The following is a 57,671-nucleotide window of genomic DNA, read 5'->3' as shown; positions in this document are numbered from 1 at the left end:
GCCCCTGAACCACTTTCTAGGTGACTCGCGACAACCTGCTCATAGTCAGACAAAGTTTCGGGTTTAACGTACTTAAGATTGAACTGCTTCGCGGCATGCTCAAACGCAAAACCATGCGGCATTTGATACAAAGATTGTTTCTTCTGCTCAGGTACGGGCAACAAATCAAAAATCGCACCACCATCATTGTTGGTGACCACTAAAACGACTGGTGTTTGTTGGTGGCTCAATAAAGCGAGCGAATTTAAATCGTACAGCAGTGATGTATCGCCGACAAAGATAACACTCGGTCGATTATGAACCCTTATGGTACCGCTTGCTGTCGCAATTAAACCATCAATGCCCGACGCGCCACGATTGCTGTACACCTCATACCCATCAAGGCGCGCAAACATATCAACCAACCTTACGAACATACTATTACCAATAAACAGAGGCGTATATTTAGCAACGTTGTTTACCGTGAGTGCTAGCGCAATTTCAGTCAATGGCTCATCCGTTGATAAGTGTAACGCCGCCAATGAAGAGGTTTGCGTAGCAAGCGAGATCAGTGAATCTGCCCATCCTGCTTTGGTATCTGCCAGCGCCGGCAGCCCTTCAGATAACTCAGCTAGCCAGGCTTCAATCCCCATAACATGATGAGTCTGCATTAGATGCGATTGGTTGTTACGTTCAAAACGCAGTGATACAAAATGGAATTCAGCTTGTCGCTGCTCTACTTGCTCACACATCCAATGATTTAGGCGCTTAGAGACAATGCGAGAGCCAATTTGCAGTATCAACTCACATTCATTCAAACGCTGAGATTGATGCTTATTTTGCAGCCAAAGGTCAAAATGCGCCCAAGAGGATGTCTGCCCTGATTGTGGGTCACACAATAACGGCCAACCTAGTAACTCAGCGAGCTGTTTGGCTTTTTCCGCCTCTCGCTGTGTCACGCTACCTAAAACAATCAGGCCTTTGCGATCAACAAACTGAGTCGCATGGACTTTTGCTATTTGTAGCGATAACTGTTTATTTGAATAGGGACGTTCACTCTGCCACCAGCACGCTACATCATCCAAATACCACTGGTAAACCGATTTTGACTCGTTGCTGTATAAAGGCTCAGGGAATGGGCAGTTAATATGAATAGCACTACCCTTCAATGCTTGTGTTTCCATTGCTTGGTCAACAGAAGTAAGCAACCACTTTAAAGGCACGGTGTCAGTGGGACTTGGCAACTCAATCGCAGCGCTTACATGGGAAGAAAAGATCCCAGATTGATTAATCGCTTGATTCGCACCGCAACCAACTAATTCAACTGGGCGATCGGCTGTTAATACAACCAATTTCTCCCCCGTGAGCTTAGCTTCTGCAATCGCAGGCAGTAAATTGGCAACCGCTGTCCCTGATGTGACAACGATAGCGACGGGCTTTTTACTTGCTTTAGCCAAACCTAAGGCAAGAAAGCCTAAACCTCGCTCATCAAAATGAGTATGGAGATTAAGCTTGGTGTTCTCATCGGCTTCAAGAGTTAATGGTGTCGAACGGGAACCCGGCGCCACACAAATTTCACTTACACCGAACCGTGTCAATTCTTCAAGTAATACCTGACACCAAATACGGTTCAGTACAGCTTGATGACCAGATTGTGTCACTGGACTCATTTACGATGCGACTCCTAACGGAGGGTGATCGGTAATCAGCGTTAATAACGTCGACATTTTTTTATCTAACTCTTGCCATTCATGCTCTGCAACAGATCCCGGAACAATTCCAGCACCAGCAAAAAGCTGAACTTGATCATTCAGTACCAATGCACTGCGAATAGACACGCAAAACTCTGCGCGTTGGTGACTGATAAAGCCCATAGAACCAGCGTACCATCCACGAGCAAACGGTTCATGCTCCTGAATAAAAGCCATAGATTCTTTACGGGGTAAACCGGCAACCGCTGCGGTAGGTTGCAAGGCGCCTAATAACTGAACACCATTCACACCCTGTTTTAAGTGCGCATGGATACTACGTTTTAAATGTTGAACTTTGCGTAAGCGAACCAAACGAGCCTCTTGCTCGACTTCCACTTCTTCTGAATGTGGCGTCAAGCGTTCGATAATATCGTCTACAACGTATTGGTTCTCGTTAAGATTTTTTTCATCACCCGCTAGCCAATTGGCCAACTCCATATCTTGACTTGCGTTGCTACCACGCCCGATCGTACCTGCTAAAGCCTCGGTATACAGCTCTTGGCCTTGGCGCGCGTAAAGACGTTCAGGTGTCGAACCAATAAAGCTATGTTTTTTGTCCAACGAGAGCATGAAATGAAAACTATGGTGATTGCTTAAATAACTCGATTTAAGAAATTGTGCTGCACACAGAGGAGAATCCAATGTCACTGCCGTCTTACGTGCCAAAACCACTTTTTTAAATTGATCGTTTTCAATGCCACTCAGCACTTTCTCAACCAATTCAGACCATTTTGCTTTTTCTGGAGTGTGCTGGATATTCTCGATATGCGCCGAAACTGGCGGTAAAACTGGCACTTCTAACTGCAACTTGCACAAACTCGCTAACGTGCGATGTTTCTCTGCAGTCAGATTGGCAGCTAAAGACCACTTGTCGTCAAAACGAATCAACTCAATTTGCGGTAAGAAAAAGAAAGAAGACATGCAACGACGATTTTTATCTGTATGGCCGTCAAATGAGCGACCTCCCCAAATACGTTGATCGTCAGCCAAAATAGCGTAGGCAGGCGCTGGCTCTACAAAAGTATGTAATTGACCTAAAGCGACGACTTCTTCACGGGTATCACGAGATTGCCAATAAAACTTAGGAAAAAGCGGCTGCGCTTCTAACCAATCTATAAATGCAAAGTCAGGTTTTTCCTCAAGAACTTGAACCAGACGGGTAACACCATCTTTTGCTTCCTTTACGCGTTCAATCAGTTCAGTAACGGCTTGATGAAAGTTTGACAAATCAGCCTCGTATGCATGGGGATTATTATTCATTATAGATCGCTACTCTATTAATAGACCCCACTCAAATCAAGGTTGCAAACAATGTTTTGCAAAATCCTGTGATAACGGGCGTGCTACAAGGCGTGAAATGTTGCTATTTGTTTAGTTTTTTATTCTAAAGAATGAGTTTTTGATGTACTTTAATAAAGAAATTCAATTATTTTTAGGTTTTAATCAATGCAAAATATCGGGATGTCGTCAAAACTCGACAATGTCTGCTATGACATTAGGGGTCCTGTACTCAAACATGCTAAGCGCATGGAGGAAGAGGGGCATAAAATACTAAAGCTGAACATCGGCAACCCCGCCCCATTTGGCTTTGACGCCCCAGACGAAATCCTAGTTGACGTGATCCGTAACCTACCGACTTCTCAAGGTTATTGTGACTCAAAAGGCATCTATTCTGCTCGTAAAGCCGTCGTTCAACATTACCAACGTAAGGGCATTCACTCATTAGACGTTGAAGACGTTTACATCGGTAACGGTGTATCTGAGCTTATCGTAATGGCAATGCAAGCACTGCTAAATAATGGCGATGAAATGCTGGTTCCTGCACCTGACTACCCTTTGTGGACTGCCTCTGTTGCATTATCTGGCGGTAAAGCGGTGCACTACATCTGTGACGAAGAAGCAGATTGGTACCCAGACTTGGATGACATCAAGAAGAAAATCACGCCAAAAACGCGTGGTATTGTATTGATCAACCCAAACAACCCAACTGGCGCTGTCTACAGCCGTGATTTCTTGCTCGAAGTGATTGAAATTGCTCGTCAGCACAAGCTAATCATTTTTGCTGATGAGATTTACGACAAAGTGCTTTATGACGGTGCAACCCATACCTCAGTTGCAACGCTGACTGATGATGTATTGGTGATGACATTCAATGGTCTATCAAAAGCTTACCGCGTTTGTGGATTCCGCGGTGGTTGGATGTTCATGACTGGACCAAAGCACTTAGCTCAGGGTTACATTAATGGCTTAGATATGCTCTCTTCCATGCGTCTGTGTGCCAATGTGCCAATGCAGCACGCCATCCAGACAGCACTAGGGGGTTACCAGAGCATCAATGAGTTGATCCTACCTGGCGGCCGTTTACTAGAGCAGCGTGATAGAGCTTGGGAGCTTATCAACCAAATCCCTGGTGTTTCTTGTGTCAAACCCAAAGGGGCAATGTATCTATTCCCTAAAATTGATACCAAGATGTACAACATCAAAGATGACCAAAAAATGGTGCTCGATTTCTTAGTTCAAGAGAAAGTGCTATTGGTTCAAGGCAGTGGCTTTAACTGGCCAAAACCAGACCACTTCCGTATTGTAACGCTACCACACGTTGAAGATCTTGAGATTGCCATTGGCCGTTTCGAACGCTTCCTCTCCACATACAGTCAATAATGGCTTTGTGTAGTAATTAGATTCGAACTTTCATATTCTAAAAGGGTACTCATTCAGTACCCTTTTTTATTGCCATTTTTTCAGGGAGTTGAGAGATGCCAGAAACAAACAGTAAAGAAAGCCACTTCTTCGCCCACCTTGCTCGTATGAAGCTCATTCAGCGCTGGCCTTTGATGCGCTCAGTATCCACCGAAAATATATCAGAGCACAGTCTTCAGGTGGCCTTTGTCGCTCACGCACTGGCTCTTATTAAGAATAAGAAGTTTGGTGGTGACCTCAACCCCGAGCGCATAGCGATTCTCGGCATGTATCACGATACCAGTGAAGTGTTGACTGGGGATCTTCCGACACCCGTTAAGTATTACAACCCAGAAATCGCTAAAGAATATAAAAAGATTGAAGCAGCGGCAGAACAAAAACTGCTTTCAATGCTACCAAAAGAGTTTCGTGAAGATTTCGAACCCTACCTCATTTCTCATTCCGCTCACCCTGAAGATGCCGCAATGGTAAAGCAAGCGGACACCATTTGTGCCTACTTAAAATGTTTGGAAGAGTTAAGTGCTGGTAACCACGAATATGCGCTGGCAAAGAAGCGTTTAGATATCACTTTAAAAGAGCGTCACACACCAGAGATGGATTACTTCCTCAACACTTTTGCGCCGAGTTTTGAGCTGTCATTGGATGAGATCAGCTAAATCATTGTGCTGCTACTGATTACCTTATGAAAAGATTAGATTGAGTTGAGGCATTCTTTTTTCTCTTCTAGATTAACTAAACTAACAGATAGCGAAAAACCTTTATAATTCTGCCACTTGAAGTCACTAGCTTATAGGTGTACGGTAAGAAAAAACGCAGGGAGATAACCTATGACGTTTAAAATCAGTGATTTATGGCAAGAGCGCCATGACGATGAGCATAAAATTCGTCGTGATGACCACCGTAGCCCATACCAACGCGATCGTGCCCGTATTCTTCACTCGGCCGCTTTTCGTCGCTTGCAGGCCAAAACCCAAGTCCACGGAAACAGCTTTGATGACTTTCACCGCACCCGACTAACGCACTCTTTAGAGGCGGCTCAATTGGGTACTGGCATTGTTGCTCAGTTAAAGAAGAAACAACCGGAGTTTCGCGATCTACTTCCAAGTGATAGCTTAATTGACTCTCTCTGCCTTGCCCATGACATTGGTCATCCGCCCTACGGTCATGGTGGCGAAGTTGCCCTCAACTACATGATGCGTGAGCACGGCGGATTTGAAGGTAATGCTCAGACTTTCCGCATTGTTACCAAGCTTGAGCCCTACACCGAACACTTCGGCATGAACCTAGTTCGCCGAACCTTACTCGGGCTAATTAAGTACCCTGCTCTAATCAGTGAAACACGCGCCAGTCAAATTCCAGACAGCGTCTCTCATCAACGTCAGCTTCGCGCCCGTGACTGGATGCCTGCCAAGGGGCTCTATAATTGCGATAAATCGCTCTTTGATTGGTTGCTTGAGCCTTTAAGTGAGAATGACAAAACGCTATTTAGCCAAATGCGTGACGAGCAACTCGAAGCGCATCAGCATAAAAAGACCCGCTACAAATCGATTGATTGCTCAATCATGGAGTTGGCTGACGATATTGCTTACGGCGTGCATGATCTTGAAGATGCGTTGGTTCTCGGAATGGTTAATCGCCATCAGTGGATTGAAGGTTCGGCGAGCCATCTATCTGAATGTGGTGACCCGTGGTTTGAAAAGCACATCGATTCCATCACCGAAATGCTCTTTTCAGGTACGCATTACCAACGAAAAGATGCCATTGGCGGCATGGTTAATGCGCTGTTAACTAGCATCTCAGTTAAGCCAGTTGATGCCCCTTTTGAATCTGAGTTATTGTCATTCAACGCTTACCTTGAGCCAACCATGGCCAAAGCGTTAGAGATACTAAAAAGCTTTGTGAGCGAATATGTGATCCAAGTGCCCCACGTTCAAGTGGTTGAGTACAAAGGTCAGCAGATCATCATGGATATCTTTGAAGCACTTAGCGCCGATCCTGAGCGTTTGCTGCCAACTCAAGTCCGTCAAAAATGGGCAAAGAAAGAGAATGAAAGCGAAGGCTACCGCATCATTGCAGATTATATTTCATCGATGACTGACGGCCACGCGAAAAGACTCCACCAACAGCTGTTCTCATCTCACTAATATAGAATGCATAACGTCCACCATCGTCTTAAACCTTGGTGGACGTTATTATTCTGGTTTATCCGGTAAAAACGTTTAGCTTCTCCATCAATTGTGTTTTCTCTTCTTCACTGATGAAACTTGCTTCTATCGCGTTACGAGTAAATTGGGCTAACTCCTCGTTTGTCACATCATGACTCTGTGCTATGGCGAGAAAATTATCCGTCATGTAACCACCGAAATAAGCCGGATCATCAGAGTTAATTGTCACACACAAACCTTGCCTAAGCAGTTCAACAAGATTGTGATCTCTCATCTGAGCAAACACTTTAAGTTTGGTATTTGAAAGAGGGCAAACCGTCAGCGGCATACGCGATTGTGCCAGTTGAGCCACTAACGACGAATCATCTGCGCAGCGAACACCATGATCAATCCGATGTACTTTGAGTAATTCTAAACTGTCATAGATGTTACTAACTGGACCTTCTTCACCAGCATGGGCAACCGCAAGGAAACCTTCCTGATGGGCCTTAGTAAACACACGGGCAAACTTCTCTGGCGGATGTCCTAACTCTGATGAATCGAGCCCAACACCAATGATTTTGTCTTTATGTGGCAAGGCTTGTTCTAGGGTTAAAAAAGCACTCTCTTCATCTAAGTGACGCAGAAAACACATGATGATGCAGCTGGTAATACCGAGCTTTTCTCTGCCATCTTCCAAAGCTTTGTGAATACCATTAATTACCGTATCAAAAGCAATGCCGCGCTCAGTATGGGTTTGTGGATCAAAAAAGATTTCAGTATGAAGCACATTATCTTGCTGGCAACGCAGTAGATACGCCCAAGTCAGGTCATAAAAATCGATTTCATGAGTCAGAACGTTCGCGCCTTGGTAGTAGATATCTAAAAATGATTGTAAATCATTAAACTCATACGCCGATTTCACCTCTTCCGTGGAAGTAAAAGGCAAAGAGATTTTATTGCGCCTTGCTAGAGCGAACATCATTTCTGGTTCTAATGAACCTTCAATGTGTAAATGCAGCTCAACTTTCGGCAATTGTTGAATGTATGTTGTTTGATTCACGCTTGTCTCCTCATAATCTACATGATTAAAACAAGCGCTTTTCTCTTGGAGAATTTTGGCATACAAAGAGAAAAGCGCTATGCACTTTGCTCTTCGTAATCTGAAATTTACGGCTTCAGGTAGAGACTCCCACACCTTATCAGTGGGATTATACGAAGCGTTGCTAAATCAAACTTAGCAACGACGCGACGCATTAAGTCAAAACACTTAACCCATCGCTTGAGATACAGTTTAGTCTGATCTCAGCTTTTTTCGAATTAACTTAGATAGTTTTTCTCAAACACACCTGGCGGCATCTGTTTGATTTGAAACTCAATCATCTGATTAAACGCCTCAACCAATGGCGAGAAATCTTGCTCGGGTTCTAGCAAAGACAAAATATGATACCCCGCTTCTACTGTCGATAAACTGTTATCACTTGGCGCTTTGCGAATCCGATAATTCCCTTGTAGGTTTTCAGGCAAACGAACCAAAGGCAACGCATGTAGATTTTTCGATAGCAACCACATTTTATAGGCTTTCTTCCACGTTCCATCCAACAAGATCACCCTAATGCGCTCATCCTTTTCAAGTTTTTGCGCTACTTCGGTATGCGCCACCGACGTTTCACCAGGATAAAGCACAAAGTGTTGGTAGGAAGTGTCATTGAGTAGCTGATTGAGTGGCTCATGCTCAGTAAAATCTTCGTCAACGAAATAGTGACTGTTCGCCAGTGACAAACTCAGGATACGGGCCGTACCCATAGGTCTGTTTGTTTCGCTCGGATGCTGTAAGATGACCAGCTCTACCTTCGATGGTAAGCTTTGAATCCACTCGCAAATACATGCTTTGAGTGATTTTCCACATTGAGAACAGTATCGGGACATAGAGTGCGCTTATTTCTTTTGTTAATCACTATCAGCTTAGTGTGCCTTGGGCTCCAGTTTGAACCTTTTGCGTCACTATCTGAATGGCATCGCCAATGGATATCAGATGGGCAATGGTGGCGAATCCTATCAGGAAACTTCACCCACACCAACTTTGCGCATTTGGCGATGAATTTAGCCGGGCTTTGGGTCATCACTTTTATCTTTAAACCAAGCGAAAAAAGCCTGCTTGTTATCCTACTCGTAACTAGCCTTGCTGTTGGTCTACTTAACTTCTTCAGCGATATGACCAGCTACGTTGGATTATCTGGCGTTTTACATGGTCTGTTCGCTTATTTCGCGTTACAAGAAGCGCTGCGCGGCCGAAATAGCAGCTGGCTACTGGTTGTGGGTGTAATCGCTAAAGTCACCTGGGAGCTCACCGTGGGCGCATCACAATCGACATCCGATCTTATCCAAGCTCGGGTGGCGGTGGAGTCTCACCTATTTGGCGTAATCAGTGGCTTAATCTTAGCGTTTATGATCAATAAAGTGCCTGTTCTGGCTAAATTAGACCAAAGCCACCAATAATTTCTGTTGATGTTCTAACCTAAAGGGCTCAGAATGGCGCCCTTTTTCTCGTCGAGTAAATTTGCCGAGAGTCATTTCACACAGAGAACAACATATGGGTTTTACCTCCTTAGGCCTTTCTGCCCCGATCCTCAAAGCGATTGAAGAACAGGGTTACGACAAACCGTCTCCAATTCAGGAGCAAGCTATTCCTGCAGTATTACAAGGTAGGGATGTCATGGCGGCAGCGCAGACAGGCACAGGTAAAACGGCTGGCTTTACTCTTCCTATCCTTGAGCGCCTTGATAATGGCACTCGCGTTAAAGGCAACCATGTTCGCGCACTGATCCTTACGCCAACTCGTGAGTTAGCCGCTCAAGTACAAGAGAACGTATTCAAATACAGCCGCCACCAACGTTTAACCTCTACGGTTGTTTTTGGTGGTGTGAAGATCAACCCACAAATGATGAAACTGCGTAAAGGTTGTGATGTGCTGGTTGCAACACCAGGCCGCTTACTTGACCTTTATCAGCAAAATGCGGTGAAGTTTGATCAGCTAGAAGTGCTTGTTCTTGATGAAGCAGACCGTATGTTGGATATGGGTTTCATTCGTGACATTCGTAAGATTCTTGCGCTATTACCAGCAAAACGTCAGAACCTACTTTTCTCGGCGACGTTCTCATCAGAGATTCGTGAACTTGCGAAAGGGTTAGTTAACGACCCAGTTGAAGTTTCAGTGAACCCTGAAAACTCAACCGCAGTGACTATCGAGCAATGCATCTACCCAGCAGATAAGCGCAAGAAAGCGCCAATGCTGGTTAAGCTGATCAAAGATGGCGATTGGAAACAAGTATTAGTCTTCTCTCGTACTAAGCATGGCGCGAACCGCCTATCTCACTACTTGAACGATCAAGGGATCACAGCCGCGCCAATTCACGGTAACAAGAGCCAAGGCGCGCGTACTCGTGCTCTCGCTGATTTTAAATCTGGCGATGTACGTGTTTTGGTTGCAACGGATATTGCCGCTCGTGGTATCGATATCCCTCAGCTTCCACAAGTAGTGAACTTCGAACTGCCGAATGTTTCTGAAGACTATGTTCACCGTATTGGCCGTACTGGCCGTGCAGGTGAGGTGGGCCGTGCTATTTCACTGGTTGAAGCCGATGAAGCCTTTGATCTATTTGGTATCGAACGCTTAATCCAACAAGTGCTGCCACGTATGGAGCTTGAAGGCTTTAAACCGGTAAACGAACTACCAGAGTCAAAATTGGACACTCGCCCAATTAAACCAAAGAAACCGAAAAAGCCGAAGAAGCCGAAAACAGATCATGCAGATGGCCAACGTTCTGGTGACAATGCCCGTGGTAATAAACCAGCAGGTAAAAACAAGCGTCACTTTGGTCATAACAAACCAAATGCAGAAGGCGGTAATAAAGGCAAATCAAACGGCGGCAATGCGAAGCGTGGTGACAACAAGCGCAGCGATGGTAAACCCAACAACCGCTCAGCTAACGGAAAGCCAGCTGGTCGTCGCCCAAACAAGCCAAAAACGCCAAGAAGTAACCCTGCGCAATAAGCTCAGTTAAACAGAATAAAAAAAACGCCCATCTGAGATGGGCGTTTTGCTATCTAGTTCAATCTAAATCAGACAATCGGGCGTTGGCCACGATCAATCAGCTTCATCAATACATTGTCTGCCGCTTCACCAGCCATGCCTGCTAGTTTAGACGTCAGCTTTTTCTTCTCTACGTAATGAATCGCCAATACCGTTTTGTCTTTGCACGCTTCAACAACTAGATCATCCGATGTTTTGATTTCATCAACTAGGCCAAGCTTGTGCGCTTGAGTACCAAACCAGTGTTCACCTGTCGCCACTTGATCTAATTCTAAAGCAGGACGACGCTCACGAATAAAGTCTTTGAATAGATCGTGTGTCTCTTCTAGCTCTTGCTTGAATTTCTCACGCGCTTTATCTGTGTTTTCACCAAACATGGTTAAAGTACGCTTGTACTCACCTGCGGTTAGCTGTTCATACTCAATGTCGTACTTTTTCAGCACTTTATTGAAGTTCGGCAATTGAGCAATAACACCAATCGAGCCCACAATCGCAAACGGCGCTGACACAATCTTATCGGCAATACACGCCATCATGTAACCGCCACTTGCTGCGACCTTATCGACAGAAATGGTTAAAGGTAGGTTCGCTGCTTTTAAACGATCCAATTGTGATGATGCCAAGCCATAGCCATGCACCATACCGCCACCAGATTCCAGTCTTAGCAGCACTTCGTCACCTTCACGAGCCACAGCCAAAATCGCTGTCACTTCTTCACGTAGTGACGCCACTTCTTTAGCATCAATGCTGCCTTTAAAATCAAGAACAAACAGGTGAGGTTCGCGTTTGCTATCCAAGTCACCCTCTTTTGAGGCTTTTTTGATCTCTTTATCGCGTGCTTTGTTTTTCTCTTTTTCTTGCTTCTTCTCAGCCTTATCGCGAGCCTTAATAAATGACTCATCATGTAGGTGATGTTCAAGTTGCTCAACGGTATTTTTATGCTGCTCAGTTAAGTTGGTGATTTCGAGCTCACCCTTTGCGCCACCGCTCTTTCCGCCAACTGCTTTTGCAATAACCAGTATCGCGACAATCGCAACTACCACAGTCACAATCTTGGCCAAAAACAGCCCATAGTCCAACAAAAATTCCAATGTGATATCCCCAATTGTTCGATTTAGTGTATTGTAACCACCATCTTACGGAATCATAAAGTAAATCATTACAATAAGGATACACGTCGTGGATTATTCTATTTCCTCAGATGCCTTGAAAGATAAAGTCATTCTAGTCACAGGTGCAGGCGCAGGCATTGGTAAACAAGCCGCTCTCTCTTACGCCCAGCATGGTGCTACGGTTATTCTACTTGGTCGTACAGTAAAGAAACTGGAACAGACTTATGATGAGATCGAAGCAGCAGGTTATCCTCAACCTGCCATCATTCCACTGGATATGAAAGGTGCGACTAAGCAAAATTATATCGATATGGCTGATACCATTGAAAGCCAGTTCGGTCATTTGGATGGCGTACTCCACAATGCCAGTTTACTTGGCGTTATCAGCCCATTTGACCAGATTGGCGAAGACAGCTTTGATGACATCATGCAAGTGAACGTAAAAGCGCAGTTTTTGATGACACAAGCGCTCTTACCCCTACTGCATAAATCAAAAGAAGCGCGCATTATCTTTACGTCTTCAACAGTTGGGCACAGCGGTCGTGCGTTCTGGGGCTCTTACGCTATATCGAAATTTGCCACTGAAGGTATGATGCAAATTCTTGCGGACGAATTAAGCGATACTCACATTCGTGTTAATGCAATTAACCCAGGGGCAACTCGCACAGGCATGCGCGCTAAAGCTTACCCGGCTGAAGATACTGATTTGTTGAAAACACCACTGGATATCATGCCTTTGTATCTCTACCTAATGAGTTCAGAGAGCGAATCTGTGAACGGTGAATGTATCGACGCACAGCCAAAGAAATAAATTTAATTTCTAACGAAACATCAACGCCTTGAGCTTTAAATTATGGAGCTCAAGGCGTTTTTTTATCCATCCGATCACCTCCCCTCTTGCTGAACATCAATAATAATTTATACTGTATATATATACAGGTAAATTGTTATGTATGAACTGATCGAACACCTTAAACAGAAACAATGGCTTTGGCAGGGCAGCCAAACTCCAGACTCTCAAGAGCACTATTCCACTGGGTATTCGCTGCTTGACCAAAAACTGGAAGGCGGCTTCCCCAAGCATGGCGTTATCGAACTTCAGACACCTCAAGCTATTGGTGAGCTGCGCCTACTGCTGCCTCACTTAAAGCAAACAAGTCAGGAGCGATTGTCCGTTTTTATTCAACCGCCAGGCTATCTATGCGCTGATCAGTTGACTGCACAAGGTATCGATCCGAATAAGATCCTACTCATCTACCCGAAAAGTGAAAAAGAGGCACTTTGGGCTGCAGAGCAGTGTTTAAAAAGCGGTGCGTGCAGTAATGTTTTACTTTGGCAATCAGAGATCGAAGTTCATCATGCTCGCCGCCTGCAAGTGGCAAGTGAAACGGGAGGGTGCCTCTCTTTTCTTTTCAAACATCAACAAAAGAGCCTATTTTCACTACCAGTGAGTTTAAGCATGACACTGCTGCCTCACTCAATGGGCATTGAGATTACCATTACTAAGCGTAAGGGCGGTTGGCCACATGCCAGTTTTGTTCTCGACATGGGTGCGCTATGGCCAACATTAACCGTACAGCCTAAAGATCCTGTCATCATTCCATTTCCGTTACGTAAGCAGGGCTAAGCATGAAACTGTGGATTTACCTTTACTTCCCGACTTTGCAGCTAGATGCGCTCTATTCTGAAGAGTCTCAACACCCTTTGGTCATTGTCGATTCTAAGCGATTTCAAATCGTGCAATGCAACCAGAATGCAACAGATCAAGGCATACAGTTAGGCATGGGATTAGGCAGTGCCAGTGCCCTTTGTCACCAGTTACAAGTGCACCCTTATGATGAAAAAGTCGAGCAACAAACCCTGATTGATATTGCGCAGTGGCTCTACATGGTGACCTCTGACATCGTCCTCTTTGCACCGCAAGGTATTTTATTGAAAGCTACTAATATGCTCTCTTTATACGGCGGGCTAGATGCCTACTGGCAACATGTTTCACGCCATCTAGATAAGCTCAAACTTCGCTTTCATTTTGCTACAGGATTCTCGCCTTTTTCAGCCATTCTCCTCGCAAAATCAGGCTCAAACTTACTCAACCAAGATAAACAAGCGATGGCCGATATCCTTAGCCGCTACCCTATCAGAGCGACGGAACTCGATCATAAGCAAGTAGAAAAACTATCGCGCGTTGGCGTGACTCATATCCAGCAATTACTTGAACTGCCGATGCAAGAGCTTGCTCGTCGATTTGATATTGATCTGGTTAACTACGTAGGCCGTTTAATGGGGCAATTTAAGCACCCAATGACTTTTTATCATCCACCAGAGCGGTTCCAAAGCTATATGGAGCTACTGTTTGATATTGAGAATATTCAATGGTTAGAAAAACCCCTGAGAAAACTGCTCGATAAGTTGGCGCTGTTCCTTACTCTCCGTAACCAAGTCGCTTACGAGCTTCAGCTCACCCTGCACCAGCGTGATCAGCAAGATGGCTCAATCATTTTCACATCCGCCAGTGGCGATTATTTGGCCGAGCGCTGGATGAAGTTGTGCCAATTGACGATGGAACCACTCAAACTTGATGCACCCGTTCAAGGGCTAACCTTAAGCTTAATTCGTGGTGGCGAGCTTGAATCCACCAGCCAAGATATTTTCTCTGGTCATAAAGGGCAACAAAGCGAGCTAGAGCTAATTGGTGTTCTACAAGCGAAATTAGGCAAAGAGAGCGTGCGGAAAGTGGCGCCAAATAATGACCCTAGACCGGAACACGCCACCATCCTTTGTGCGCCCGATGTTCCGATTCCAATCAAGCCTAACTTAAGCCACGCTAGAGCGTACCGCTTTCGCCCTAGCCTAATGCTACCCAAGCCAGAGCCTTTGAACGAGAAAGTATCCATCATTCAAGGCCCTGAACGCTTTGCAACTGGGTGGTGGGATGGCGATGAAATGACAAGAGACTACTTCATTGCACGTAGTCACAGCGGCCGCTGGCTATGGGTATTCCGTAATCAGCAGATGCAGTGGTTTTTGCACGGTTTATTTAGCTAGAGGGCACATGAAATACGCTGAGCTATTTTGCCAAACCAACTTTTCTTTTCTGACTGGTGCTTCTCATGCCGAAGAGCTGATTCTCCAGGCGGATTTTTTACGCTATCACTCATTAGCCATTACAGATGAGTGCTCTGTGGCAGGCGTCGTTCGGGCTTACAGCGCGATGAAAAGCCACCAGCTTGGCATCAAACTGGTGATTGGCAGCATGTTTTGGCTCAACCAAGAGTGCCAAGTGATTCTATTGTGCCCTTCTCGCGAAGCCTATGCCGAGCTGTGTCGAATCATTACCAATGCCAGAAGACGGGCAGATAAAGGGGAATACCAACTCTCCGAATGGGATTTGATGTCTGTTAAGTATTGCTTAATCCTCTGGCTGCCCACTCATCAACAAGATGACCATAAATGGGGGCAATGGTTAGTGCAGCACCACAGTCAGCGTCTCTGGGTTGGCATTCAGCGCCACTTAAATTCTGATGATAAAGACTACCTGACCCACTGTGAACAATTGGCTCATGAACTGTCGCTGCCCATTACGGCTTGTGGTGGGGTTTTAATGCATACTGCTACTCGCTTGCCACTACAGCATATCTTAACGGCAATAAAGCACGGTCAAAGTGTCGACAAGATAGGCTCACAACTGCTCACCAATACCGAACGAACGCTGCGCAGCAAAGAAAAACTCAGCAAATTATTCAAATCTGAGTGGCTACAGGAAAGCATCAACATCGCGGAGCGCTGCGAATTCAGCTTAGGTGATCTTAAATATGAATACCCAAGCGAGCTGGTACCAAATGGAGAAACCCCAATCAGCTACCTCAGAGCGTTGGTTGAGCGTGGAAAGAGGCTGCGTTTTCCTGAAGGGATTCCCAGTCATATAGAAGAGACAATAGAGAAAGAGCTGAGGTTAATTGAAGAGCTCCAATACCCGTTTTACTTTCTTACGATTCACGACATAGTAATGTTTGCCAAACGTAACCAGATCCTTTACCAAGGGCGAGGCTCTGCGGCTAACTCCGTGGTCTGCTATTGTCTTGAGATAACCTCAGTTGATCCAAGGCAGATTTCAGTGTTGTTTGAACGTTTTATCAGTCAAGAACGCGATGAACCGCCTGATATTGATGTCGACTTCGAGCATGAACGCCGCGAAGAGGTGATCCAGTACATCTATCAAAAATATGGCCGAGAGCGTGCTGCTCTTGCCGCAACAGTCATCTCTTATCGATTTAAAAGTGCCGTTCGAGATGTCGGCAAAGCATTAGGAATCGAAGAGAGCCAGCTTGATTACTTCATTAAAAACGTCAATCGCCGTGATCGCTCTTTAGGCTGGCAAGCGCAAATTGTTGAACTAGGTCTACAGCCGGATTCAATCAAAGGTGAACAGTTCATCGCTTTGGTCAATGACATTTTGGGCTTTCCTCGTCACCTGTCTCAACACGTAGGTGGCTTTGTCATCGCTGCAGGCCCACTGTATGAACTCGTGCCTGTAGAGAATGCTTCCATGGCCGATCGCACCGTGATTCAATGGGATAAAGACGATTTAGAGACACTAAAACTTCTTAAAGTCGATGTGCTCTCTTTGGGAATGTTAACCGCCATTCGAAAGTGCTTTGATTTAGTTAAAAAACTGCACAATCAAGAGTTAACCATTGCGGAAATCACCCGTCGACAAGATGATCCTAATGTTTATGGTATGATCCAGAAAGCCGATACCGTTGGCGTATTCCAAATCGAATCACGAGCTCAAATGAGTATGCTTCCTAGGCTCAAACCAGCGACTTACTACGACCTCGTCATACAGATTGCGATTGTACGGCCAGGCCCGATTCAAGGTGACATGGTTCATCCTTTTTTAAAGCGTCGTGATGGCATTGAGCCTGTCACTTACCCTTCGAAAGAAGTCAAAGAGGTTCTGTCACGAACCATGGGCGTTCCTATCTTTCAAGAACAGGTTATTAAACTCGCGATGGTAGCTGCAGGGTTTAGCGGTGGTGAGGCTGATGCACTACGTCGAGCAATGGCCGCATGGAAGAAAAGTGGTGACTTAGTTAAGTTTAAGACCAAGCTAGTGGAAGGTATGCTCAGCCGTGGGTATGAGCTGGAGTTTGCTGAACGTATTTTTGACCAAATACTCGGGTTTGGTGAGTATGGTTTTCCAGAAAGCCACTCCGCCTCTTTCGCTGTACTCGCTTATTGCTCTGCTTGGTTAAAACACTACTACCCAGAAGCTTTTTACACCTCCATTCTCAATAGCTTACCTATGGGCTTCTACAGCGCCTCACAGCTGGTTCAAGATGCAAAACGACACCATGTATTAACCTTACCCGTTTGCGTTAACCAATCGCTTTATGACCATCAAGTGGTGCATTGTGGAGATAAACTCGCCATCCGATTAGGCTTTCGTCAGATCAAAGGACTCAGTAGAGAGAGCGGCAATCAACTGATAAAAGCTCGGGGAAATAAAGGATTTAGTCACCCAAATCAGTTGAAGCACATTGGCCTCAACCGGCGAGATGTGGAACTGCTTGCTTCAGCAAACGCAATGCAATCTATCGCTAACAATCGCTATCAAACTCGATGGGCAATGATGGATTCATTGTCAGACTTGCCCCTGTTTCAGGAGATACAAGAAGCCGACAAAGAACTTGTCTCGGCGCCATCCGATATACAAACACTACTTGAGGATTACGCTTCTACGGGCCTCTCTCTCCAGCAGCACCCGATCACTCTCCTAGATAAAGCTGGAGTATTAGAACATTTTACCCGGATGAATGAGCTCACGAGCAGACCTCATCAATCGTTGGTCACTGTGGTTGGCGTAGTCACAGGAAAACAAGCCCCTGGCACCGCTGCTGGCGTCACTTTCTTTACTCTTGAAGATGACACTGGAAATATTAACGTCGTAGTATGGCAAACCACCGCTCGAGCACAAAAACAGGCTTACCTAACCGCCAAAATATTAATGGTCAAAGGCATCTTAGAGCGCGAAGGAGAGGTGACGCATATTATTGCTGGAAGGTTAATTGATATGACGGACAAACTACAAGGCTTACAAAGTAAATCGAGAGATTTCCATTAATGGCGAGCCTGCGCTGATCTAAAACTCGAAATACAAAAATAGAAAAGGGAGCCGAGGCTCCCTTTTTAATTACCATGTCGACAAGTTAAAACCTGTCTTCAGCTTCCATACTTCTTTTCTTGTATTCCCTGTACAGTAACATGCATAAAGTCATCACAACTTTAGACGTCAGCCATATCATGAATAGGAACTACCTTAAAAATCGATTGAAAAGTTGTATTTAGATAGTAGCGTCATTTCGATTAACAAAATAACACCACAAATATAGCACTTTACCAACAACGAATCATCAACGATTAATAAAATGGAACACTATTTTGTTAAAATATCTCGTAATCTATCTTGAGCGACTTCAACTAATAAATCGGGCTGGAATTTAGATATAAAGCGATCACAACCGACTTTTTTCACCATCGCATCATTAAAGCTACCACTTAACGAAGTATTTAAAGTAACAAACAAATCCTTCATTCGAGGATCAGTACGCACTTCATGCGTTAGCTTATAACCATCCATTTCAGGCATTTCAGCATCGGTAATCATCAACAGCAATTCCTCAACCACATTTTTACCTTCGTCTGCCCACCCCTTAAGTAGTCGCAACGCTTCCAAGCCATCACGACACTCGATAATGTTCAAACCTAGTTGAGACAATGTACCTTTCACCTGCATACGTGCCGTAGAGGAGTCGTCAACAATCAGTACATTGCGCCCAACCATTTCCGCTGCAAGTTCTTCATCCAGAACGCCCTCAGAGATTGAAATATCGTAGTCAATGATCTGCGCCAGTACTTTTTCAACATCAATGATTTCAACAATTTCTAGCTGCTCACCATCATTGACGTGTGTAATAGCCGTCAGGTAGTTCGCTCGACCTGCAGTTTTAGGCGGCGGTTGAATCTCTGTCCAAGCGGTATTGATAATATTGCGTACTTGTCCAACTAAGAAACCTTGAATGGTTCGGTTGTACTCAGTGATGATCAAGTTCTCTTCCTGATTATCAAGTCGAGATGCAGGAAAACCAATCGCCCCACGCAGGTCAATCACAGGGACGGAAACACCACGCAACGAAGCAACACCGGTGATGTGGTGATGTGAACCAGGCATTTTAGTCAAAGGAGGTACTTTGATTACTTCACGTACTTTGAATACGTTAATCGCAAAGATCTGTCTGCTGTTAAGACTGAATAGCAACAGCTCAAGACGGTTCTCGCCGACTAAATTCGTTCGCTGGTCAACTGTATTTAAAACTCCGGACATACCACTTCTCAACCAATGTGTTATATATCAACAGTAGTCTATAGCAAGACTAAGATAAAAAAATAAACCCATACATCACTCAAGATTATATGGGTTTATCTAAAAGATAAAGTAAACCGAGAAATACTAGCCTTCGATCACTTTCATTAGTAGTAAACCATCAAATAACGCTTGTTTTATTAACGCTGCTCCTGGCATGGTCGCTTGTTTGTAGAATCGCGACTCTACCAATTCAAGATCTTGGTGGTAAACCGGTAAGCTCTGCTCTTCAATACATTGCTGAATCGCAGGATAAAGAATTTCTTTGGCTTGGTTAATCGCCCCACCAATTAGAATTTTTTCTGGGTTAAATAAATTGATGACAATAGAAATCGCAGAGCCTAAGTAACGACCCAATTTTTCAACCACATCCACTGCTAGTGGGTCGCCATTTTCTGCCGCCTCACAGATATCTTCGACAGAAATTTCTTCAAACTCAGCTAAAGACGACGTCTCACCATTTGCGATACGTTCAGTGACTTCATTTCGAATAGCTTGTGAACTGGCAACCGTTTCTAAACAGCCTCGATTGCCACAATGACACTGCTTACCGTTTGGATCGATTTGAATATGCCCGAGTTCACCAATGTTACCGTGGCGACCTTGCAATACACGGCCGTCCAAAATAATCCCAGCACCCAAACCGTGGTGAATTGAAATGAGAACCGAGTTTTCATTCTCTTGAGAGTGGCCGAACAGTTTCTCTGCTAGAGCCCAAGCTCGAGTATCATTGGCAATAAAAACAGGAAGCCCAGTTGCTTTGTAGATCTCAGGTCCAAGTGCGAGATTTTCAACGTTATAGTGCGGCATTTGTAGCACCACACCTTGCTCCGAATTTACAAGGCCCGGCAAGGTAATCGCGATGCTTGTCACACGATCAAGTTGGTCAGAATAGGTTTGGAAGAATTCGTCGATCTCATGCAGTAAGCGTGCGAGCACGTCTTCTTGATCAATTTCATGAATGTCTATTTTTGTGTCGATAAGCACATCGCCGCCAAGCTCATGCAAAGCGATCGTCAGATACCCTCGTCCAAGACGCATTGACAAAAACTGCCAGCCTTCATTATTCACCTGCAAACCGACAGCAGGACGCCCACGACTGGTTGCTTCTTGAACCGTCGTTTCATGAATAAGATGCGCTTCAATCAATTCACGAGTGATTTTCGTAATACTTGCTGGTGCAAGTTCACTCTCCTTCGACAAATCGATGCGAGAAATAGGCCCTTTTTGATCAATGAGTTTATAGACCCGTCCAGCATTGACCTGCTTGATATGATCAATATGGCCAGGTTGAGCCATGTACATAGAGTGCTCCAGATATCAACAACTAGGTAATTTTTTTACTTTGCGAAGTAATTGTGAAGAGCTTTGGTAGATCGCCGTGACAAGTGTCACGTATAAACATAATTCTTTGTGTACCTAATCAAATAGCTGAGCCTTTATCACATTTCATGCTCTATTTTTTTGCATAAATAATTATGTATTTTTTCTACCAGACTAAACTAGTTAATAATCAAACAGAGTCAGATCAAGGAGATCATAATGACCTCACCCCAAAGAAGAACAAAGATTGTCTCTACACTAGGGCCTTCTACTGATAAACCCGGAATGCTGGAAGCGATATTAGAAGCTGGGGTCAATGTGGTTCGAATGAACTTTTCCCACGGCACAGCCGATGATCACCGATTACGTGCTACTCGCGTTCGCAATATTGCCGCGAAACTTGGTACTCATGTTGCTATTTTAGGTGATCTGCAAGGACCAAAAATTCGCGTGTCGACCTTTGCGGAAGGTAAAGTCATTCTCAATGTTGGCGACAATTTTACTCTAGATAGCAGCTTACAGCCTGGAGAAGGGAATCAAGACGCAGTTGGCCTAGATTACAAAGCTTTGCCACAAGATGTTACGACGGGCGATATCCTGCTGCTTGATGACGGTCGTGTTCAGCTTAAGGTCATTGGCGTGACAGAAACAGAAGTTAGAACTAAGGTCACCATCGGCGGCGCACTCTCGAATAACAAAGGCATTAACAAGAAAGGTGGTGGCTTGTCCGCAGATGCACTCACCGAGAAAGATAAGAATGACATTAAATTAGCCGCAGAGATCAAAGTCGATTACCTTGCTGTCTCCTTCCCACGCAATGGCGAAGATATGAAGTACGCTCGCAGATTGGCTCGCGATGCTGGTTTACAAGCAAGACTGGTCGCCAAAGTAGAGCGCGCAGAAACCGTTGAATGTGAAGAGAACATTGATGACATCATTCTCGCCTCAGACGCCGTTATGGTTGCTCGTGGTGACCTTGGGGTTGAAATAGGCGATCCAGAACTTGTTGGTGTGCAAAAACAATTGATACGCCGCGCACGTAGCCTAAACAGAACCGTTATCACTGCGACGCAGATGATGGAATCGATGATGGAAAATCCGATGCCAACTCGTGCGGAGGTGATGGACGTCGCCAATGCAGTCTTGGATGGCACCGATGCGGTCATGCTTTCAGGTGAAACCGCTGCAGGTAACTACCCTCTTGAAACAGTACGCTCGATGGCAGAAGTCTGTCTCGGGGCTGAAAAGATGGCGGACGTAAACCGTTCAAGCTATCGAATGGAAGAAGTGTTCGAAAGCAGTGAAGAAACCATCTCGATGTCGACCATGTTTGCCGCTAACCATATGCGTGGCATCAAAGGAATTGTCACCCTGACAGAATCGGGCCGTACTGCGCTTATGACATCACGCCTCAGCTCAGGGCTACCTATCTTCGCCTTGTCACGTAATGAAGCCACCCTGAACCTTACAGCGCTTTACCGTGGTGTTTTCCCAGTCTATTTCGACTCTAAGGGTGATACAGGGTTAGAAACAGCTCAAGCTGCCGTTGATACGCTCAAACAGCGTGGTCTACTCGATGATGGAGATATCGTGATCATCACCCAAGGTGACGTGATGGATGTCGTGGGTTCAACAAACTGTATGCGTATTCTTTCGGCTTAAAGATAAAGGTTAAGCGGTATTGATAGCAAGGGGAGCAATAATGCTCCCCTATTTAATTAGACTGGTTTGGCGAACTGTACTAGCAATGTATGTATCGACGAAATTAAACCCAGCATCTAGGCCCAATTGATAGTCATGCAGCAAATCTTCTTTTTCACTCATCAAAGAATTAGATCGCAATGGCTGGCCCGGCTTGATTTGAATGATGAAACAATCATCTGGAGGCGAATATAAGAAGTCTTGCGTCAATGAATAGGTTTGATAATGCACCATCAGCATATCCGCTAAGCCCGAATCAAACTTATCCCCTAACAAATGACTTAACCGATAAATATCATCAGCCCCAAAAAGCCAGCGCCCCCCATTGAGCGATTCAAGGTGAGGGTGTTCATGCTTATATCCATGAGCTTTAGCTACTTGTTCATTCAGAAACAGATTCCAATCACTTTTCCATTGCGAGAGCTTATCTTGCCAATGGCCTTGAATAGAATTAAAGGAATCTCGAAACCACTCTATCTGTTCTTGATCTGTCACCTCTGGGGTATCTGTGACTAAATCCTCGCCTTCTGTGCGGATCACCACAATACAGCGCGCTTCTTTACGCCACGCTTCTTGAACGGGTATCGATGCTGATACTCCTCCATCCACATAGACGCCATGCTCAAACTCAACCGATTCATTGTACAAACGGGGAATCGCACAGGTAGCGACCAATACCTTCTTCCAATCATCTTGTAACATCGGCAAATATTGATCGATTAAACGAGGCACATCCGTAACTGCGGCATACGCTTCTCTATCCGCAAGAATTCGACGCCCCATATCAATATCGAGCCGATAGGGATAATCAGAAATCTTATCTAACGCCCAATCCAAACCCAAATATTGGCGGCGGCGAATATAACTGAACAAGTGGAAGAATTCAGAAGAAGTGGTGAGATCTAAAATGAAGGATTTACCAATCCCTCTCTGACGGCATAAAAAAGCACATAAGTTCATTGCACCCGCTGAGGTACCATAAAAGGAATGAAAAGGATCGAAATTGGAGAGGAGAAAAGCGTCAAGAACACCAGAGGTAAAAATACCTCGTTGCCCGCCACCTTGTGCGACCAATGCATTTTTACCGCCAGTGTACTTTTTAAATCTTTGGGTATCTAACTGTACAGCAGCGTTAGTAATAACACCGCTATTCTTCATCGAATCACCTAAGCCGTCATAACAGCGACAAGCGAAAATCCGGTGATGATAGCGAGAGCAACCGCAGAGATAATTAGGGCATATTTCAGATTGTGTTCCATAGACACCTCCTTGTTGTTTAACAAAGTAATAACATCACTGTGAAACATCTTCAATTATTGAGTTTTTTTTGTGCTTAATTATGGCGTTAGCATCACAATTAGTAGGTCTACTACTCCATCACAAGGAACAGAATGATCATGCACAAAATCGTGAAACTGACGCTAGGACTACTACTGTGCAGTACCAGCACATACAGTGTGGCAGATCTCTACGTCACTCCTTGGGTTGGCTATACCTTAGGTGGCAGTGTTGAGAATCAAGACGGTGAAGATTTTGACTTAAAAGGCTCCACAAATCTGGCTCTCAGTATCGAGAGTGATTTTGACACTGGTCGTATAGGCTTGTTCTACACACGCCAAGCCACAGAGGTGGAAAAGATCAAACAAGATTCTGATGTTCACTACTTACTGTTTCAAAGCAGCATTCACTACCAGCTTGATGAACAGTTATCATCCTACTTAGGCTTAGGCCTTGGCGGTTCTTATATCGAAGCCGACTGGGTAGACGATAACCTTGGCTTTTCTGCTTCTATCATGGGCGGCTTTGAATACAAGCTCACCGAACAGCTTGCTCTCAATGGACAGGTGCGATGGCTAGGCACCGTGGTCGATAATGACACCACAGGCGTATGTAATCTACCAAGCTCAGGCAGCGATTCTTGTGTCATCCAATTTAAAACTTCATGGATGAATCAAGTATCAACCAACGTTGGAGTAACATGGCGCTTCTAGAGCATTCAGGAGGGGCAGATATTACCACTGCCCCATAATGAGATTAGAAAGTGTATTTGATACCCAGTGCGCCACCAATTTTCAGCTCAGCTCCTGAATAGAGATCAAGCTCTGGGTGGACTTGGCCGTACATGTTCCAGCCTTTAGTTAAGTCCCACTTCAAGCCGAGTGGCACGCGTGCGCCAAAACTCTTGCCTTCCCACTCACTCCAGCCGCCCACACCGACATACCACGAGACCGGTGTATTTGCATCAAACTGACCACCTTTAACAATGTAATCAAAAGCACCGCCATCATTACCTAACGTAAAGCGGTATTGATTATCCAATTCCAAGACGGCACTTAAGCCTTGATCAACCGCCATTCCAACTGAAATATCAGTAGCTTGAGTATCGTTTGCTAATGCAGAAAAAGAACTCAACACCAAAACAGAGGATAACCCGAGACAAGTTTGAATTTTGTTCATGATGACTCTTCCCTTACAGATAAATAAAACAGCGTACAATTATTGAGATTTGTAAGAATAAGATGTCAGAAAAGGGTCAGAGTTAAGCCAGAACCAGGTTGATAAAAACGCAAAAAGGAGGCCGAAGCCTCCTTTAATTAGATGAGTTTAGTGGGAATTAGCCGTTGTTACGGATCCACTCATCCATTTCAGTTTTCAGGTTGTCAGACTTAGTTCCGAAGATAGCCTGTACACCACCAGCTACAACTACTACGCCAGCTGCGCCTAGTTGTTTTAGCTTGTCTTGGTCAACAGCCGCTGTATCAGCTACTGCAACACGTAGACGTGTGATACATGCGTCTAGACCAGTGATGTTTGCTTTGCCGCCAAATGCTGCCACAAGCTCACCAGCAAGTTCAGAGCCAGTCACTGCAGCAGTCTCTTCAGACTCGTCTTCGCGACCAGGAGTCTTAAGGTCCATCGCCTTGATTACAGTGCGGAATACTACGTAGTAGATTGCAGCGTAAACTAGACCAACAGCGATCATCAGACCCATCTTAGATGCATTACCTGATAGAACTAGGAAGTCGATTAGACCGTGTGAGAATGAAGTACCGTGTACAAAGCCTAGAGTATTAGCAACAACGTAAGCAGAACCCGCTAGTAGAGCGTGGATAGCGTACAGTACAGGAGCAACGAATAGGAATGAGAATTCGATTGGCTCAGTAATACCTGTTAGGAATGAAGTTAGAGCAGCAGATGCCATGATACCCATTACTTTCGCACGGTTCTCTGGTTTAGCAGAGTGAGCGATAGCGATAGCAGCAGCAGGTAGACCGAACATCTTGAACATGTAACCACCCGCTAGTTGACCGAAGCCATTACCAGCAGCACGAGATGCTTCATCAGCAACTAGGTAACAAGTTAGTACGCCGTTTTGAGTTTCACCCGCAGCGTTCACACAAGTACCTGCTTCGAAGAAGAATGGTACGTTCCATACGTGGTGTAGACCGAATGGGATTAGAGAACGTTCGATGATACCGTAGATACCAAACGCAACTTGTGGGTTCTGGTGAGCAGCCCAATCAGAGAACGCAGCAATAGCACCGCCAACTGGTGGCCATACGATTGAAAGTAGGATTGCAAGACCGATTGCAGAGAAACCAGTGATGATTGGCACAGCACGCTTACCAGCGAAGAAGCCAAGGTATTCTGGAAGTTGAATCTTGAAGAAACGGTTGAATGCCCAAGCAGCAACACCACCGACTAGGATACCACCTAGTACACCAGTATCGATTTTTTCAACGCCCATTACGCCAGCCATTACGCCTAGAGTAGCCGTCATGATGCCGTAGCCAACGATTGCAGCAAGACCTGCTACACCGTCGTTGTTAGTAAAGCCAAGTGCAACACCCACAGCAAATAGCAAAGCCATTTGACCGAATACTGAGCCACCAGCTTGTTCCATTAGGTTAGAAACGATTTCTGGAATGAAAGGAAGGTCTGCTGCACCGACACCAAGCAAAATACCCGCAACTGGTAAAACTGATACTGGAAGCATCAGTGACTTACCAACTTTCTGCAGGCTAGCAAAAAGGTTCTTAAACATGTTTATGCTCCTGATAAAAATAAAATAGTTATATGGGTACTAACGGCACACCCCCGCAGCCTTAAATGTTAGCACCCAGAAAAAATGTAACCACTTATGTCACTATATTTTCTGGCTCTAAATATATATTGCGGGTTAACGGTCTTGCTAGCGGGTTACGAAATTAAATTTCAAACTAATAGATAGATCACAGTAAAAGCTGTGTACTGAAATGCTTTACACGCAACTCAAGTTATTGTTTTTTATTGAGTATTGTATAAATTTGATTAATTTTACTGGGTAAATAAAATAGATGTCATTGTTATTTTATGTAACAAAATTACGACACGGTCTTTTTTAACTCTCAAGTTCAACAAAAATAGTAAACAAGGCGATTTAAGCGATTGCGTGTGATGCCGGTTACAAAAAAAAGGAGCTTGCGCTCCTTTTTTAATCATTTCTCATTTTCTATCTCAAAAAAAGATTTCTGAAGTTTTCGGTGGTTTTTTCACCAACTTCACCTAATGAGACCCCTTTCAACTGGGCAATGTATGAAGCAACCTCAACAACGTAAGCTGGTTGGTTCTGTTTTCCACGATGAGGTATTGGTGCTAAGTATGGGGAATCCGTCTCTATCAAGAGCCTTTCAAGAGGCAATGCTTTCACAACTTCCTTTAGCTCTGTCGCTTGACGGAAAGTCACGATACCTGAAATAGAAATGTAGAAACCGAGATCCATTGCCGCTTCAGCAAATGGTAGATCTTCAGTAAAACAGTGAATAACACCGCCACATTTGTCCGCACCGCCATTCTTAAGAATATCGAGGGTATCTTGTCTTGCGTTGCGAGTATGGATGATAAGTGGCTTGTTCAGCTTTACCCCTAGCTCTACCTGCTGTTCAAACCTTAGTTTCTGTAGCTCTGCGGTTTCTGGCTGATAGTGATAGTCTAACCCTGTTTCACCAATCGCAACCACACGCGGATGCGCTGCATATTCATGAAGTTGGTCTAGAGCAAAGCCACTTTCAACATCCAGTGGGTGAACTCCACAAGAGGCATACACGTTATCATAAGGTTCGATCATGCTTAGCATATTAGGGAAAGAGTCGAGTGTGACACCGACTGACAACAACTCTTTGACGTTTGCCGCTTTCGCTTTTTGAATCACATCTTCGATGCCTTGATGCAAATCTTGATAATCTAACTTGTCTAAATGACAGTGTGAGTCTACGAACATGTTTCCTCGTTAAACTTAAATAACCAATCTAATATGAGCAATTCGCCATTAAGGCCTGAATGCTCACGAAGTTGCTCAATTAAATGCCCAAGAGATTCTGTCTGTTGATAAAGTGCGACATATTCAACAGAGGCGGCTAATGGCTTACTACCAGGCAGAAATGATGCCATATCCAACCCGAAGTGACTCTTTTGCGCATCCGTCAACAAATACCAAAGCCAATGTAGAGCATCCGGTTCAGCAACAATATCCTTTGCCAGTTTCAAAGCATCGCCCTGCCCTTTAACCCAATCTAGCAATTGAGCCTCAAGCGTTAAGTAGACGTCGGTTTTACCCGCCTCAACAAATTCTAAAGTGCTTAAAGGTGCATTGCGGTTTAAGTGAGCCGCATAAACCGGAATTTCACCTTTCGCTTCAATACTTAGCCAATCTGTTACTGTTTTCGAGTCTGGTGATGCTAAATGCCACTGCTGACAACGACTCGTAATCGTAGGCAAAAGGCCGTTAGCTCGATGAGTCACCAACAAGAACATGCATCGCCCTGAAGGTTCTTCTAACGTTTTTAATAACGCATTGGCGGCAGACTCGTTCATCGCTTCCGCGGGTTCAATGATGAATAAGCGCGTTCCAGCCAGCTGAGAAGACTCTTGAGCTTGACGGTTACAATGGCGAATCTGCTCTACCGTGATCGCCTTGCCTTCTTTCTCTGGCTTAACAATATGAAAATCTGGATGACTGCCAGATTTCATTAACTGGCAGCTATGGCAGAAACCGCACGCCTCGTTATCATAGTTGCTACACATCACAACACGGCTAAACAAATCGACCAATTGCTCAGATCCTAACCCTGGCTCTGCAATCAACATTGACGCATTAGAAAAGCGCCCAGCTTCCAAGCTTGTTTGCCACTCTTGCCAAAGTTGCGTTAACCATGGGTATAGCTTGTCCATTACTGAGCACCTAACCAAGAACAGAGCGCAGCTTTAATATCGCCAGCGACTTGGTCAATGCTTTGTTCAGCGTTCACAACCAATACCGAATCGTCATTACGAGCCAACTCAAGGTAGCGATCTCGAGTACGGTCAAAAAAGCTCATATCCATTTTTTCGATACGATCAAGTTCACCACGACCGCGAGCACGCTCAAGACCAATACGAGGATCCAAATCGAGATAAATAGTAAGGTCTGGTTTAAAGTCACCAAGCGTTGTTTGCTTAAGTGCTGCCATCGTCTCTTTCGCGATCTGACGACCACCACCTTGATAGGCTTGGGAAGACATATCATGACGATCACCCACCACCCATTGACCTTCTGCTAACGCTGGCTTGATGACGTTCTCAACCAATTGAACTCGAGCCGCATACATCATCAACAGTTCGGTCATATCTTGCAGCACTTCACCTTCATGATCTTGTTTCACTAAGGTTCTAAGCTGTTCTGCCAGAACTGTACCACCAGGCTCACGAGTGTTTCGGATGTTATCGATACCAGATTGTTTTAATGTCTCTAATACCGCGTTGATTGCTGTGCTTTTACCCGCGCCTTCAAGGCCTTCGATCACGATAAATTTAGCTTGTGTCATTTTTTGCTTCTTAATTGTTTTAAATAGGCACGAACGGCACGATTATGCTCGGCTAGTGACTTAGAAAATACGTGTCCACCTGTACCACTCGCCACAAAGTATAGATATTTACTTGATTCTGGGTTTAAAGCTGCTTCAATAGAAGCCTCACCCGGCATTGCGATTGGCGTTGGCGGCAGGCCAGAAATAGTATAGGTGTTGTAAGGCGTTGGCGTGCGCAAATCTTTCTTACGAATGTTGCCATCATATTTATCGCCCATTCCATAGATAACTGTCGGATCGGTTTGCAGACGCATCCGTTTATTCAATCGGTTTACAAATACCGAAGCGACACGCTCTCGCTCTTCTTCTACAGCCGTTTCTTTTTCAATAATGGATGCCAGAATCAAAGCTTCATAAGGAGTCTTCAAAGGCAACTTATCTTGGCGCTTTTCCCATTGAATATTTAATACTTGTTGTAACTTGCTAGAAGCGCGCTTAAGGATATCAAGATCGGAGGTACCAAAGGTGTAGTGGTAGGTCTCTGCCAAAAGCAACCCTTCTAACTTCTCATGCTCTAAACCGAGTTTCACTGCAATATCCGCTTCACTTAAACCCGTTAGCTCATGCTCTAAATGTGAAGCGCCAACCAATGCTTCTCGCCACTCTTTGAAAGTAGAACCCTCTAAAAACGTAATAGCGAATTGGTGCTCTTTACCTGACTTTAGTAGTTCTAGGGTCTGAGTTAAATTCAAGCCTGGTTGCAAAAGGTATGTACCCGCTTTCAACTGCGTCAATTCAGGGTGAAGACGGCGAACTAAACGAGAAACATCGTTGCTTTCAATCCAACCTTGCTCGGTCAATTGTGCTAAAACGCGATTAAAACTCGTTCCAGATTTCAGAGTAAAGATTTGATCTTGTTCGATTTGAAGTGGCTGAGTTACGTACTGCTCCACTTGCTTCGTAATGTATCCGTAGCCCGTCGCTGCAATCATCGCAGCCAGAGCTAGGAAAATAGTGATCTTTTTAATCACGGAAGGGGGTTCTCCTGAATTTTTCTTGTTATATTTCCAATTGAAAACGTTTGTTCACCAATAGCCGTCACTGGTGCAACCTCTAATATCGAGTTGGTGATAAAAACTTCATCTGCTGTTAAAAGTGCATCTAGCTCAAAATCACCTTGAACCAAATTCAGCGATAAGTTTTCAAGGCGCTCGATAACAACCCGGCGCATCACGCCCGCAACACCAGCAACACCTAAGTTTGGAGTAAACAAAGTATCGCCTTTGCACCAAAAGAGATTCGCCATAGTCGTCTCGACAACATGCCCATTGCAATCTAGCGCAACGCCATCATCAAAACCTTGCTGTTCGATATCTGCTTTTAACAATACTTGTTCAAGACGGTTGTTATGTTTGTGCCCAGCTAAGAGCGGGTTAATTCCCAACCTTTTACTGCACACTCCCAGTGCGATTCCATCTCGACTCCATTGTTCATAATGAGCCGGGAAATGAAAGGCGCTAATGGTAACATTTGGTGAGGGTACTTGAGTAGGGCTATATCCCCTCCCCCCTTCACCGCGGCTAATATGCAGTTTGAGTCCGGCTTTAGGATCAGAGTAGGCCATCTCAGCAAGCCAACTTTCGATCAAAAGCCAATCAGGTTTCGCAATCATCAGCGCATCAAGACAAGCATCCATACGTGCTTTGTGTTTCGGCCAATACTGAATTTCACCATTACGGGTCAACATGGTAGTAAAACATCCATCACCATATTGAAAAGAGCGATCGGCGATAGAGACGGTACTGGCACGTTCGCCATTAAACAAATACATGGCATTCCTTTGTCATCTGATGAAAGTTGGTAGGTATTAAATAACAAAACGGCTTAATGCCAAAGCATTAAGCCGTTTAATATTCATTTGCGGCGGTATTCTTTAGATTTTTTTAAATACTAAAGAACCGTTTGTACCGCCAAAGCCGAATGAGTTACAGATAGCGTAATCCATTTCAACTTTTTTCGCTGTGTGTGGAACAAGGTCAATATCAAGACCTTCTTCTGGGTTGTCTAGGTTGATCGTTGGTGGAACGATTTGGTCAACAAGAGACATCACAGTGATGATCGCTTCTACTGAACCAGCAGCACCTAATAGGTGACCAGTCATAGACTTAGTTGAAGAAACCTTAACTTGTTTAGCACCCTCTTCACCAAGAGCACGCTTAACACCTTTGATTTCAGCAACATCACCCGCTGGTGTTGAAGTACCGTGTGCATTAACGTAACCGATTTGAGTACCTGTTACACCAGCATCACGCATCGCAGCTTCCATTGCTAGCGCGCCACCTGAACCATCTTCACTTGGTGAAGTCATATGGTAAGCATCGCCAGACATACCGAAACCAACAAGCTCAGCGTAAATCTTCGCACCACGAGCTTTCGCGTGTTCGTACTCTTCAAGAACCATCACACCAGCACCATCGCCAAGAACAAAACCATCACGGTCTTTATCCCATGGACGAGACGCTTTTTGTGGCTCATCGTTACGAGTAGAAAGCGCTTTAGCTGCACCGAAACCTGCCATGCCAAGAGGCGTAGACGCTTTTTCAGAGCCACCAGCTACCATTGCATCCGCATCACCGTATGCAATCATACGAGCTGCGTGACCAATGTTGTGCAAACCGGTTGTACACGCCGTCGAGATCGCGATGTTAGGACCGCGAAGACCACGCATAATAGATAGGTTACCTGCAACCATGTTAACGATGGTTGATGGAACGAAGAATGGGCTCACTTTACGAGGACCTTTACCAACAAGTGCTGTATGGCCAGTTTCGATCAACTCAAGACCACCAATACCAGAACCGATTGCAACGCCTACACGCGGCGCATTTTCTTCGTTAATTTGTAAACCAGAGTCATCTAGAGCTTGGATACCCGCAGCGATACCGTACTGGATAAATAAATCCATTTTACGTGCATCTTTCTTCGACATGTATTCAGTACAGTCAAAATCTTTTACTAGACCTGCGAAACGGGTAGAGAAATTTTCAGCATCAAAGTGCTCGATATTTACGATACCACTTTGACCTGCTAGCAGGGCTTTCCATGATGATTCTACGGTGTTGCCTACCGGTGACAACATACCCATGCCAGTGACAACAACACGACGCTTGGACACGATTTTATTCTCCGGGTTTGAAATGATTCTATGGAAGGATAGAAGTGTTAAAAAGAACACAGGCGGCCAGAAGGCCGCCTGGGAGAGATATTACTGAGCGCTGTTTACGTAGTCGATTGCAGCTTGAACAGTAGTGATTTTCTCAGCTTCTTCGTCTGGAATCTCAGTATCGAATTCTTCTTCTAGAGCCATTACTAGTTCAACAGTGTCTAGAGAATCAGCACCTAGATCATCAACGAATGAAGCTTCGTTTTTAACTTCAGCTTCGTCTACACCTAGCTGTTCAACAATGATTTTCTTTACGCGTTCTTCGATGTTGCTCATTTTTCTTTTCCTTTACAGATTTCGCTCAATGCGATGATTCCGTAGTTTATTCGAACTACTGAAAGTTGCAAGAGGGACCTTGCTGGTCAAACCACAATTTTAGCGAATTTAACCGAAATTCAATACATTTTTGACTTAAATCATGCACAAATCTTGCGCACGTTTATGTCAATCATCACCAAATATAGGCTATTTTAGTGACAATCCATACCCCAAAGGATGACATTTCATGGAAATTGACGATATATGCAAAGTTTTGAGTGTTCTTTTGCTAAAAAGTTCACATTCTCTGCGTAATCTGTCAATTACACCATGTACATACCACCATTTACATGCAAAGTTTCACCTGTAATGTACGCCGCTTCTGGTGAAGCTAGGAATACAACTGCAGATGCAATTTCACGTGGGTCACCTAAACGACCAGATGGAACGTTAGCAAGCGTTGCTGCACGTTGGTCATCATTCAGTGCTTTTGTCATATCAGTTTCGATGAAACCCGGAGCTACGGTATTCACTGTTACGCCACGAGAAGCCACTTCACGTGCCATAGATTTAGTGAAGCCAATCACGCCAGCTTTTGCCGCTGCATAGTTCGCTTGACCTGCGTTACCCATAGTACCGACTACAGAACCTACGTTGATGATACGACCAGCGCGCTTTTTCATCATACCGCGAAGAACCGCTTTAGACATACGGAAGATCGGTGTTAGGTTAGTATCGATGATGTCATCCCACTCAGAATCTTTCATACGCATAAGTAGGTTATCGCGCGTGATACCAGCGTTGTTTACTAGAATATCAATCGCACCAAACTCATCATTGATTGTTTTAAGCGTTGCTTCAATTGATTCTACGTCAGTCACGTTAAGCGCTAGACCTTTACCGTTTTCACCTAGGTATTCGCTGATTGCTGCAGCGCCGCCTTCAGACGTTGCTGTACCGATTACTGTTGCGCCACGCTCAACAAGTAGTTCAGCAATTGCACGGCCAATACCACGGCTTGCACCGGTAACTAGGGCAATCTTGCCTTCTAGATTCATCATGTTCGTTATTCCTTTGATCTGTAAATTACTTCGCAGCTTCTAAAGATGCAGCATCATTCACTGCAGCGCCACTTAGCGTTTTCACGATACGTTTAGTTAGACCGCTCAGAACTTTACCTGGGCCTAATTCAAGAAGTTTTTCTACGCCTTGCTCGTGCATTAACTGTACGCTCTCAGTCCAACGAACTGGGCTGTACAATTGGCGAACAAGCGCATCTTTAATTTTTGCTGGATCCGTTTCAGCTGTAACATCAACGTTGTTGATTACAGGCAGTTGCGGAGCATTAAATGTTAGTTCTTCAAGCGCTACAGCAAGCTTGTCGGCTGCTGGTTTCATAAGAGCACAGTGAGAAGGAACAGAAACTGGTAGTGGAAGCGCACGTTTAGCGCCCGCTTCTTTACATAGTGCACCAGCACGCTCTACCGCATCTTTGCTACCAGCGATAACAACTTGGCCTGGAGAGTTAAAGTTTACTGGAGAAACAACCTCACCTTGCGCCGCGTCTTCACATGCTTTAGCGATAGACTCGTCATCAAGGCCAATAATTGCGAACATCGCGCCAGTACCTGCTGGTACTGCTTCTTGCATTAATTGGCCACGAAGCTGAACAAGTTTGATCGCTTCTTTAAAGTCGATAACACCAGCACATACCAATGCTGAGTATTCACCTAGGCTGTGACCCGCTAAATTCGCTGGTTGCTCTAGGCCAAGCTCTTGCCATACACGCCAAATTGCAACCGAAGATGCCAACAATGCTGGTTGAGTACGGTGCGTTTGATTCAGATCTTCAGCCGGACCATTTTGCACTAGTGCCCAAAGATCATAGCCAAGAGCATCAGACGCTTCAGCAAATGTTTGTTTAACTACGTCATACTGTTCACCAAGCTCTGCAAGCATACCAACAGCTTGTGAACCTTGACCCGGAAATACGATAGCAAACTTGCTCATTTTCTTTTCCTTAAAACCGTTTCTTTAAATAAAAGAAGAAAGAAAAGATGCCACGAAGGCATCTTAATTTTTGAAATATGGGTTTAGAACTTAACTAGCGCAGAGCCCCAAGTAAAGCCACCACCGAACGCTTCAAGAAGCAGTGTTTGGCCACGCTTGATGCGCCCATCACGTACCGCTTCATCCAGAGCTGTCGGTACCGTCGCAGCAGATGTATTACCGTGCTTATCTAGTGTGATGACGACTTGATCAAGCGACATAGATAGCTTTTTCGCTGTCGCAGAGATGATGCGGTAGTTCGCTTGGTGTGGGACTAACCAATCTAGCTCAGATTTATGCATGTCGTTCGCAGCCAGTGTATCTTTCACTAGCTTAGACAGCTGAGTTACCGCGACCTTGAACACTTCGTTGCCTGCCATATGCAGCCATTTGTCCGCATCTTTACCACGTTCAGGCACTTCCAAACTTAGTAGTTCACCAAAGCGTCCATCAGAGTAGATATGAGTCGACAAAATGCCTGGCTCTTCGCTTTGACCAACAACCACAGCACCTGCTGCATCACCAAACAGAATGATGGTAGAACGGTCTGTTGGATCACAGGTTTTAGAAAGCGCATCTGCACCAATGACTAGCACGTTCTTGCACATGCCAGATTTAATGTGCTGATCCGCAACAGAAAGTGCGTACACAAAACCAGAACACGCCGCTGCTAAGTCAAATGCTGGGCAACCTTTGATTTCTAGTTTCGCTTGCACTTGACAAGCAGAAGAAGGGAAAGTATGACTACCGCTCGTTGTAGCAACGATAATCAAGTCGATATCGTTTTTATCAATGCCCGCCATCTCAATAGCGTTTTTAGCAGCGATATAGCCCATATCCGCAACGGTTTCATTTTCCGCAGCAATGCGACGTTCTTTAATACCGGTACGAGTTACGATCCACTCATCATTTGTATCTACCATTTTCTCTAGATCTGCGTTTGTACGCACCTGAGATGGCAGGTAGCTGCCAGTACCTAAAATTTTGCTATACATGAAGACTAATAATGCCTCTCGAGTAAAACCGCTTCCAAACGATCGCTAATACGGCTGGGTACTTGTCGTTGGACCTCGTGTAACGCCTCACCAATTGCATTGATGACCGCGTTTACGTCAGCACTTCCGTGGCTTTTAATGACAATGCCGCGCAATCCTAGCAAACTTGCGCCGTTATACTGGTCGGGGTTCAGTGTTTTTAGTTCATTAAATAGCGAAGAAAATAATTTTCTTGCAATCCAACCCTTTATAGATGAGGTCATCATACTCGATTTCAACTTATCGATAAAAAGCTGAGCGGTGCCTTCACAGGCTTTTAAACAAACATTACCCACAAACCCATCACAGACAACGACATCTGCAGCATCGTGTAATAACTGGTTACCTTCGATATAGCCAACAAAGTTGACGGAATGCGTACTAGAAAGCATCTCTGCACAACGTTTAACAAGATCGTTGCCTTTGATTTCCTCTGCGCCAATGTTGAGAATCGCGACTCTAGGCGGCTTTTGCAAGTACTGTTCGGCTATAGCGCTGCCCATTACTGCAAATTGGAAAAGAGAGTCAGCATCGCTTGAGACATTAGCACCTAGATCAAGCATCCAAGTCTTATTGCCTGACGCAGTTGGCAGAGCAGAAATTAAAGCTGGGCGTTCGATACCCGGTAGCAGCTTCAGTCGGAAACGAGATAGTGCCATTAGAGCACCGGTATTCCCGCCGCTAACACACGCATCTGCATCTCCTTGTGCAACAGCGTCAATCGCCATGCCCATAGAGGTGCCATTACTATTTCTTAGTGCAAGAGATGGTTTTTCTGAGTTGGAGATCACTCGGTCACTATGCTGAATACTCAAACGGGTATCTGGCTGATAACCAAGGGAAGATAATTGAGACGTGATCGCAGTTTGATCACCGATTAGGATCACTTTAAGCTCTGGGAAATGCGACAGTGCCTGCACGGCGGCAGGCACTGTTACGCGAGGACCGAAGTCCCCGCCCATTGCATCAAGTGCAACGGTTATATTTTGCAAAGGGTCAACCTTACTTGTTGATAACCTTTTTGCCACGGTAGTAACCTTCAGCAGTTACATTGTGACGTAGGTGAGTTTCACCTGAAGTTGCGTCTACAGATAGTGCAGCTGTAGTTAGGGCATCGTGTGAACGACGCATACCACGCATTGAACGTGATTTCTTGCTCTTTTGTACGGCCATTGACCCTACTCCTATGTAAGTTCTTAAAGAATTACTTCTTTAAGCTTTTTAAAACGTCAAATGGATTCGGCTTCTCTTCTTCCACAATTTCTTCTGGAATCTCACCAAACACCATATTATCTGAATCAACGCTACAGTCCGCTTCATCGTGCATTGCAATTTGAGGCAAGTTTAGAATGAACTCGTCTTCAACTAACTGTATTAGGTCTAACTCACCGTACTCGTTCAGATCTACCAAATCGTACTCTTCCGGTGCTTCCTCTTCAGTCTTCTCACCTTTGTAAGGTGTATAAGTGAATTGGACATCGCACTCATGTGCGAAAACCTCATTACAGCGCTGACACTCTAAGTCGACTACGATGTTAGCTTTACCAGAGATAACAACGAGTCGCTGCTCATCTAAGTCAAATGACAGTGACACTTGGGCGTCGCGTTTAACGCCTTCAACTGATTCCTCTAGGCGCTTAAAGAGACTTACTTGAATAATACCTTCAACATCAAGTCGCTTTTGAGCAGCGCGCGTCGGATCAATCGTACGCGGTATTTTTACCTTTTGCATAGGGCGCGAATTCTATCTTCCAAATCGTTTAGAGTCAAAGAAAAAGGGCAAAAAGTTGTACTTTTTTTCCTTATCAACGAGAGAGCTAGTATCACAACCATAATATCGATTAAGCTCGCACTAACCCGCTGTTAGATTGTAAATTAAAATGCCAAATTACCAACTAGTTTTAGCCTCAACTTCACCATATCGCCAACAACTGCTCAATAAACTAGCAGTTCCCTTCATCACAGCATCACCAAACTTTGATGAGACACCATTGCAAGAGGAAACGCCCGTTGATCTGGTAAAAAGGTTGGCTATAGGCAAAGCTGTCTCCTGCTCTGTACAACAACCGAGCTTGGTGATCGGCAGTGATCAAGTATGTGTTATCAATGATCAAATCATCGGCAAGCCGCACACTCGTGAGAAAGCTATTGAACAACTCACTCAACAAAGTGGGCAATCCATTCAATTCTATACTGGCCTTGCGCTATATAATTCGAACACTAAGCAAGTCGACGTGAAAGTAGACACCTTCACAGTCCACTTCCGTCATTTAACGGAACAACAAATCGTCAATTATGTTGATAAAGAAGAACCCTTTTATTGTGCGGGTAGCTTTAAAAGCGAAGGTCTAGGCATTGCATTGTTTGAACGGCTCGAAGGGAAAGACCCGAATACGTTAGTTGGACTGCCGCTGATCGACTTAATTGATATGCTTGAAGCGCAAGGGTTTGAAGTGCTTTAACGTAATGTGAGTAGACTAAGTAACGCTCCTAGCCCAACTATTGTGTCATCCTCGAGAGTGAGGAACGAACGAGTTGAAGATCTCTAGAAGCGAGTCGAAAATCTAAAGAGATTACCTACTCGCTCCTTAGTCACTCTTTGGAATGACGCTTTATAGCTTACGCAGACCAGCCAACGCTTTCTCTAACTTGGCTTCCATTGGCGCATTAATCTCCATCCACTCATCATTTGAAGGGTGTTGGAACTTGATGTTTGCAGCATGCAAGAACAAACGATCTAAGCCAACTTTTCCGGTATAGGCATCAAAGCGACGGTCACCATAGCGGTCATCCCAAGCAATTGGGTGACCAGTATATTGAGCATGAACACGAATCTGGTGTGTACGACCAGTAATCGGGCTCGCTTGAATCAGCGTCGCGTCGTCAAACTTCTCAATAATTTTAAAACGAGTCTCTGACGGTTTACCGTTTGGATTAACACGTACAATGCTGTTCACTTCGTTCTTCAAAAGTGGTGCGTTTACGACTTTGCAGCTGCTCTTCCACTCTCCCATCACCAAGGCGAAGTAGAATTTACGCACAGTTTTCTCACGAAACTGAGCTTGAAGATGGCGCAAAGCCGAGCGCTTTTTGGCAACCAATAAGATGCCAGAGGTATCGCGGTCAATGCGGTGGACGAGTTCCAAAAAGCGCGCTTGAGGGCGTAGTGCTCGCAACGCTTCAATCGCACCAAATTTCAAACCACTACCGCCATGCACTGCTGTGCCTGATGGCTTATTAAGGATCAACATATGATCGTCTTCAAAGATGATCATATTCTCCAACTCTGCCACCTTATTTAGCTTAGTGCTTGGGGCTACTTCATCTGCTTTCTCTTCGATAGTCACAGGTGGAATACGAACCAAATCGCCTGCTTGAAGCTTGTATTCAGCCTTAACACGCTTTTTGTTTACACGTACTTCCCCTTTACGCAAGATTCGATAAACCATGCTTTTAGGAATACTTTTCAATTGGTTGCGTAGAAAGTTATCAATACGCTGACCAGCCATATCTTCGTCTATGTCGACAAATTGGACTTGGGTTCTAATTTCGCTCATGCCGATATTCTATCATTCAAAGTTGCGCGGAATCACATTTTCTTCGCAACAAACTAGAAAATTGCTCGATTAGAATGAATTTCGACTCCGCTACGAATGAAATTTCATCAATTTAATTACAATTTTCAAAAACTTCCCCAATTATAAAATTAAAACAGTGACTTACATGAAATAAAATCACCTTTTTTAGCGAATTATTATAAAGCAGATTGCTGACTTTATTGGGTACTGCTATAGTTCACACCTGCAATAAAGGATTCGGTTGCATTTTAATCAAACCCTATCATTTTAGAGCAAGTAAGTGAGTAGCAAGCCAATTTACCAAAATGCAGCACACGGCGTAAGACATTTTCGAAATAGGCGAATCTTGAAGCCCTACTCATAGCTCAATCACGATGAGTATTTACCGCCATATATGCGGCTCACAAGCAATAACGAGTTTGTGAGACTGAAGTGCCCGCGAGCATCCCTCCAGCCGGGAGGCTGCAACGAAATAAGCCATGGGATCAGGCACCGTGATAGAGAAAAAAGGCGACAAGAAAAACAAAAAATGACAACGAGATTTATCAATGAAAAGAATGTTAATCAACGCAACTCAAAAAGAAGAGTTGCGTGTCGCTTTGGTTGATGGCCAGCGACTTTTCGATCTAGATATCGAAAGTCCAGGTCATGAATCGAAAAAAGCGAATATCTACAAAGGACGTATCACCCGCATCGAACCAAGTCTAGAAGCAGCCTTCGTTGACTATGGTGCAGAAAGACACGGTTTCCTCCCTCTTAAAGAAATTGCCCGCGAATACTTCCCTGAAGGTTATACCTACCAAGGCCGTCCAAGCATTAAAGAAGTGCTAACTGAAGGCCAAGAAGTGATCGTACAAGTTGAGAAAGAAGAACGTGGTAGCAAAGGCGCTGCCTTAACTACTTTCATTTCTCTTGCTGGTAGTTATCTTGTTCTTATGCCAAACAACCCTCGTGCGGGCGGTATTTCTCGCCGTATCGAAGGTGACGAGCGCACTCAACTTAAAGCTGCACTAAGTACACTAGAACTGCCTCAAGGCATGGGTCTAATCGTACGTACTGCTGGTGTTGGTAAGAGTGCTGAAGAACTAGAATGGGATTTAAACGTACTTCTGAACCACTGGGGCGCGATCAAGCAAGCTTCTGATTCGAATGCAGCACCTTTCCTTATCCACCAAGAAAGTAACGTTATTGTTCGTGCAATTCGTGACTACTTGCGTCGTGATATCGGTGAGATCCTTATCGACAGCAACACAATCTACGAACGTGCTCTTGAGCATATCAGTCTGGTTCGTCCTGACTTCGTAAGCCGTGTTAAAAAGTACGATGGCGAAGTTCCACTATTCAGCCACTACCAAATCGAAAGCCAAATCGAATCTGCGTTCCAACGTGAAGTTCGTTTACCTTCTGGTGGTTCAATCGTTATTGACCCAACAGAAGCGCTGACTTCTATCGATATCAACTCAGCTCGCGCAACTAAGGGCGGCGATATCGAAGAAACAGCACTGAACACGAACTTAGAAGCCGCAGACGAAATCGCTCGTCAACTGCGTCTACGTGACCTAGGTGGCCTAGTGGTTATCGACTTCATCGATATGACACCAGTTCGCCACCAGCGTGAAGTAGAAAACCGTCTGCGTGATGCCGTTCGAATGGACCGTGCTCGTGTTCAAATCGGTCGTATTTCTCGCTTTGGTCTACTTGAGATGTCTCGTCAACGCCTAAGCCCGTCTCTTGCGGAAGCTAGCCATCATATCTGTCCTCGCTGTACGGGTACTGGTGTGGTTCGTGACAACGAATCTCTAGCGCTATCTGTTCTTCGTCTAATCGAAGAAGAAGCACTAAAAGACAACACAGCTCAAGTTCTTGCTGTTGTTCCTGTGCCTATCGCTTCTTACCTTCTTAACGAGAAGCGTCGCTCAGTAAACCACATTGAGAAGAACCAAGAAGTTAAAATCACTGTTGTACCTAACTCAGACATGGAAACGCCACACTTTGAGGTTATCCGTGTTCGTGAGGGTGAAGAGTTCGATCTACTTTCTTACCTGCTTCCGAAGAAGCTAGACGCTCTAAAAGAAGCAGAAGGCCGTGAAGTACCAGAAGTAGACGCAAAACCGAAGAAATTCGAAGAGCCTGTTCTGAAAGGCTTTGCATCTCCTGCACAATCAGCACCAACACCGCCTAAACCAACGCCAAAAGCCGTTGAGAATAAGCCAGCTGTTGCTGAAGAATCTAAGCCTGGCCTTGTTAGCCGCTTCTTTAAAGCGCTAAGCAACTTCCTATTCAGCTCAAGCGCTGAAGAAGAGAAAGTTGAAGAGAAACCAGCAAAACCTGAGCGCAGAGAAGGTCAACGCAACAACCGTAATCGTCGCAATCGCAACGATAACCGTCGCCGTAACTCTCGTGATAATCGTAACGAAAACCGTAACGATAGCCGCGATGACAAACGTGAAGATAAGCGCGACAACAAGCGTAAGTCACAGCAACGCGACGAAACAGCGAACGATAATAAACAGCAAGCTAGCGAACGTAAGCAGCAAAACCGTAAGCCTAAAGAGCGTCGCAACAACAAGCGTGACGAAGCGAAGGCAAACACTAAAGTTGCTGAAGAAGGTCTAAAACTAGCTTCTGATGCGCAGCAAGGCGAAAAGCCGAACCGCTCTGAAGAGAAAGCAGCGAAAGTGAAAGAGCGTCGTCAACGTCGTAAGCTTTCTAAGCAAGTTCGTGTTAAAGACCAAGCGGCTAAAGCGAAAGCAGACGAAGAAGCAAAACTAGTCAAATCTGAAGCCGTTGCGGAAACTGTTGAAGAAAAAGCAGTAGAAGCAGCAACTGAAGAGACAGCAGAGCAACCGAAGCAACGTCGCAACCGCCGTTCTCCACGTCACTTACGTGCAAGTGGTCAACGCCGTCGTCGTGGTCGCGATCGTCGCCCTAACCCATTCCGCCTACGTAAAGGTGGTGTAGCCTCTCCAGAGATGGCAATGGGTAAAGTGATGCCAAGCTACGGAATTACTAAGCCAACTCCGAAACAGCAAAAAGTTGAGCAATCAACAGAAGCTGTAGAAGTGAAAGCAACGCTAGGTGGTTTTGCTTGCCCTGAAATGGCAATGGGTAAAGTCATCATTCGTCGCGAGCAGACGGTTGTTGAAGCACCAGCTGTAAAAGTTGAAGAGAAAGCAGTTGAACCTGTGATTGCTGAAACTGTAGAAGCCGTTGTTGAGACACCTGTAGAAGCTCCAAAAGCGGATATCGTTAAACCTTTAGAAGTAGTAGAAGAAGTGAAACAGCCTGAGCCAGAAGTGGTTGCAGAACCTGTTGTTGAAGCTATTGCTGAACCTGTGGAAAAACCAGTTGTTGAAGTAGCTGCGAAAGCACCTGTTTCAGAGATTGTTGTTCCAACAACTAAAGGTTACGCATCTGCACCTATGGCGAAAGCACCAGGTGCCACAGAAATGAAAGACATTACTGTGATTGCCGCTCCTCTACGTACTGAACGTTACGAACTAAAAGGCGCTGGTAGCCAAGTAGCTCGTAGTCAAGCTGGTGCAGGAATGACGAAACCACAAAGCTTCTAATTTGAAGGCTTGATTAAAAACAGCTCCTAATTAGGAGCTGTTTTTTTATCTGTACTGATTAAGCTACCTGATTTAATTGATCTATTTATCACAAATATTGCTCAATATCTGGTTCATTCTTGAACTTAATCACACTTTTCGGTAGGATTCGCCGACTCGAACTGAATTGAATCTTTAGGTAACGGTAAGAAACATCTTGCAACTATCTAAGCATAAGCTTTAATCACTCTGCTCTTTTACATTGCATTTTACCTAGTGCTCTATAAAGCTTAATTCAGAATACACCTAAACATTTAGCAAAACTGAGCAAGCATGTTTGAATTCCCACAATTTTCTAAGCACTCTGTAAAAAATGATGTGCTCTCCGGCCTAACAGTTGCGTTAGCCCTAGTCCCTGAAGCTGTCGCTTTCGCATTCGTAGCCGGCGTAGACCCAATGGTTGGTCTTTACGCAGCCTTCATCGTTGGTCTTATTACGTCTATCTTTGGCGGTCGTCCAGGTATGATTTCTGGTGCAACTGGCGCAATGGCCGTTGTGATGGTATCACTGGTCGCAACTCACGGTGTTCAATACCTCTTCGCAGCGATTATGCTTGCAGGTATTCTACAGATTGCTGCCGGCGTCTTTAAATTGGGTAAATTCATCCGAATCGTTCCACATCCAGTAATGATTGGTTTTGTGAACGGTCTAGCGATCGTTATCTTCCTTGCTCAACTTGGTCAGTTCAAAGCACCAGATATTAACGGCATGCTAACTTGGCTACCCGGTGATCAAATGATGCTAATGTTGGGCCTTGTGGCACTAACTATGGCTATCATTCACTTCCTACCAAAAATTACCACAGCTGTACCTTCTTCTCTGGTCGCGATCGTAACAGTAACGGCACTGGTTGTAGGTTTAGATCTTGAAACTCGTACTGTAGTGGACTTCCTACGTACTATGTCTGGTGATGAAGCAGCAACTCTTGCAGGCTCTCTGCCAACTTTCTCAATTCCAATGGTGCCATTTACGTTAGAGACGCTCCAAATCATTCTGCCGTACGCACTTATTCTTGCGGCGATCGGTTTGATCGAGTCGCTATTAACACTGACAGTTTTGGACGAGATGACAAACACTCGTGGCCAATCTAACCGTGAATGTATCGGTCAAGGTATGGCAAACATGACTTGTTCAGTATTTGGCGCTATGGGTGGCTGTGCGATGATCGGCCAATCAATGATCAACGTAAACTCAGGTGGCCGTGGTCGTCTTTCTGGTATCGTTGCCGCGTTAGCACTGCTGTTCTTTATCTTATTTGCATCATCTCTGATTGAAATGATCCCACTTGCAGCGCTTGTTGGTGTAATGTTCATGGTGGTCATCGGTACATTTGAGTGGGCAACGTTTAAGCTAGCTCGCCGCGTACCAAAACAAGATTTCTTCGTTATCGTTTTAGTGACGATTGTTACAGTTCTTACTGACCTAGCTATCGCTGTATTTGTCGGTGTTATCGCATCTGCACTTATGTTTGCATGGCAGCATGCAAAACACATCTATGCAGATACAAACCTAAACGAAGAAGGTTCAAAAGAGTACAAAATTCACGGCCCAGTCTTCTTTGGCTCAGTAGCGAACTTCCTAGAGATCTTTGATGCTCATAAAGATCCAAAAGATGTCATTGTGGATTTTGCGGATTCTCGCGTGACTGACCACTCTGCAATAGAAGCAATTGAAACCTTGGCAGAGCGTTATTCTGCTCAAGGTAAAACGCTTCACCTACGCCACCTAAGCCCGGACTGCCGTAAGCTGTTGGACAAAGCGGGTAGCCTAGTGGAAATCAACGTTAAAGAAGACCCAAGCTACAAAGTCGCTACTGACATCTTGGCTTAATTAACGAGTTAGATCTGAAAGGGCTTCCCATTGGGAAGCCCTTTTCGTATTCAATTTCGATAATGCTAGTCAGATAAAGCAACTATCTCATCTGGCTTTAGTGCGACTCGAATCGTCTCACCATTGGTTAAATGCTTCGCCCCTCTTAAGTGTGGGTCATCCACCATCAGCACTTCGCCACCGACATCAACACCGTATCGAATGAGATGGCCTAAAAACTCTCGGTGCAACACTTTCCCTTCTAGTTGAATCATTCCCGCCTGCGCACTGCCATGACAAATGCCTAAACTTTGCGGTCGGAAGATTAATGACAAGTCTTGCTGAGGTTTCGCTGCATATGGGAAGTAAATACCGTTACTTGATACAAATTGATTACCCGACGGACTCTCCTCTACTCGACCATGCAAAACGTTCGCCGTCCCCAAGAAATCAGCCACAAACTTATTCGCCGGGTTATCGTAGAGTTCCATCGGCGCACCCACCTGCTGAATAACACCTTGATCCAGCACCGCGATTCGATCTGAAATAGTATTCGCCTCTTCTTGGTCGTGAGTAACAAAGATGGTAGTCAAACCAAGTTGTCGCTGCAGCTCTAGCAAATCACGGCGCATTTGCTCGCGTAAGTTCGCATCCAAGTTCGACAGCGGCTCGTCTAGCAATAAGATTCTAGGCTCGACAACTACCGTTCTTGCGATTGCCACACGCTGCTGCTGTCCGCCAGAAAGCTGAGAAGGACGACGATCGGCCAAATGGTGCAGTCCAACCAAATTCAGCGCATCATCAACTCGGCGTTTGATCTCCGGCTTTGCGACCTTACGTTCTTCTAACCCGTAAGCAACATTTTGTCTTACTGTCATATGCGGCCACAATGCATAACTTTGGAATACCATCCCAACGTTACGCTTCCATGGTGGCTGCTCAATAACGTTTTCATCACCTAATAGAATTTCACCTTGTGGTACAGGTCCAAACCCCGCAATCGCACGCAATAATGTTGATTTCCCCGACCCCGAAGGACCAAGAAATGCAAAAAACTCCCCTGGTTCAATTTCCAAGTTAACGCCCTTCAGCACTTCCGTCTCACCAAACGATAAGGTTAGATCTTTAATTGAAATGCCAACTTGTTTTGTATTGCCTAAACTCATTTTCAACTCCTTCTGTTAGTGGCTTTTCATGCCGTGGGCTTGGCGTGTACGCTCTACAATGGTGTGCGATATGTAAGTCGCTAATCCAACAATCAATACTGCGATAACCCCAAGCGCAGCACCTGGACCGCGACCAGCAGCACTTTGCATAAACAAATAGAGTCCATAAGCTAATGGTGCATCAGATTCTTGAGAAACCAGCATGATAGTGGCAGACAACTCCACAGCAGCCGTAGCAAACGCGGTAACAAAACCGGCCAAGATACCTGCAGCCATAAGCGGTACAACAATACGACGAATCGTTGTCGCCCTTGTCGCACCTAAGTTTTCTGACGCTTCTTCCAAAGAAGGGCTAACTTGCTGTAATGCCGCAACACAAGAACGAAGGGCATAAGGCAAACGTCGAACTGCCAAAGCAATAACGATGATTCCCCACCAAGTGGCCATCGAAGAACCAACAAAAGGAATATCTACATCATAGAAAGTACGAAGATAGCCAATACCTAGTACAACTCCAGGTACGGCCAATGCGGCCATAGCACCAAAATCAAGCCATTTACGCCCCACCATTTTTGTTCGCCAAACCAGATAAGCGATAGCCGTACCGAGCACAATATCAATCAAGCCTGCTAGTCCCGCATACAACAGCGTATTGGTAATAAAGTCAGATGCTTGGGTGATTGCTGTCGAATAATGCTCTAGCGTGTAAGCATCAGGAAGTGGACTGAATGACCAAATCGTACCGAATGAAAGCAGTAGCAGTGCGAAGTGAGGTGCTAATACCAACATCAAGATAAAGGCAATCACGGCGTAGCAACCGACCTTCTCCCAAGGACGTAGCTCTCGCTTAGATAAACCGCCACCTCCTTTTTGCGTCGTCGAGTAGTCCTTGCCGCGCAGAGCCAAAAAAGATACCCAAAGTGCAAATACAGAGAACGCAACAAGAATGACAGATATTACATAGCCCATTGGATCCGAGATACCCACTGAAGAGATACGTAAATACGCTTGAGGTGCAAGCATGTTATTTACGTTTAATAGAAGTGGTGTGCCCAGATCATCAAAGACTTTCACAAACACCAAGGATGCGCCTGCGACATATCCCGGCATTGCCAATGGAAAAACAATACGTCTGAACAGCTTTATGCCAGATGAGCCTAAAGATTGCGCTGACTCTTCCATTGAGCGATCAATGTTTTGTAGTGCTGCAGAAAGGTTGATCAAAATGAATGGAAAATAGTGGACGCTCTGAACAAAAATCACCCCGTTTAATCCCTCCATTATTGGGATGGTAAAACCGAGGTATTCATCCAGCAGCAAGTTCATTGTGCCATTCTCACCAAACAACAACTGCATCGCCACGGCACCAATAAATGGCGGCATGATCAACGGAACAATCCCTAGTGTTTGAATGAGTACTGTCCCCTTAAACTGGAAACGACTCGTAAAATAAGCCAGTGGCATCGCGATAATAGACGCAACTATCACTGACATGAAAGCGACGTAAAACGAGTTAAAAAACGATTCTTGAAACAGGCTCGAGTTAAAGAAATCTTGAAAGTTAACCAGTGAAAAGCTGCCGTCCCCATCTTGGAAAGCCACAAAAATCACTTTCATGACAGGGATAAAAAGAAATACTAGGATAAACAGACCGATAATAAAGGCACTCAAATAGAGGCCCCAATCCTCTCGGATCTTTTTCAACCACCCACTGTTTTCTTTTTTCTCGCTATTACTTGGTTGAGATAAAGAAGCACTACTCATTGGAGTCTCCATTGCTTGAATTAAAAAGCCCCCCAGCACCACGCTGCACGCGGTGCCATCCTATGACAGGGGGGAAACAGGAGGATTAAAGAATATCTAACGCTTTTTCAGCTAATTCAGTCGCTTGCTCATAATTTGCAACCACTTTATTGTCCCACTCTTGCTCAACTTCAGCTTGTCTAGCACCTACTTTGTCACTCTCCTTTTTACGCTTCTTAGTAAAGATGGCAGCAAATTCAGGATCACTCGCTTGCGCTGCAGTGATAGGAAGTTGATTAATCAGTTGCTTCGCTTGCTCTACTAATTGAAGTGCTTCACTGTTGTTGGCTTTCTTCGCTGCAGCTTCGGCTTCTTGGATGCTCTTTGTCGCTTCACGCAATTCATCTAAACGATAGGTGATCATCACGTCGAAAAGGCTGTTCACTACGTTATATCGAGATTTAGAAAGGGATAAGTCGAAGTCAACACTACCGAGTTGTTGCCCTGTGAATGGATTAGGGAAGCCTTCTGGTGTGCTCGCGTAAACAGCGGGATTGACCGGAAGTCTCTGAATTTTTTTATTTAGCAGTAGCTGCTGACCTTGCTCAGACAACAAAAAGTCGATAAATGCACTTGCCGCTTCTGAGTTAGGCGCATTCTTAATTTTACCCACGTTTGCAGGAACCAAAGCGGTCACAGTAGGATAATGGAAATCAACAGGGAAGCCGGTCGCTTTCGATGACAAGCCGAAGAAATCAATAACAATGCCGACACCAAACGAACCACTGTTAACCCCATCCGGCACACCAAAACTGCGCTCAGTCACCGTTTTGAAGTTGCCTGAGATGGCCTTCAATGTCGTCCACCCCTCTTGCCAACCTTTTCCTTGCAAGATAGCTTCAACCGTTAAATGCGTTGTACCTGAACGAGATGGTGCGGACATACCAACATGTTTGTGATAAACCGGATTAGAAAGATCTTCCCACTCTTTTGGAACGGGTAACTTCTTCGCTTTCATATAGCGTTCATTCCACATCATACCGTAACCAGACAAGGCAAAGCCTTTATAAAAACCATCTGGATCATTGATCGGGAATGAACCTACTTTATCGGGAATACCAGCCACCGAGGAGTTATACTTCGCCAGTAACTGATTATCTTTTAGCACTTCAAATGCGTCTGGCGCAGAAGCCCAAAAGATGTCTGATTTGTTATTTGAAGCCGTCTCTTGAAGATACTTAATTCCAGCAGTCGTTTTCTTCGAAAGGATTTCTACTTTAACTTCTGGGTATTTTTTCTCGAAGGCCGTTTTATAGACATCCGTTACGTCTGTAGGAAATGAGGTAACAATGACTAAGTTTTTGTCTGCCATTGCTAAAACGCTGCTCGATCCAAGCGCCAGACCCACAGCCAATGTTACTGATAACAATTTCGTTCCATTTTTCATATTGCACTCCATGATTATCTAGAGGTAAAGAGCTCAAGCTCTCCCCTATATAAATCAATTGCCGTGCCAATGTTGTAAAAATGTTAACTTGTTTAAAATCAGATATTTAAAATTAACCAGTAGTTCGCAATGAGTCATTTACCGACTATCGCATTAAATCTGTAGGTCAAAAGTAACCTAGTCGCTCACATCACCTTCTGGAGCATAATCTTCACGCTTAAGGCCGTATTTCTTCATGCGTAGATAGAGGTTTTTACGTGGAATATCCAAATATTCTGCCGTCTCACCGATATGACCATTATGTTGAACTAAGGCATGGTGAAGAGTTTGCAATTCAAACTGGGCCATTTGATGAGATAAACTGGTGCATTCTGTTCTACATTGATGGCTGATCAAATCTGAGATGCCTAAAACAATACGATCAGCTTCATTCATCAGCTCACGAACATTCCCAGGCCAGTCGTGGCTCACGAGTTGTTGGAAATGAATGGGAGTCAATGGTTGCGCCTTTTTCTTCAAACGCGCTTCAGAACCATGAATAAAATGGCTCAGCAAGAGAGGGATATCATCTTTTCTTTCTCTCAGTGGTGGGATATCAAGCGTCGCAACATTAAGTCGATAGTAGAGATCCTGGCGAAAATCACCTTGTTGAGAGAGAAGTAGTAAGTCATCTTTAGACGCAGAGAGTATTTTCAAATCCACTTTAACCGGTGAGTTGCTACCCACTCTTTCCAATTCCCCTTCTTGCACTACCCTTAGCAAACGAATTTGAGCCGACAGTGGCATGCTTTCTATTTCATCGAGAAACAAGGTCCCACCTGAGGCGAACTCTATTTTACCGATCCGTTTTTTACTTGCGCCCGTAAAGCTCCCTTGCTCATGACCAAACAGTTCAGACTCAATCAAATTTTCCGGCATCGCACCGCAATTGATTGCCACAAATGGATGAGACTTTCTTTCTGATTGAGCGTGTAACGTGCGCGCTATCATCTCTTTACCACTTCCCGTCTCACCATTGATGACAATATTGACGTCTGCATTTGCGAGCGTCATCAAACGTTGTTTCAGTTTCTGCATCGACTCTGACTGCCCCAGCAACACTTCATCTAATGAAATATGCCGTTGGCTAGTTTGCTTCAATCGGCGATTTTCTAGGGTAAGCTGACGATGTTGAGAGGCTTTAGTTGCCAAGCCAACTAAGTGTTCCGGTCTAAGCGGTTTTTCGACAAAATCAAAAGCCCCATTCTTAATACACTGCAACGCCGTCTCAATATCCGCATGGCCAGAAATCAAAATAACAGGCAGCTGCTCGTCGACCTGGTGGATATGCTCTAAAAAAGCTAGCCCATCCATCGCAGGCATACGAATATCCGATATCACGGTTAAATCACAACCGTAGCTAATACAGGGCAGAGCTTTATCTGCAGAAGAAAAGGCGCTGACAGAAAAGCCGTTCAACTCCAGTATTTCCGTTAAACTTTCTCTTAGCTCTTTGTCATCTTCTACGAGCAAGATGTGGTGTTGAGACATAACGTCACCTCCGTTCCCTGGTCAAGTTGCGAAGCAATATGGATCGTACCGCCAAAGTCATGCACGATATTGTGCGTAATCGACATTCCTAAACCGAGCCCTTTACCCACCTCTTTGGTGGTGTAGAAAGGTTCAAAAATCCTTTGTCGCTGGCTATTACTCATCCCGCAGCCGTTGTCAGACAATTGAATAGTGATTTGCCCAGCATGCTTCTTCGCCACAATTTGTATTACTGCAGGCCGTGTTACCTCAACACGCTCTATAGCATCAATGCTGTTACTGATTAAGTTAACAAAGACCTGCTCCAAACGAATTTCATTCGCCATTACGAGCAGGTTACTTGGCACATCGACAGAGACAGCATCTACTGGCAATGTCTCAGTGAACAACTCCAATGCGTTACAAATCGTGGTTTTTAAACTGATGGGCTGGCAGACATCATCACTTTTCCGCGCAAAAGATTTCAGGTGCTGGCAAAGCTTCGTCGCACGATCTGTTACCTTGTTTATCTTATCAATCTTACTTTTTGGCTTTATCACTATCACCCACCTGCAAGTATTGCTCTGCAAGGTACGTATTGGAACGAATAGCTGCCAACGGTTGACTGAACTCATGCACAATGCCGGTAGTCAACTGACCAAGCACAGCCAGTTTACCCGCTTGAATCAATTCCTCTTGAGTATCTTTCAACTCTTGTTCCGTCATTTTTCGCTGTTGTACTTCGACCACGAGCTGTTTGTTCGTCTCTTCCAACGTCAAGGTATATTCATGTAACTGCTTCGATTGGTCATAAAACACGTTCGTCGCATCAGCCAAAGAAGCGACTTCATCTTTCCCTGATACATGAATCATTTGTTGCGGCTTACCTTGCGCAAGGTGGCGCATACTCCGCAATACATACGCAAGTCGATCCAACATGTGGGTCTTTAAGTACCAAGCCATAGTTAAGGTGATGATTAAGATCGCCAATAAAGCGAAGTTTAGCTGCTGGCGACTTTGCTCCAGTGTCTCTGTCAATTGCTGGGTGGTCTCACTGTTGGCAACTTCAGCATCCACAATCGATTGATCTATAATGAGTTTAATTCTTTGAATCAGTTCTCTGTTTTCATTCAGTAAGGTTCGATTCTGTTCATCAAAAATCAGAACTCGTAAGCTTCGTTCAACCGCGTTGTCTGCTCCTTCAACATGCTGCTTTAAGCTCTTTGCCATCTGACGCAATGTAATGGTACTTGGTATGTTTTTAAGCACTTCAATCTGCTGATCAATCTCATAAAGGTTTTCATCAATCATGCTCTGAGCAGCTAACACGTCATTTCGGACACTAAATAGCGGTACTCGCTGAAGAAGATCGAGCACCAGGTTCACGTCACCTTCAAATTTTAATAGCTGAGCTTGGACATTGACCTCGTTGTTTAACTGCGACAACTCAGACGCTGACAACCTTTTTGTTTGGGCTAAGCCATTGACCAACTGGTTTAAGTTGTATTGGCTTTCGGTTGCCAATGGTGCCACTTCATCAACGAAATCAACTTGTAGCCAATGAAGCTGTTGACTAATCTGTGCTTGTTTCGTCTTTAGACGCAACTTTTCCTGACTATTGGCAAAAATATGTGCGACGTTCAAATCCAATATTTCAACCAAAGCCAACAGCTCATTGCGCCGTTTACTGCTTAGGCCGGTCTCAGCAAGTTGAGTTAAAACCGGTAACGTCTCTTCAAGGTTGCGCTGAGCTTGAATCAAAATCGCCATAGAATCCGCGCTCGCTAACTTAGACGCATCAGTGATGATAATCCCCCCCGTATGGGCGATTTTGGCGGCAGAAATAAGAATTGGTAACTGTTGATGAACCGTTGTATCAACGCTGTCTGCAACTCGAATAAATGAAAAGAAGTTCGTCAAAACAACCGTACTGGCAACAACCCCAGTTAATGCAAAAAGCACAAAAATTCGAGTCGCTATACTATGGCGCTTTTTCATTGCGACGCTCCATGCTCAACTTGCTGGTTCAATTGTTCCAACTCAACCAATGCACTGCTCAATTGCTGCCCCAGCTCCCGCTGCCAAGTTTGAGTCATGCGCTGATAAAAACTGTCATAGCGATGTATCGGGCTTAATTTTGCATTTAACGCTGGATCCGTTGCCACCGATTCATCGATAGGAACATCAATTACTCGTTGCTTAATATTCATCAATAGCAGGCGTTGCTGCTCTGACAATGGCGCTTGTTCAAGCTGATACCAAAGGGCCCAAAATCGCTGCCAATCACTTAGACGTTCGGTAATAAATAGATCAAACAAACGATTCACTAAGTGATAACGAGATGCGGATAGTTGTTCATCAAATTGATAGTTTCCTCGGTCTTGCTGAAGACTTTGGCCCTGCTTCAATGATATGCGATTGAGCTGAGAAGACGAGAGCAACTGTTGGCCAAAGTCGCTAAGCAAAAAGTCGATGAACACTTGCCCCTCTGCTGAACGCGATCCAGTCACATAGGCAATCTGAGCAGGAATTAATGGCGCACTAGGTAAAGGAAAAAAGCCAACGTCATGCCCAGACTCTAAGGCATTTTTATAGAAAAAGTCCACAACAGGGGCGATGGCAAATCGCTGCTTAATGATCCCCTGCCTGACGCCAAAACTGCGCGCCGTTATTGTCGCCAAATTACCGCCCAGCTGTGCGATCACTTGCCATCCTTTTTGCCAACCGTATTGCTGCAAAATAAGCTCAACAACGAGATGATTTGTCCCAGAACGGGACGGCGCACTCAATGCTAATTTACCCACAAACTCTGGAGAGAGTAATGATGCCCAGCCAGTTGGCTCAGGTAACGAATCGGCTCTCAACGCGCTATTGTGCCAAAAAAAGCCAAAATGAGACCACGCGAAAGGAACGGGATCATTGATGTGACCCAACTGTTGCATCAACGCCATTGCGTCTGAAGAGGAGACCCAAACCAAATCCGGCTTAGGCTCTCGTTGTTGCATTAAATGAGCAATCAACGCAGGCGTCTTCTTGTTCATAATTTGTAGCGTTGAGTCAGGGTAGCGTTGCTTAAACGCTTGCTCAACTTGAGAATAGAAGCTTTCTGGAAAAGAGGTCAGGACAAGGGGCTTTGCGACGGCGAAGATTGGCATTATCACAGCGCACAGCCAAAGCAGTGTTCGAATCCACATTACCAGCCTCCTTATTCAGTGCTGATAACATTATCCACAATTAACCAAATTGAAACATAAATGGAACATTCATTTGTGAACTGGATGTCGACTCACTTTAGGCTAGCAATAAAAAAGCTCCCGAAGGAGCTTTAATTACAAGAGTTTATTGAGCTTTTCACCCACGAGCTCTAAGCGCCAACCTTGCATTGCATCGGGTAACTTGGCCGGATCGCGATCTTTTTTCCATACCCAGCTAATAACTTGGTTTAACTGCTTTTTCGATGCGATAAATTCAGTGGCTAAGCCCGAAGCTTGCGCTGCATGTTTCACTTCATCTTTTAGCACTTTGAACTTTTGCTTGTATCCGGTCATATCCATCAAGCGTTCAATCTTGTCTGGGTACTCTTCTGCTGGGATCTCTCTCGCAGCTTTTACAATAGAGATAATTCGAGTGGCGTGACGCTGAATAGCACGAGGATCAATCCCCTCTTGCTCCATGCGCTGACGATTTTGCAAGCCAAGGCGAGCCACAGTCAAAAGGTCTGCCTCTTTGAATACGAAATTCAAGGCTAAATCGCGACGCACTGCTTCTTTATAGCGCCAAGTGGCAAGCGGCTTAAGAACTGCAAGCTCACGTGGTTTCAGCTGCCAAGCGCCTTTTACATCAAGGTACGCCATCTCTGCATTAACCGTTTTAACGCGCTTTGAAGCCAACAAGTCACTTTCTTGTTGTGCGGCTTGCCACCAGCCAGCTTCCGTCACTTCGTTCAATAGCTTTTCGTATAGCGGCAGTAAGTAGTGCACATCCGCTGCCGCGTAATCTAACTGCTTGGCGGTTAGTGGTCTTGCTAACCAATCTGTGCGAGATTCACTCTTATCCAGTTCAACACCCAAGTAGTGGTCAACTAATGCAGCAAAACCTGTCGATAAACCATGACCTAAAAATGCAGCCATGACCTGAGTATCAACCATTGGATATGGCAAACAACCAAAGCTGTTGTGGAACACTTCTAAATCTTCACCGCATGCGTGAAGTACCTTCAGTACCGAAGTATCTTGAAGTAGGCCGACAAACGCACTCATATCATCAATCACCGTTGGGTCTATCAGCGATAAATATTCGCCGTCAAACAGTTGAATGAGGCCCAATTGAGGGTAATAGGTTCTGGTACGGACAAACTCCGTATCTAACATGACAACGTCAGTTTCTCGCGCCTGCTGACACACAAGGTCAAGCTGGTTACTTTCGGTGATGATTTGGTAGTTCACTCGCATCTCGCTGTAGGTTTATACCAATCTAGATAAGTAGTTTTCACTCGTACCACGATGGCTAAATACTCATTTAGATTGGTATCAAATATCGGATATAAAAAATGCCGACAGGTTAATGTCGGCATTCTATCATCAATCACTTAGCTCTGCTCTATTAGCTTTGCTCAGCTTTGGCTAGGTTTGCATCGTTTTCTTCACGAAGAACACGACGCAGGATCTTACCTACGTTAGTTTTAGGTAGGTCTTCTTTAAACTCAACCAACTTAGGTACTTTATAGCCTGTTAGGTGTTGACGACAGTGAGCTATAAGCTCTTCTTTCGTCAAGCTAGGGTCGCGCTTCACTACGTAAATCTTAACTAGCTCACCAGACACTTCATGAGGTTGGCCGATGGCTGCCACTTCAAGCACTTTACCGTGTAGCGCAACAACGTCTTCAATCTCATTCGGATAAACGTTAAAGCCCGACACCAATATCATATCTTTCTTACGATCAACAATATGAATGAGGCCTTCGTCATCAAACTTCACGATATCGCCTGTTGAAAGCCAGCCGTCTTCATTGATCACTTCTTTAGTCGCTTCAGGACGCTGCCAGTAACCTTGCATCACCTGAGGGCCACGAACTTGAAGCTCACCCACTTCTGTATTTGGCACCGGGTTGCCTTCATCATCCACAATACGAACTTCTGTTGAAGGAACAGGTAGACCGATAGCACCAGTGTAATCAGTTAAGTCGTATGGGTTCCCCGTTACTAGCGGCGAACACTCTGTAAGGCCGTAACCTTCTAGAAGATGCGTTCCTGTGGTTTTCTTCCACTGATCGGCCACAGCGCGCTGAACGGCCATACCACCGCCTACAGATAACTTCAATTTGCTGAAATCAAGCTCATGGAAGTCTTCGTTGTTGACCAGTGCATTAAACAACGTATTTACACCAGTAATTGCGGTGAATGGGTATTTCTGCAGCTCTTTAACGAAACCAGGGATATCACGCGGGTTGGTGATCAGTAAGTTTTGTCCACCCATTTCGATAAACAGCAAGCAGTTCACTGTCAATGCGAATACATGGTAAAGCGGCAGAGCTGTAACGACTAGCTCGCGCCCTTCAGACAAGACTGGGCCATACGCCCCTTTTGCTTGCATCACGTTGGCGATCATATTGCGGTGCGTCAGGATTGCCCCTTTCGCCACACCGGTTGTCCCGCCTGTGTACTGAAGGAAAGCGATGTCATCACCAGACATAAATGGCTTAACATATTGTAGACGACGACCTTTATGCAGTGCTTGACGCATAGAGATTGCGCCAGGCAGATCGTACTTAGGTACCATGCCTTTAACATACTTAACCACGAAGTCGACAATAGTGCCTTTCGCGCGAGGTAGCATCTGACCAAGACTTGTTAGTACAACGTGTTTAACTTGAGTATTATCAACGATTTGCTCTAGTGTATTAGCAAAGTTAGACACGATAACGATCGCGGTTGCGCCCGAGTCATTAAGCTGATGTTCTAACTCGCGCGGCGTATACAGAGGGTTCACGTTTACCGCAATAAGACCCGCTCTTAACACACCGAATAGTGCTACTGGGTATTGCAGTAAATTAGGCATCATTAGCGCAACACGATCGCCTTTTTTCAGTTTCAGATCGTTTTGCAAGTACGCGGCAAACGCGCGGCTGCGCTCTTCCAGTTTACGGAAAGTCATTACCGAGCCCATGTTAGTAAACGCAGGTTGGTCAGCATATTGCTGTACTGACTTTTCAAACATCTCAACTAGAGATGGATACTGATCTGGATTAATGTGCTCTGGCACATCGCTTGGATAACGTGATAACCAAGGTTTGTCCACGGTAATACTCCTCGAATAAGCTGGCTGAAGCCGATGAAACGCTGTTGTTTTTATCATCTGCTATTACAGCACAGGCAAGGCGCTTGAGCACGAAACACTCAAACACTTGTTTAAATTTTGTTAACTAAGCCAAAAATTAGGTTAGATACTCTAAAAGGAGCTTGCAGATGACAGTGATGCCCACCTTCAATGACTTTAAATTGAGTCTTTTCGGTAGCATCTTGTTGAAAGCTATGCAGATGTGAAAAACCTTGATCGCCAAGCACCACTAGTTGAGGGCAAGTGATTTGCTGACGAATGAAGTGCGCATGTTCCAACGACATTCGATAGAGAGATTGGCTTTGCAGCTGAACATCATGACGCCAATGCCACTGACCATCACGTTGGACTAAACCCCGTTTCACCACTGGCGCGATTAAATCAGATTCAATCTCGTTGACCTTTGCGCGTCTCTCTATCGCGTCCTGCACCGACGTTAATGCTCTTGTCGGTTTTCTACGAATCCTTTGACGACTGAGCACTCCCTCTCTTAACCGAGACACAGTGTCGCTCTCTCTTTCTGCCAAAGGTCCGTACCCTTCTATCTGAACTAACCCACTGACTTGTTCAGGAAAGGCGGCACTATAACAACTTGCAATCAAAGCACCAAGCGAATGCCCTACTAGGACTAATCTGTTTGGCGATAACTTAACCAAAAGCTGATAAACATCGTCAATATAGTCATGAAAAGGGGAGAAATTACCCGCGCCTTTATGGCTTGAGAGACCATGACCGGGTAAATCGATTGCGCACAAATGCCAACTGGGATTTAAGCGATGAAGCTCTGTCATGACAGACTCAAAGCTCGCAGCATTATCTAACCAACCGTGCAAAAAAACGACCGAGATATCGGCCGTT

At 44.9% G+C, this 57,671-nt stretch carries 49 protein-coding genes and 1 riboswitch (2 of these 50 cut by a window edge); of the genes, 14 read left to right on the top strand and 35 right to left on the bottom strand.

Features of this window, described 5'->3' with window-relative positions:
* Both menD and GVO60_RS05840 read right to left on the bottom strand, forming a co-directional pair.
* Positions 1–1,649: the 5' portion of a 2-succinyl-5-enolpyruvyl-6-hydroxy-3-cyclohexene-1-carboxylic-acid synthase gene (gene menD, locus GVO60_RS05845; RefSeq protein WP_159651820.1), read on the bottom strand. Its footprint begins 82 nt before the window's first position; 1,649 of the gene's 1,731 nt are visible here — the first part of the coding sequence; its start codon is at positions 1,647–1,649; its stop codon lies off the left edge, out of view.
* Positions 1,650–2,957: an isochorismate synthase gene (locus GVO60_RS05840; protein ID WP_159652430.1), complete on the bottom strand. Its 1,308-nt coding sequence runs from the start codon at positions 2,955–2,957 to the stop codon at positions 1,650–1,652. It abuts the gene before it with no gap.
* 219 nt (positions 2,958–3,176) lie between these two features.
* On the opposite strand from GVO60_RS05840, the gene GVO60_RS05835 reads away from it, so the two are divergent.
* The 3 genes from GVO60_RS05835 (at position 3,177) to GVO60_RS05825 (ending at position 6,574) form a co-directional block, all read left to right on the top strand.
* A complete protein-coding gene (locus GVO60_RS05835) occupies positions 3,177–4,391 on the top strand; it encodes a pyridoxal phosphate-dependent aminotransferase (RefSeq protein ID WP_159651818.1) in 1,215 nt (404 codons plus the stop codon).
* Between the two features lie 95 nt (positions 4,392–4,486).
* Positions 4,487–5,086 (top strand): 5'-deoxynucleotidase, encoded by a 600-nt coding sequence (yfbR, locus tag GVO60_RS05830; protein WP_159651816.1) that lies wholly within the window; start codon positions 4,487–4,489, stop codon positions 5,084–5,086.
* A 171-nt stretch (positions 5,087–5,257) separates the two neighbouring features.
* Positions 5,258–6,574: an anti-phage deoxyguanosine triphosphatase gene (locus GVO60_RS05825; protein WP_159651814.1), complete on the top strand. Its 1,317-nt coding sequence runs from the start codon at positions 5,258–5,260 to the stop codon at positions 6,572–6,574.
* A gap of 58 nt (positions 6,575–6,632) precedes the next feature.
* On the opposite strand, the gene GVO60_RS05820 is transcribed toward GVO60_RS05825, so the two are convergent.
* Positions 6,633–7,637, bottom strand: coding sequence for an adenosine deaminase (locus tag GVO60_RS05820; protein ID WP_159651812.1), 1,005 nt, complete (start codon positions 7,635–7,637; stop codon positions 6,633–6,635).
* 76 nt (positions 7,638–7,713) lie between these two features.
* A riboswitch (purine riboswitch) is annotated at positions 7,714–7,813 on the bottom strand.
* Positions 7,814–7,894: 81 nt separating this feature from the next.
* Positions 7,895–8,503, bottom strand: a complete 609-nt coding sequence (locus GVO60_RS05815) for a tRNA-uridine aminocarboxypropyltransferase (RefSeq protein WP_159651810.1) — start codon at positions 8,501–8,503, stop codon at positions 7,895–7,897.
* A 3-nt stretch (positions 8,504–8,506) separates the two neighbouring features.
* On the opposite strand from GVO60_RS05815, the gene rrtA reads away from it, so the two are divergent.
* Together rrtA and GVO60_RS05805 are read left to right on the top strand one after the other, a co-directional pair.
* On the top strand, positions 8,507–9,073 hold the full coding sequence (gene rrtA / locus GVO60_RS05810) for a rhombosortase (protein ID WP_159651808.1): 567 nt from the start codon (positions 8,507–8,509) through the stop codon (positions 9,071–9,073).
* A 94-nt stretch (positions 9,074–9,167) separates the two neighbouring features.
* Positions 9,168–10,628 (top strand): DEAD/DEAH box helicase, encoded by a 1,461-nt coding sequence (locus GVO60_RS05805; protein ID WP_159651806.1) that lies wholly within the window; start codon positions 9,168–9,170, stop codon positions 10,626–10,628.
* 68 nt (positions 10,629–10,696) lie between these two features.
* Here GVO60_RS05805 and sohB read toward each other — a convergent pair whose 3' ends face one another.
* Positions 10,697–11,758: a protease SohB gene (gene sohB, locus GVO60_RS05800; protein WP_159651804.1), complete on the bottom strand. Its 1,062-nt coding sequence runs from the start codon at positions 11,756–11,758 to the stop codon at positions 10,697–10,699.
* 88 nt (positions 11,759–11,846) lie between these two features.
* Between sohB and GVO60_RS05795 the strand changes: the two genes are divergently transcribed.
* From GVO60_RS05795 to GVO60_RS05780, 4 genes are all read left to right on the top strand, one after another.
* Positions 11,847–12,590, top strand: a complete 744-nt coding sequence (locus GVO60_RS05795; RefSeq protein ID WP_159651802.1) for a YciK family oxidoreductase — start codon at positions 11,847–11,849, stop codon at positions 12,588–12,590.
* 138 nt (positions 12,591–12,728) lie between these two features.
* Positions 12,729–13,406: a translesion DNA synthesis-associated protein ImuA gene (gene imuA, locus GVO60_RS05790; RefSeq protein WP_159651800.1), complete on the top strand. Its 678-nt coding sequence runs from the start codon at positions 12,729–12,731 to the stop codon at positions 13,404–13,406.
* Between the two features lie 2 nt (positions 13,407–13,408).
* Positions 13,409–14,824 (top strand): Y-family DNA polymerase, encoded by a 1,416-nt coding sequence (locus GVO60_RS05785; protein ID WP_159651798.1) that lies wholly within the window; start codon positions 13,409–13,411, stop codon positions 14,822–14,824.
* 7 nt (positions 14,825–14,831) lie between these two features.
* A complete protein-coding gene (locus tag GVO60_RS05780) occupies positions 14,832–17,903 on the top strand; it encodes an error-prone DNA polymerase (protein ID WP_159651796.1) in 3,072 nt (1,023 codons plus the stop codon).
* Positions 17,904–18,215: 312 nt separating this feature from the next.
* On the opposite strand, the gene GVO60_RS05775 is transcribed toward GVO60_RS05780, so the two are convergent.
* Both GVO60_RS05775 and mlc read right to left on the bottom strand, forming a co-directional pair.
* Positions 18,216–19,163, bottom strand: a complete 948-nt coding sequence (locus GVO60_RS05775) for a chemotaxis protein CheV (RefSeq protein WP_159651794.1) — start codon at positions 19,161–19,163, stop codon at positions 18,216–18,218.
* 126 nt (positions 19,164–19,289) lie between these two features.
* The gene (gene mlc, locus GVO60_RS05770) at positions 19,290–20,507 is read right to left on the bottom strand and encodes a sugar metabolism global transcriptional regulator Mlc (protein WP_159651792.1); all 1,218 of its coding nucleotides are present in this window, start codon (positions 20,505–20,507) and stop codon (positions 19,290–19,292) included.
* A 237-nt stretch (positions 20,508–20,744) separates the two neighbouring features.
* Here mlc and pyk point away from each other — a divergent pair, with 237 nt between their 5' ends.
* Entirely contained in the window at positions 20,745–22,187 is a 1,443-nt protein-coding gene (gene pyk, locus GVO60_RS05765; RefSeq protein ID WP_159651790.1) for a pyruvate kinase, read from the top strand.
* Positions 22,188–22,235: 48 nt separating this feature from the next.
* Here the strand turns inward: pyk and GVO60_RS05760 are convergent, their stop codons facing one another.
* Together GVO60_RS05760 and cydH are read right to left on the bottom strand one after the other, a co-directional pair.
* Positions 22,236–23,384, bottom strand: coding sequence for a patatin-like phospholipase family protein (locus GVO60_RS05760; protein ID WP_159651788.1), 1,149 nt, complete (start codon positions 23,382–23,384; stop codon positions 22,236–22,238).
* 8 nt (positions 23,385–23,392) lie between these two features.
* A complete protein-coding gene (gene cydH / locus GVO60_RS05755; RefSeq protein ID WP_159651786.1) occupies positions 23,393–23,485 on the bottom strand; it encodes a cytochrome bd-I oxidase subunit CydH in 93 nt (30 codons plus the stop codon).
* A 138-nt stretch (positions 23,486–23,623) separates the two neighbouring features.
* Between cydH and GVO60_RS05750 the strand changes: the two genes are divergently transcribed.
* Positions 23,624–24,217, top strand: a complete 594-nt coding sequence (locus tag GVO60_RS05750; protein WP_159651784.1) for an outer membrane beta-barrel protein — start codon at positions 23,624–23,626, stop codon at positions 24,215–24,217.
* Positions 24,218–24,260: 43 nt separating this feature from the next.
* Here GVO60_RS05750 and GVO60_RS05745 read toward each other — a convergent pair whose 3' ends face one another.
* The 15 genes from GVO60_RS05745 to yceD all read right to left on the bottom strand — a co-directional run bounded on the left by GVO60_RS05745 (position 24,261) and on the right by yceD (position 37,346).
* A complete protein-coding gene (locus GVO60_RS05745; RefSeq protein ID WP_159651782.1) occupies positions 24,261–24,683 on the bottom strand; it encodes a hypothetical protein in 423 nt (140 codons plus the stop codon).
* A 157-nt stretch (positions 24,684–24,840) separates the two neighbouring features.
* Positions 24,841–26,271, bottom strand: coding sequence for a PTS glucose transporter subunit IIBC (gene ptsG / locus GVO60_RS05740; RefSeq protein WP_159651780.1), 1,431 nt, complete (start codon positions 26,269–26,271; stop codon positions 24,841–24,843).
* Between the two features lie 447 nt (positions 26,272–26,718).
* Entirely contained in the window at positions 26,719–27,486 is a 768-nt protein-coding gene (locus GVO60_RS05735) for a TatD family hydrolase (protein WP_159651778.1), read from the bottom strand.
* Positions 27,477–28,436: a DNA polymerase III subunit delta' gene (holB, locus tag GVO60_RS05730; protein WP_159651776.1), complete on the bottom strand. Its 960-nt coding sequence runs from the start codon at positions 28,434–28,436 to the stop codon at positions 27,477–27,479. The genes GVO60_RS05735 and holB overlap by 10 nt, the downstream gene beginning before the upstream one ends.
* A complete protein-coding gene (gene tmk, locus GVO60_RS05725; RefSeq protein ID WP_159651774.1) occupies positions 28,436–29,068 on the bottom strand; it encodes a dTMP kinase in 633 nt (210 codons plus the stop codon). The genes holB and tmk overlap by 1 nt, the downstream gene beginning before the upstream one ends.
* Positions 29,065–30,081, bottom strand: coding sequence for an endolytic transglycosylase MltG (gene mltG, locus GVO60_RS05720; protein ID WP_159651772.1), 1,017 nt, complete (start codon positions 30,079–30,081; stop codon positions 29,065–29,067). The genes tmk and mltG overlap by 4 nt, the downstream gene beginning before the upstream one ends.
* On the bottom strand, positions 30,078–30,881 hold the full coding sequence (gene pabC / locus GVO60_RS05715) for an aminodeoxychorismate lyase (RefSeq protein ID WP_159651770.1): 804 nt from the start codon (positions 30,879–30,881) through the stop codon (positions 30,078–30,080). The genes mltG and pabC overlap by 4 nt, the downstream gene beginning before the upstream one ends.
* A gap of 102 nt (positions 30,882–30,983) precedes the next feature.
* Entirely contained in the window at positions 30,984–32,225 is a 1,242-nt protein-coding gene (gene fabF, locus GVO60_RS05710) for a beta-ketoacyl-ACP synthase II (RefSeq protein ID WP_159651768.1), read from the bottom strand.
* 90 nt (positions 32,226–32,315) lie between these two features.
* Positions 32,316–32,549 (bottom strand): acyl carrier protein, encoded by a 234-nt coding sequence (acpP, locus tag GVO60_RS05705; protein ID WP_004406112.1) that lies wholly within the window; start codon positions 32,547–32,549, stop codon positions 32,316–32,318.
* 305 nt (positions 32,550–32,854) lie between these two features.
* Complete coding sequence (fabG, locus tag GVO60_RS05700) at positions 32,855–33,589, bottom strand: 3-oxoacyl-ACP reductase FabG (RefSeq protein WP_159652428.1); 735 nt, start codon at positions 33,587–33,589, stop codon at positions 32,855–32,857.
* A gap of 28 nt (positions 33,590–33,617) precedes the next feature.
* Complete coding sequence (gene fabD / locus GVO60_RS05695; RefSeq protein ID WP_159651766.1) at positions 33,618–34,541, bottom strand: ACP S-malonyltransferase; 924 nt, start codon at positions 34,539–34,541, stop codon at positions 33,618–33,620.
* Between the two features lie 83 nt (positions 34,542–34,624).
* Positions 34,625–35,575: a beta-ketoacyl-ACP synthase III gene (locus tag GVO60_RS05690; protein WP_159651764.1), complete on the bottom strand. Its 951-nt coding sequence runs from the start codon at positions 35,573–35,575 to the stop codon at positions 34,625–34,627.
* 5 nt (positions 35,576–35,580) lie between these two features.
* Positions 35,581–36,606 carry a phosphate acyltransferase PlsX gene (gene plsX, locus GVO60_RS05685; protein WP_159651762.1) on the bottom strand — a complete coding sequence of 342 codons (1,026 nt, stop codon included), beginning with the start codon at positions 36,604–36,606 and terminating at the stop codon, positions 35,581–35,583.
* Between the two features lie 10 nt (positions 36,607–36,616).
* Positions 36,617–36,787, bottom strand: coding sequence for a 50S ribosomal protein L32 (rpmF, locus tag GVO60_RS05680; RefSeq protein WP_004414666.1), 171 nt, complete (start codon positions 36,785–36,787; stop codon positions 36,617–36,619).
* Between the two features lie 31 nt (positions 36,788–36,818).
* Positions 36,819–37,346: a 23S rRNA accumulation protein YceD gene (gene yceD, locus GVO60_RS05675; RefSeq protein WP_159651760.1), complete on the bottom strand. Its 528-nt coding sequence runs from the start codon at positions 37,344–37,346 to the stop codon at positions 36,819–36,821.
* 148 nt (positions 37,347–37,494) lie between these two features.
* Between yceD and GVO60_RS05670 the strand changes: the two genes are divergently transcribed.
* The gene (locus GVO60_RS05670; protein ID WP_159651759.1) at positions 37,495–38,076 is read left to right on the top strand and encodes a Maf family protein; all 582 of its coding nucleotides are present in this window, start codon (positions 37,495–37,497) and stop codon (positions 38,074–38,076) included.
* A 150-nt stretch (positions 38,077–38,226) separates the two neighbouring features.
* Here the strand turns inward: GVO60_RS05670 and rluC are convergent, their stop codons facing one another.
* Complete coding sequence (gene rluC / locus GVO60_RS05665) at positions 38,227–39,171, bottom strand: 23S rRNA pseudouridine(955/2504/2580) synthase RluC (protein WP_159651758.1); 945 nt, start codon at positions 39,169–39,171, stop codon at positions 38,227–38,229.
* 569 nt (positions 39,172–39,740) lie between these two features.
* On the opposite strand from rluC, the gene rne reads away from it, so the two are divergent.
* Both rne and GVO60_RS05655 read left to right on the top strand, forming a co-directional pair.
* Positions 39,741–42,764 (top strand): ribonuclease E, encoded by a 3,024-nt coding sequence (gene rne / locus GVO60_RS05660; protein ID WP_159651757.1) that lies wholly within the window; start codon positions 39,741–39,743, stop codon positions 42,762–42,764.
* A 312-nt stretch (positions 42,765–43,076) separates the two neighbouring features.
* Complete coding sequence (locus GVO60_RS05655; RefSeq protein ID WP_159651756.1) at positions 43,077–44,633, top strand: SulP family inorganic anion transporter; 1,557 nt, start codon at positions 43,077–43,079, stop codon at positions 44,631–44,633.
* Between the two features lie 65 nt (positions 44,634–44,698).
* On the opposite strand, the gene GVO60_RS05650 is transcribed toward GVO60_RS05655, so the two are convergent.
* The 10 genes from GVO60_RS05650 to GVO60_RS05610 form a co-directional block, all read right to left on the bottom strand.
* Positions 44,699–45,778, bottom strand: coding sequence for an ABC transporter ATP-binding protein (locus GVO60_RS05650; RefSeq protein WP_159651755.1), 1,080 nt, complete (start codon positions 45,776–45,778; stop codon positions 44,699–44,701).
* A gap of 15 nt (positions 45,779–45,793) precedes the next feature.
* Positions 45,794–47,542 (bottom strand): ABC transporter permease, encoded by a 1,749-nt coding sequence (locus GVO60_RS05645; protein WP_159651754.1) that lies wholly within the window; start codon positions 47,540–47,542, stop codon positions 45,794–45,796.
* Between the two features lie 85 nt (positions 47,543–47,627).
* On the bottom strand, positions 47,628–48,968 hold the full coding sequence (locus tag GVO60_RS05640) for an ABC transporter substrate-binding protein (RefSeq protein WP_159651753.1): 1,341 nt from the start codon (positions 48,966–48,968) through the stop codon (positions 47,628–47,630).
* Between the two features lie 177 nt (positions 48,969–49,145).
* Complete coding sequence (locus GVO60_RS05635) at positions 49,146–50,498, bottom strand: sigma-54-dependent transcriptional regulator (RefSeq protein ID WP_159651752.1); 1,353 nt, start codon at positions 50,496–50,498, stop codon at positions 49,146–49,148.
* On the bottom strand, positions 50,471–51,037 hold the full coding sequence (locus GVO60_RS22535) for a sensor histidine kinase (RefSeq protein ID WP_225874898.1): 567 nt from the start codon (positions 51,035–51,037) through the stop codon (positions 50,471–50,473). The genes GVO60_RS05635 and GVO60_RS22535 overlap by 28 nt, the downstream gene beginning before the upstream one ends.
* Positions 51,018–52,475, bottom strand: a complete 1,458-nt coding sequence (locus GVO60_RS05630) for a two-component sensor histidine kinase (protein WP_225874897.1) — start codon at positions 52,473–52,475, stop codon at positions 51,018–51,020. The genes GVO60_RS22535 and GVO60_RS05630 overlap by 20 nt, the downstream gene beginning before the upstream one ends.
* On the bottom strand, positions 52,472–53,671 hold the full coding sequence (locus tag GVO60_RS05625) for an ABC transporter substrate-binding protein (protein ID WP_225874896.1): 1,200 nt from the start codon (positions 53,669–53,671) through the stop codon (positions 52,472–52,474). Before GVO60_RS05625 ends, GVO60_RS05630 begins: the two co-directional genes overlap by 4 nt.
* Before the next feature lie 135 nt (positions 53,672–53,806).
* The gene (rnd, locus tag GVO60_RS05620; RefSeq protein WP_159651750.1) at positions 53,807–54,922 is read right to left on the bottom strand and encodes a ribonuclease D; all 1,116 of its coding nucleotides are present in this window, start codon (positions 54,920–54,922) and stop codon (positions 53,807–53,809) included.
* A 157-nt stretch (positions 54,923–55,079) separates the two neighbouring features.
* Positions 55,080–56,774 carry a long-chain-fatty-acid--CoA ligase FadD gene (gene fadD / locus GVO60_RS05615; RefSeq protein WP_159651748.1) on the bottom strand — a complete coding sequence of 565 codons (1,695 nt, stop codon included), beginning with the start codon at positions 56,772–56,774 and terminating at the stop codon, positions 55,080–55,082.
* 110 nt (positions 56,775–56,884) lie between these two features.
* A protein-coding gene (locus GVO60_RS05610) for an alpha/beta fold hydrolase (RefSeq protein WP_159651746.1) crosses the window boundary here: on the bottom strand, positions 56,885–57,671 show its 3' portion. 71 nt of this gene lie beyond the right edge of the window; the window shows 787 of its 858 coding nt (coding positions 72–858); its start codon lies beyond the right edge, outside the window — the gene reads right to left on this strand; it ends in the stop codon at positions 56,885–56,887.

It is taken from the genome of Vibrio atypicus, from assembly GCF_009811315.1.
In the GTDB taxonomy this organism is placed as follows: Bacteria; Pseudomonadota; Gammaproteobacteria; order Enterobacterales; family Vibrionaceae; genus Vibrio; species Vibrio atypicus.
This window is presented reverse-complemented; position numbering and strand designations above follow the sequence as displayed.

Coding starts and splice junctions, on each gene's coding strand:
- GVO60_RS05835 (WP_159651818.1), top strand. CDS start 3,177: ATGCAAAATATCGGGATGTCGTCAAAACTCGACAATGTCTGCTATGAC.
- yfbR (WP_159651816.1), top strand. CDS start 4,487: ATGCCAGAAACAAACAGTAAAGAAAGCCACTTCTTCGCCCACCTTGCT.
- GVO60_RS05825 (WP_159651814.1), top strand. CDS start 5,258: ATGACGTTTAAAATCAGTGATTTATGGCAAGAGCGCCATGACGATGAG.
- GVO60_RS05815 (WP_159651810.1), bottom strand. CDS start 8,503: ATGTCCCGATACTGTTCTCAATGTGGAAAATCACTCAAAGCATGTATT.
- GVO60_RS05805 (WP_159651806.1), top strand. CDS start 9,168: ATGGGTTTTACCTCCTTAGGCCTTTCTGCCCCGATCCTCAAAGCGATT.
- imuA (WP_159651800.1), top strand. CDS start 12,729: ATGTATGAACTGATCGAACACCTTAAACAGAAACAATGGCTTTGGCAG.
- GVO60_RS05785 (WP_159651798.1), top strand. CDS start 13,409: ATGAAACTGTGGATTTACCTTTACTTCCCGACTTTGCAGCTAGATGCG.
- GVO60_RS05780 (WP_159651796.1), top strand. CDS start 14,832: ATGAAATACGCTGAGCTATTTTGCCAAACCAACTTTTCTTTTCTGACT.
- GVO60_RS05775 (WP_159651794.1), bottom strand. CDS start 19,163: ATGTCCGGAGTTTTAAATACAGTTGACCAGCGAACGAATTTAGTCGGC.
- mlc (WP_159651792.1), bottom strand. CDS start 20,507: ATGTACATGGCTCAACCTGGCCATATTGATCATATCAAGCAGGTCAAT.
- pyk (WP_159651790.1), top strand. CDS start 20,745: ATGACCTCACCCCAAAGAAGAACAAAGATTGTCTCTACACTAGGGCCT.
- GVO60_RS05760 (WP_159651788.1), bottom strand. CDS start 23,384: ATGAAGAATAGCGGTGTTATTACTAACGCTGCTGTACAGTTAGATACC.
- cydH (WP_159651786.1), bottom strand. CDS start 23,485: ATGGAACACAATCTGAAATATGCCCTAATTATCTCTGCGGTTGCTCTC.
- GVO60_RS05750 (WP_159651784.1), top strand. CDS start 23,624: ATGCACAAAATCGTGAAACTGACGCTAGGACTACTACTGTGCAGTACC.
- GVO60_RS05745 (WP_159651782.1), bottom strand. CDS start 24,683: ATGAACAAAATTCAAACTTGTCTCGGGTTATCCTCTGTTTTGGTGTTG.
- ptsG (WP_159651780.1), bottom strand. CDS start 26,271: ATGTTTAAGAACCTTTTTGCTAGCCTGCAGAAAGTTGGTAAGTCACTG.
- GVO60_RS05735 (WP_159651778.1), bottom strand. CDS start 27,486: ATGTTCGTAGACTCACACTGTCATTTAGACAAGTTAGATTATCAAGAT.
- holB (WP_159651776.1), bottom strand. CDS start 28,436: ATGGACAAGCTATACCCATGGTTAACGCAACTTTGGCAAGAGTGGCAA.
- tmk (WP_159651774.1), bottom strand. CDS start 29,068: ATGACACAAGCTAAATTTATCGTGATCGAAGGCCTTGAAGGCGCGGGT.
- pabC (WP_159651770.1), bottom strand. CDS start 30,881: ATGTATTTGTTTAATGGCGAACGTGCCAGTACCGTCTCTATCGCCGAT.
- acpP (WP_004406112.1), bottom strand. CDS start 32,549: ATGAGCAACATCGAAGAACGCGTAAAGAAAATCATTGTTGAACAGCTA.
- fabG (WP_159652428.1), bottom strand. CDS start 33,589: ATGAATCTAGAAGGCAAGATTGCCCTAGTTACCGGTGCAAGCCGTGGT.
- fabD (WP_159651766.1), bottom strand. CDS start 34,541: ATGAGCAAGTTTGCTATCGTATTTCCGGGTCAAGGTTCACAAGCTGTT.
- GVO60_RS05690 (WP_159651764.1), bottom strand. CDS start 35,575: ATGTATAGCAAAATTTTAGGTACTGGCAGCTACCTGCCATCTCAGGTG.
- rpmF (WP_004414666.1), bottom strand. CDS start 36,787: ATGGCCGTACAAAAGAGCAAGAAATCACGTTCAATGCGTGGTATGCGT.
- yceD (WP_159651760.1), bottom strand. CDS start 37,346: ATGCAAAAGGTAAAAATACCGCGTACGATTGATCCGACGCGCGCTGCT.
- GVO60_RS05670 (WP_159651759.1), top strand. CDS start 37,495: ATGCCAAATTACCAACTAGTTTTAGCCTCAACTTCACCATATCGCCAA.
- rluC (WP_159651758.1), bottom strand. CDS start 39,171: ATGAGCGAAATTAGAACCCAAGTCCAATTTGTCGACATAGACGAAGAT.
- rne (WP_159651757.1), top strand. CDS start 39,741: ATGAAAAGAATGTTAATCAACGCAACTCAAAAAGAAGAGTTGCGTGTC.
- GVO60_RS05655 (WP_159651756.1), top strand. CDS start 43,077: ATGTTTGAATTCCCACAATTTTCTAAGCACTCTGTAAAAAATGATGTG.
- GVO60_RS05650 (WP_159651755.1), bottom strand. CDS start 45,778: ATGAGTTTAGGCAATACAAAACAAGTTGGCATTTCAATTAAAGATCTA.
- GVO60_RS05645 (WP_159651754.1), bottom strand. CDS start 47,542: ATGAGTAGTGCTTCTTTATCTCAACCAAGTAATAGCGAGAAAAAAGAA.
- GVO60_RS05640 (WP_159651753.1), bottom strand. CDS start 48,968: ATGAAAAATGGAACGAAATTGTTATCAGTAACATTGGCTGTGGGTCTG.
- GVO60_RS05635 (WP_159651752.1), bottom strand. CDS start 50,498: ATGTCTCAACACCACATCTTGCTCGTAGAAGATGACAAAGAGCTAAGA.
- GVO60_RS05630 (WP_225874897.1), bottom strand. CDS start 52,475: ATGAAAAAGCGCCATAGTATAGCGACTCGAATTTTTGTGCTTTTTGCA.
- GVO60_RS05625 (WP_225874896.1), bottom strand. CDS start 53,671: ATGTGGATTCGAACACTGCTTTGGCTGTGCGCTGTGATAATGCCAATC.